Here is a 57,671-nt window from a genome sequence, read left to right as displayed (position 1 = left end):
CAGCAGCTGCGGAATCTCCTGCACCCCGAACCACATCAGGTCGTGGTCCTCGGCGCCGTCCACCGTGAACTGCGCGTCGTCGTCGCCGAGATCGGCCGCGCCCAGCGCCGCCGCGGCCGCCGCCACGTCCTCCTCCGCGTCCGCGGAGTCCACGTGCACCGCCGCCGCCTTCGACAGCGGCACCGGCCCGGTGATCCGCACCTCGCCCAGCGACGACGGGTCCAGCCCGCGGTCCGGGTCCACGGCCGCGCCGCGGTCCGGCACGTCCACCGCCACCACGACCCGCCGCCGGGGCACCTCCGGGTGCCCGGCCAGCAGCCGCAGCGACGCCTGCGCCGCGCGGTTGAGCGCCGCGTACTCCAGCTCCTCGATGTCGTCCGAGACGTACCACTCCCGCAGCGCGGGCGTGACGGCGTACGCGAGCAGCGGGCCGGCCCCCAGCTCGCCGCCCTTGTGTGCCTCAGCGAGCCCGGAAAGCGTCAGGGGGACGTAGACACGCATAACAGCCGCTCTCGCTAGATCCAGAACAATGCCCAGCCAGCATACGGCCGTGCGTCCCCCTTCGTGCCGCCGCTGCGCCGCCCGGCCCGCCGGCCCCCGGGGCGTCCGCCGCCCCTGCCCCGCCCCGTGATCCCGGGCCCGTGCCACGGACGGGTGAAAATCGTCCGCCCCGCCCGGGCCGGCCGGACGCCTTGCCGCCGCCGGTGCCCCACCGACAAGATCCCGGACCACAAGCTACCGCCCGGTAAGCACGCCGGGCCCGGCCGAGGGGGCACCGCGATGACCGACACGACCAGCGACAACACCGCCGCGACCGGCGCCACAACGGGCGCCCACCCGGCCCGGGCCACCCCGGCACCGCAGCGCCCGCGCCGCGACCGAACCGCACCGGAAGCGCCGACCGCCGACGCCCCGGCACCCGCACCGACCGTCCCCCGGCCCCGCAGCTCCCCCACCGACCGCACGCCCCACGGCGCCGACACCCCCGCCGAGCCGGCGCCGACGCCCGCCACCCCGCAGCGCACCGCGCCCCCGGCCCACCGCGGCACCCGCCGCCCCAACGGCCCCGCTGGCCGCGGCCCCGGCTCGTCCGGCAACCGCGGCCCCACCCGCACCCCACACCTCACCCGCACCACCACGCAGCGCCGCCCCACCACCCACCCGGACACCGCGCTCCCCAGCCCCAGCGCCCGGCGCCGCGCCCAGGAGAACCGCCCCCACCTCTGGTTCGCCCACCAGCTCCTGCTCACCCTGAGCGGCCAACGCCCCGTCCACGTCCTCCTCGGGCACGCCCTGCCCGCCGCCTACGACCGGCTCGCCGAGCTCGCCCCGCTGTCGCCGCTGCGCCCCTACGTCGCCCCGGGGCTGCGCGCCCCCGTCCCGGCCCTGCACGAATGCGGCCTGTGCCGCCCGCGCGACGGCGTCATCGAGGCGTTCGCGCGCATCACCACCGGCGCCCGCCTGCGCGCCCTGGCATTCCGCCTGGAACGGGGCGCCGACACCCGCTGGCGCTGCGCCGCCCTCGACATCGGGCCGCTCCCCCAGAGTCCGCCCGGCGGACCGGCCCCGGGCCGCCCCTGAAAAGCGCGCAGCGGGCCCGGACGACAGGCCCGGACGACAGCGCAGGGCGCCCCGGCCGGCCATGGCCAGGGCGCCCTGCGCTGTCGTCTCCGCCGCGAGGCGGACCGCTCACGTCATGCGGCTCACTTCTTGCGGCGCCGCCCGGCGCTCTTCTGCGCCTTGCGCCGCTCCGCGCGGGTCAGCCCGTCGGACTCCGAACGGGCCGGGCCGTCGCCGTCCACGTCGCTGACGAAGTCGCCCTCGATGACGCTGCCGTCACCGTCGACCTTCGGCGCGGTGAAGTGCAGCCGGTCGGGCCGCTGCGGCGCCTCCAGGCCCTTGGCGTGGATCTCCGGACGCCCCGCGCCGGCCGCCGCCGGAACAGCCTCCCCGCCACCCTGCTCCACCTGGGCGGCGTCCGCGGCCTGCTCCACCGGGACCTCCTCGACCTGCTGCTCCACCTGGACCTCCAGGTTGAACAGGTAGCCGACGGACTCCTCCTTGATGCCGTCCATCATCGCGGTGAACATGTCGAAGCCCTCGCGCTGGTACTCCACCAGCGGGTCCTTCTGGGCCATCGCCCGCAGGCCGATGCCCTCCTGGAGGTAGTCCATCTCGTAGAGGTGCTCGCGCCACTTGCGGTCCAGGACGGACAGCACCACGCGGCGCTCCAGCTCCCGCATGATCTCCGAGCCCAGCTGCTCCTCGCGGGCGGCGTACTGCTCGTGGATGTCGTCCTTGATGGCGTCGGCGATGAACTCGGCGGTCAGGCCCGCGCGGTCGCCGACCTCCTCCTCCAGCTCTTCGATGGTCGCCTTGACCGGGTAGAGCTGCTTGAACGCGCCCCACAGGCGGTCCAGGTCCCACTCCTCGGCGAAGCCCTCGACGGTCTCCGCCTGGATGTAGGCGTCGATCGTGCCGTCCATGAAGTGCTTGATCTGCTCCTGGAGGTCCTCGCCCTCCAGGACGCGGCGCCGCTCGCCGTAGATGACCTCGCGCTGGCGGTTGAGGACCTCGTCGTACTTCAGGACGTTCTTGCGGGTCTCGAAGTTCTGCTGCTCGACCTGCGACTGGGCGGAGGCGATCGCCCGCGTCACCATCTTGTTCTCGATCGGCACGTCGTCGGGCACATTGGCCATCGCCATGACCCGCTCGACCATCTGCGCCTTGAACAGCCGCATCAGGTCGTCGCCCAGGGAGAGGTAGAACCGCGACTCGCCCGGGTCGCCCTGACGGCCGGAACGACCGCGCAGCTGGTTGTCGATGCGCCGCGACTCGTGCCGCTCGGTGCCCAGGACGTAGAGCCCACCGAGCTCCTTGACCTCCTCGAACTCCGCCTTGACGGCCGCCTCGGCGCGCTCCAGGGCGGCGGGCAGCGCGGCCGCCCACTCCTCGACGTGGTCGACCGGGTCCAGCCCCATCTGGCGCAGCTCGGTCTCGGCGAGGTCGTCAGGGTTGCCGCCGAGCTTGATGTCCGTACCACGGCCGGCCATGTTGGTGGCGACCGTCACCGCGCCCTTGCGGCCGGCCTGGGCGACGATCGACGCCTCCCGCTCGTGCTGCTTGGCGTTGAGCACCTCGTGGGCGATACCGCGCTTGCGGAGCTGCTGCGAGAGGTACTCGGACTTCTCGACCGAGGTGGTGCCGACCAGGATCGGCTGGCCCTTTTCGTGCTTGTCGGCGATGTCCTCGACGACCGCGTCGAACTTCGCGGGCTCGGTGCGGTAGATCAGGTCCGCCTGGTCCTTGCGGACCATCGGCCGGTTGGTCGGGATCGGGACCACGCCGAGCTTGTAGATCTGGTGGAACTCGGCGGCCTCGGTCATGGCCGTACCGGTCATGCCGGAGAGCTTGTCGTAGAGGCGGAAGAAGTTCTGCAGGGTGATCGTGGCGAGCGTCTGGTTCTCGTCCTTGATCTCCACACCCTCCTTCGCCTCGATGGCCTGGTGCATGCCCTCGTTGTAGCGGCGGCCGGCGAGGATACGGCCGGTGTGCTCGTCGACGATCATGACCTCGCCGTCGATGACGACGTAGTCCTTGTCGAGCTTGAAGAGCTCCTTGGCCTTGATCGCGTTGTTGAGGTAACCGACCAGCGGCGTGTTGACCGACTCGTAGAGGTTGTCGATGCCCAGCCAGTCCTCGACCTTGCCGACACCGGACTCGTGGATGCCGACGGTGCGCTTCTTCTCGTCGACGTCGTAGTCGCCGGTCTCCTCGACACCGCGCTGCGGGTTGGCCGGCTCGCCCCGCTTGAGGCGCTGCACCAACTTGGCGAAGTCGCCGTACCACTTGGTGGCCGAGTCCGCCGGCCCGGAGATGATCAGCGGCGTACGGGCCTCGTCCACCAGGATCGAGTCGACCTCGTCGACGATCGCGAAGTTGTGGCCGCGCTGGACCAGTTCGTCCTTCGACCACGCCATGTTGTCGCGCAGGTAGTCGAAGCCGAACTCGTTGTTGGTGCCGTAGGTGATGTCACAGCCGTACTGCTCACGGCGCTGAGCCGGCGTCATGTCGGCCAGGATGCAGCCGACGGTCAGGCCCAGGAACTTGTGGACCCGGCCCATCATCTCGGAGTCGCGCTCGGCGAGGTAGTCGTTGACCGTGATCAGGTGGACGCCCTTGCCGGACAGCGCGTTCAGATACGCCGGGAGGGTACCGACCAGGGTCTTGCCCTCACCGGTCTTCATCTCCGCGACATAGCCGAGGTGCAGGGCCGCACCGCCCATCAGCTGGACGTCGTAGTGGCGCTGGCCGAGCACCCGCTTGGCGGCCTCGCGCACAGTGGCGAACGCCTCGGGCAGCAGGTCGTCGAGGCTCTCGCCGTCGGTGTAGCGCTGCTTGTACTCGTCGGTGAGCGCCCGCAGCTCGGCGTCGGAGAGGGCCGCGAAGTCCTCCTCGATGGAGTTCACCTGGCCCGCGATGCGGTGCAGCTTGCGCAGGATCTTTCCTTCGCCTGCACGCATGATCTTCGTCAAGACGGACACTTGGGCTGGTCTCCTTGCCGGTCGGGCCTGCACGGTCGAGTGCGCGGGCGCGGCATGTTTCCAAGGGGGCAGGCCCCGCCGCAACGGCCATCGTAAAGGAGGACGCTGTCCGGCCGGGAGGTCCGCCGCAGTCGAGCCCGCAGACCCCTCGCCCCGTCAACGCACGAGCCCGCGAGAAGGTGCCGAAAAACTTTCCGCCGTACTGCCCCGAACGGTTCCGGAAAGATCCGTCACACATTCCCCTGAACGTTCGGGCAAAGTTCCGGGAAACCGCCCCGGCAACGGCCCCGCGGCCCGTACGCCGCCGCTCCCGGCGCCCGGCGAAAACGGCTCGCGGCCCGCCGGGCGGCGCCGCAGACTCACCGCATGAAACCCGTCACCCTCACCACCGACCGCCTGCTGCTGCGCCCCTTCGAGCACTCCGACGTGCCCGCCGTCCACACCGCTTGTCAGGACCCCGCCATTCCCCGCTGGACCGCCGTCCCCACGCCGTACGGCCTCGACGACGCGGAACGGTTCGTCGGCACGGCCGTCCCCGAGGGCTGGCGGAACGACACCGCCTACACCTTCGCCGTGGCCACCCGGCACGGGGGAACCCTCGTCGGCTCCATGGGCCTGGTCCGACTCGACCGGCTGCGCACCGTGGAGCGGCAGGCGGAACTCGGCTACTGGACCGCGAAGGAGCACCGCGGCAAGGGATACACCGCGGAAGCGGCCGGCGCGGTGGTGCGCTGGGCCTTCCGCGAACTGGGCGTGGAGCGCATGGAGTGGCTCGCCGAGGCCGGCAACGAGGGCTCCTGGGCCGTCGCCCGCAAGGTCGGCTTCCGACGGGAGGGCACCCTGCGCGCCAAGCTGGTGCACGGCGGCATCCGCCGCGACCTGTGGATCGGCTCCCTGCTCCCGTCCGACCTGCCCCGCGAGCCCGCCCCCGCCGGCTGCGCCACCGCCCCGGCCCAGGACCCCACGCCCTACCTTCCGCACCCACGCTGACCTGCACGAACACCCGAAGTCCGGAGCGTTGTCAGTGGCCGCCCCTACGCTGTGCGACATGACCACAGCCACGCAGCGACAGCCCGCCCCGCGCCCCGTGACCGCCCTGTCCGCGGACGACGCCCGGCGGATGGCACTGCGGGCCCAGGGCCTGCTCGGCGCCCCCGCGCGCAGCGCTGCCCCTCGGGGCGACGACGGGCGACGGGACGGCGTCCGCGGGATGCTGCGCCGCCTCGGCGCGGTCCAGCTCGACACGATCTCCGTGCTCGCCCGCTCCCACGAACTGGTCCCCTACGCCCGGCTCGGCGCGGTCGGCCGCTCCGCCGTCGAGGCCGCGTACTGGTCGTCGAGCCCCGCGGGCGAGACCCCGGCCCGGCCGCACAGCTTCGAGTACTGGTCGCACGCGGCCTGCATCCTGCCCATCGAGGAGTGGCCGCACTTCGCCTTCCGCCGCCGCGCCCGGCGGGCCAGGGGCCACCGCTGGCACGTCATGAAGGACTCCGCGCGCTCCTGCGCCGCCGTCCTGGACCGCCTCAAGGCCGACGGCCCGCTCACCACCTCCCAGTTGGGCGGCGGCCGGAACGGCGGCGAGTGGTGGGACTGGTCCGAGACCAAGATCGCCGTGGAGTGGCTGCTGGACACCGGCGACGTGGTCTGCACGGAGCGCCGCGGCTGGAAGCGGATCTACGACCTCGCCGAGCGCGCCGTCCCCGAGCCGCTGCTGCACGACGACCTCGACGACGCGGAGTGCATCCGGCGCCTGGTCGCCCAGGCCGGCGCCGCGATGGGCGTGGCCACCCGCGCGGACCTCGCCGACTACCACCGCCTGAAGGGCGAGCAGGTGGACGCCGTCATCGAGGGCACCGGGCTGGTGCCGGTGACCGTCGAGGGCTGGGCCAAGCCCGCCTGGGCGGACCCCGAAGCGCTCGCCGCCCCGCCCCGCGGCCGGCACCGCACGACCCTGCTCTCCCCGTTCGACTCCCTCATCTGGGACCGCCCCCGCACGGAACGGATCTTCGACTTCACCCACCGCCTGGAGGCGTACGTCCCCAGGCCCAAGCGGATACACGGCTATTTCGCGATGCCGCTGCTGGCCGGCGGCAAGCTGGTGGGCCGCGTCGACCCGGGCCGCGAGGGCCGCACCCTGGTCGCCCGCCAGCTCTCGCTCCAGGGCCCCAAGGCCGTCCGCCCCATGGCCCAGGCCCTCCACGAGGCCGCGACATGGGTGGACTGCGACACCGTCCGCATCGAGCGCTGCGACGACGCACGGCTGGCCGCCGCCCTGCGCACCGAACTCACCCGAACCGACGAGGACGACACCCGCGCCGGCGAGGGCACCACGGACTGACCCACCCGGCCCGGCACCGGCGGCGCTCCGGGGGCTGCCCGCCCCCGACGTCACCGGATTTCGAGGATCTTCTCCCGCATCGCATAGACCACGGCTTCCATCCGGGAATGCAGCTGGAGCTTCTCCAGGATGTTGCGCACGTGGTTCTTGACGGTGTTCTCGGAGATGAACAACTCCTTGGCGATATCCCGGTTGTTCATGCCGGTGGCGACGAGTTTGAGGACCTCCAGCTCGCGGTCGGTGAGCCGGGGCGCCGGCACCAGACGACGCTCGTCGGTGCGCTGGATCATCGATTTGAACTCCGTCAGGAGCTTGGACGCCATCGACGGACTGATCTGCGACTGGCCGTCGGCGACCGCCCGGATCGCGGTGGCCACCTCGTCGGTGGAGATCTCCTTGAGGAGGTACCCGGTGGCGCCCGCCTTGATCGCGTCGTAGAGATCGGCCTCTTCGTCGCTGATCGTCAGCATGATGATCTTCGCGCTGGGCGCCACCTCCTTGATGGAGGTACACGCCTCGATCCCGCCACGCCGGGGCATCCGCACGTCCATCAGCACGATGTCGGGCAGCAGGTCGGCGGCCTTGTCGACCGCCTCCGCGCCGTCGCCCGCCTCGCCGACGACCTGGATGTCCTCCTCCTGCGCCAGCACGATCTCCAGGCCGCGACGGAACAACGCATGATCATCCACGACGAGGACGCGGATCGGTTCCTTGCGCGGCACGCGCGCGGCCCCGTCCCCGTCGCCGGCCCCCACACCGCACACATCGCCGTCCGCATCATTCCGCGCGGGCCCGAAACTCTCCCCCATGGTTCCTCCCCGTCAACTACTCGGCCGACGGCCAGAGCTTGGATATAAGGCTGGTTGACAACAGCCCTTTGCGGCCGGCCCGATCAATGCCATACGACCGTCTCCCCGGCATGTCGCCGTTTCGTGCCCACATACTCCCCGGCTGGCACAAACACTATACGGCTTCAACTCCAGCCCTCCGCAGGCACGATGGTGCCCCCGGGCGTGCGCCGGGGGCACCGAACAGATGGGGGTCAGCCGCCCAGCGCGCCGCCTGCGCCGCCGGGCGATTCCTCTCCGAACGCGTCGGAATTCAAGTGGATGACGCCGTAGTCGTATGCGTGCCGCCGATAAACGACACTCGGCTGCTTGGTCTCGGCGTCGACGAAGAGATAGAAGTCGTGTCCGACCAACTCCATCTCGTAGAGCGCCTGGTCGAGCGCCATCGGCGCGGCCGAATGGGTCTTCTCGCGGACGACCACGGGCCCTTCGCCCTGGATCTCCAGCGACCCCATCCGGGTGGTCGGCACCTTCTCCCGCTCCGCGGCTTCCTCGGCGGCCGTCAGGCCGTGGCCGTTCAGCCGAGCCGCGTCGGGGACGGTGATCGCGACTTCGCTCGCCGGGATGCGTCCGTTGCCGCGACGCGAGTGGCGCTTGTCGTTCTGTTTCCGCAGGCGCGCCTCCAGCTTGGCTGTTGCCAGATCCAGCGCGGCGTACGGGTCGGCTGCGGCCGCCTCGGCCCGGACCACCGGGCCACGGGAGCGGAGCGTGATCTCCACTCGGTCGGAACGGTCGGCCTGCCGCGGGTTGGGCTCCTTGGACACCTCGACGTCCAGGCTGATTGCCTTGCCATCGAGCTTCTGGACTTTGTCCAGCTTCAGCTTCTCGGCCACGTGCTTGCGGAACCGCTCGGGCACCTCTGTCTTGCGGCCCTTGACGACGATGTCCACGCAGAACTCCGTTCCCGGATCGCCCCGCTCAGCAAGCGGAGCAGCTCCTTCTTGCACCAGGCCCCGGTGGGTACCGGAGCCTCGGACTGGCGACTTTCACCTCCTCCTCCCCCAGGGACGAGATCTCCATTCCCACGTTTTCAGGATCGCCGAAAAACCCCGAAAAGCATGCAACACGACATCCGAGGCAAAGCGTCCGCCAAGTCCTCACAACCGAACATAGCTCTACTGGACGGGTGTCGGCACCCCCTCACCACGACCAGCTCCGTTTGAGTGAAAATCGGCGCTCACTACCAGCAACGACGCCCCGTCCCGGCCAGTTCCCTTTACCTCTGACGCTCACCGAGCGTTGCGACACCCGGCCGCGGCACCCCTCCGGAACCACAGCGGCCGGGCGCGCCCCCGACACACCCGCCCCTACTCCCGTCGGGTGACACGGACGGTGCCGCGACCGGCCCTGCCGGGGTCGGGGTCGGGCACGCCCCACCCCGCCCCTGCCTGCCCTCGGCCCCGCGGTCCTGTGGCCCTGTGGCCCTGTGGCCCTGTGGCCCTGTGGCCCTCACTTTCCGTTGAAGAGGAAAGAACTGCGGGGCGCGGCCACCACCGCGGCCCCCGTCACCCACCCGCCGACGGCCCTGACCGCCCGTGCCGCCTCGGCGAGCGTGGCCCCCGTCGTCACCAGATCGTCCACCAGCACCACTGGCACCCCCGTCAGCAGCCTCCCGGCCACGCCCGGCACCTCCAGTGCACCCGCGACGTTCGCCAACCGCTGTCGGGCGTCCAGCCCCGCCTGATCGATCATCGCGCGATGCTGCCGCAACACCGCCAGCACCCGCGCGCCGACGCCCACCCGCCGCAGCTCGGCGGAGGCCGCCAGCGCGATCCGGCGCACCGGATCATGGCCACGACCGGCCACCGCTTTCCGCGCGGACGGCACGGGCACCAGGAGGAGGGGGCCGCCCCCTCCCCCCACCCCCCGCACCGCCCCCGCCAGTACCGCCCCCAGTGGCGCGGCCAGCCGCAGTGCGCCGCGCTCCTTGTGGGCCAGCAACACCGCACGCACCTCGTCGGCGTACGGCGCCCCGGCCCAGACCCGCGGCAACCCCGCCGGCACCGGCCGGGGCCGCACCCGCCCGGCACCGCGTCCGCCCCGCCACAGCGCCCGCCGGCACGCCCCGCACAGCTCCGTGCGCGGCCGGCCACACCCCGCACAGTCGACCGGCAGCACCAGGCCCGCCAGCTCTTGCCACACCCCCCGCATGACTCCACTGTCGCGGCCGGGGCGACACCGCCACCACCCCTGTGGATAACTCCGCCGAGGGGGCCGCGCACCTCACAGATCCAGACAGCGAAGCGAACCCAGACGCCGCGGACAGCCCGGCTGACGGGCCCGGACGGCAGAATCAGACAGCCGTGTCAGAAAGCGACGGACAACCAACGAACACGGACGGCGCCCAGCGGGCAGCGGACAGGGGACAGCGGACAGCGGACAGCGGACAGCGGACCAACACCCCGCGCCCCGAAACGCCGCCCACGACCGCCGACCACCACCCGGCAAGGGCACCCGGCGGAAGCGCTCGGCAACAGCAACGGCAACAGCAACGGCAACGGCACTTCACCGACGCCCGGCACCGTCACCCCGGATAGACCGGCGCCGTGCCGTCCTTCGCCACCGTCTTCCAGTTCGCGTCCGGGGGCAGCCGCACTATGCCCTCGCTGGCGTCGGCGATCAGCGGGCGGGTTTCGTCCTCCGAGGCCGCCACTGCCTTGACGCCGTTGACGCCGGGCAGCGTCTGCGCGTCCGACGCCGAGCCGTCGGTCTCCATGAACTGCATCTGCTGCACCCCGCCGGCCTCCCGGCCGACGACCACCAGCCGGCTGCCGCCCGCCCAGGACGCCGCCACCACGTCCTCCAGCTGGGGCGCGATCGGCCGGAGTTCCTGCACCGACAGCGTCGGGTGCGCGGAGGTGCCGTCCCGTTCGACCCGGCCGAGCTGGAGCGTCGTACGTCCCTTGTCCTCCACCAGGATCGCGATCCGGATGCCGTCCGCGGCCACCTTGATCGCCTTGATCCGCCGCTGGCCGAGGCCGGGCACCGTGACCTCCTCCGGGTCGCCCTTCCCCTCGCGCATCCGCAGCAGCCGCGACCGGTGCGCGTCACGGTCGGCGATCCACAGGTCGCCCAGCCCGTCCCAACTCGGCGCGGTGAGCCCCTCGTCTGCGCTCTTCGCCGCACTGGCACTCGTCAACAGCGGCCCACCGCGTTCGCCGCCGCCCTCCAGGCCGGCCACGTACAGATACCGGCCGTCGCCCGACACCCCGGCCGCGGTGGTCTCCCCGCGGGAGATGGCGACCGAGCGCAGCGGGGTCTTGCCGGTGCCGAACGGCCCGCGTACCGGCATCGGTTCGGTGGCCGAATCCGACATCGTGACGACGCGGTGCTCGGCGTCGATGAAGTACTCCTGGCCGGGGTGTCCGGAATGGCCCGGTGCGGCGAAGTCCCGCTGGGCCTGATCCTGGGTCAGCGCGCACAGCGAGTTGCCGTTCGGGTCCTGGAGCTCCACCTCGCTGATCTTCGAAGCGCGCGTCATGTCCTGGACGGTGAAGAACAGCTGAGCCGCCATCCGCTTGCACTGGGCGGTGTCGGTGTTGACCGCCTGCTTGCTGAGCTTGACCTGGAGGGCGTTGGAGTCGTCGAGCGACAGGTCACGGGCGGCGAGCCGGGTGCCGGGCGGGAACGCCGACGTCGTCACCCGGTCCAACCAGTCGGTGGGCCCGCCGAGCAGCGCCTCCACACTGGACGTGATCGGCTTTATCCGCTGTCGCAGATAGACCGGGTCGGCGACGAGCACGTTCTTGCCCGCCTTGGGGTCGTCCGACTCGGACTTGTAGGACGCGAAGTAGTACTTGTTGACGGAGCGGTAGATGCGCTGGAAGTCGGACTGTCCCAGCACCAGTCCGTCGGGCAGCCGGTCGATGCGCCACTGGTCCCCCTCCTTGACGAGGTGGATCGTCTCGCGGTACGGCCGCTCCTCGGGGGTGTAGGCGTGGTTGGCGTCGACCGTGGCCACCTGACTGCCGGCGAGCGTGACGGTGTAGCCGTCGGCGTCCTGGCGGCCGGGCTGGGCCTCCGGCTCGGACTTGGGCCGCTCCTGGAGCACGTTGGTGACCAGGAATGGCCGCCAGGTCTGCTTCGCCGACTTGGCCAGATACATCCGAGCCGTGCGGAAGTCCGCCTCGTCACTGGTGGTCGCGTCGAGGAAGCTGCGCACGATGTTGGTGGGCTGGGCGCCGTCCTGCGGGGGCACGCCGTAGACCCGCACCTGGGAGTCCCCGTCGGCGCGCGGGGGCTGGTCGACCGCGGTGACGTCGCCGCTGTCCGGCATCGATGCGCAGCCGGCCAGCAGCGTCCCCGCGCAGCCCAGCAGGACGGCCTTCCGGCCCCTCCGCACGGCCCCGGTGCTCCGGAGCGCGCGCCAACGGAACCGGGGGGTGCGCGTCGTGCGCGCGTTCTCGTGCTCAGTGCCCACGCCGTCCGCCTTCCCGCTCCACGTCGCGTCCGGTTTCCTGCTGCGTGCTGTCGGTGGCGGCCGGACCGCCGCGTGCCCTCGGACCGTCGGTCGTGGTCGGGTCGCCGGTGGTCACCGTGTCCGGCCGGATATCCCCGCCGGTGCCGTCGTCGCGGGCGCCGTCGCCCTTCCGGGCGGGGGTGTGCTGCGGCACCACGCGGGTGCTGCCGCCGGGAGGCAGCGCCGCCGGGGCCGCGGCGGGCCGGGGCGCGGCGTGCTGTGCGCCGGGGCGGGGCTGCGCGGGGATGGTGGACGCCCCGCGGTCGGCGCCGCGGCGGGGGCGCCCCTGCTCGTCCAAGCCGCGGTTGCGCCGGGAGTCCTCCGGCTCCAGGGGGATGGGGGAGCCGCGCAGCTTCTCGCCGGCCGTACGGGGCAGCGTCAGCCGGAACTGGGAGCCGCCGCCCGGCTCGCCCCACGCCTGCAGCCAGCCGCCGTGCAGCCGGGCGTCCTCGATGGCGATGGACAGGCCGAGTCCGGTGCCGCCGGTCGTACGGGCCCGCGCCGGGTCCGCGCGCCAGAAGCGGTTGAAGACCCGGGTCGCCTCGCCGGGTTTGAGGCCGACGCCGTAGTCCCGGACCGCGACGGCCACCGCGCCGTCGCTGCGTCCGCCGGCGGAGGCGAGCCGCACCACGACGTTGCGGCCCTCGCCGTGCTCGACGGCGTTGACGACGAGGTTGCGCAGAATGCGCTCGACCCGTCGGGGGTCCGCCTCGGCCATGACGGGGTGCTCGGCGCCGCGCACCACGATGCGGCTGCCCTTGCGTTCGGCGAGCGGTTCGGCGCCCTCGATGACGCGGTTGACCACGTCGCGCAGGTCGACCGGTTCGGCTTCCAGGGCCGCCGCGCCCGCGTCGAACCGGCTGATCTCCAGCAGTTCGGCGAGCAGCGACTCGAAGCGGTCGAGCTGGCCGCGCAGCAGCTCCGCGGAGCGCGCGGTGGCCGGGTCGAACTCGTCCCGGACCTCGTGGATCACGTCGGCGGCCATCCGTACGGTCGTCAGCGGCGTGCGCAGTTCGTGCGAGACGTCGGAGACGAACCGCCGCTGCATCCGGGACAGCTCCTCCAGCTGTTGGATCTTGAGCTGGAGGTTCTGCGCCATCTTGTTGAAGGACTCGCCGAGCCGGGCGATGTCGTCCTCGCCGGTGACCTTCATCCGCTCCTGGAGGAGGCCGGCGGCCAGCCGCTCGGAGATCCCGGCGGCCATCCGCACGGGCGTGACGACCTGCCGCACGACCAGCCAGGCAATCGCGCCGAGCAGGACGACGACGAAGACGCCGGCGGTCGCCAGCGTCCCGGTGACGAGCTTGAGGGACTCCGCTTCCTGGCTGAACGGGAAGAGGTAGTAGAGCTGGTACTGGTTGCCGTTGACGTCGTTGAGGCGCTTGCCGATGATCAGCGCCGGCACGCCGTCGTTGGACCCGATGCGTTTGATCTGGGTGTACTGGCGGAACGTCCCGGACTTGCTGTCCAGCTTCCGCCGCAGTTCGACGGGCACGCTGCGCTCGGGGTCGACGTCGCCGGAGGCGCGGGGTCCCCGGGTGCCGGGGGTGGAGTCGCCGAACGGTTCGTCGGAGTCGGAGCTCAGCGCGACGACCGAGAAGACGCCCTGGCCGCCGCTGGCGAGCTGCTCGACCAGGCTGGTCAGCCAGGTCGCGGAGTCCTGGGTGCCGCGGCTGGCGGTGCGGCTGTTGTCGTCGGAGTGGTTGTCGTCGCCGCCGTCGGCCAGTTTCCGGGCGACCTCGAAGCCGCCGACGGCCTGGCTCTGGGCGGCCTGTGCCTTGGCGGTGAGCAGGCCGTTGCGGACCTGTCCGACGACCACCACGCCGAGCAGCAGCACCACGGCCAGCGACATCAGCAGGGTGGTGGCGACGACCCGCAGCTGGATGTTGCGCCGCCACAGGCGCAGCGCGGGCAGCAGGGGCCGCCGCACCCACCGGCTGAAGAGCCGCAGCAGCGGGTGGACCGGGCCGCTCACCGCGCCGTCGGGCAGCAACTGCCCGCCGCGCAGCAACCGCGCCGCCAACCGATCAGAAAAGGACATATCGCCTGCCGGGTCGACGGTGCGCCCCCGCTGTCCCTCCGGGGTCGAACCGTCCCGGGTCATCTCAGCTGGGCCCGGCCTTGTAGCCGACGCCGCGCACGGTCACCACGATCTCCGGCCGCTCCGGGTCCCGCTCGACCTTGGAGCGCAGTCGCTGCACATGGACGTTGACGAGCCGGGTGTCCGCGGCGTGCCGGTAGCCCCAGACCTGCTCCAGCAGCACCTCGCGCGTGAACACCTGCCACGGCTTGCGCGCCAGCGCCACCAGCAGATCGAACTCCAGCGGCGTCAGCGCGATCGACTGACCGTCCCGCTTCACGGAGTGCCCCGCCACGTCGATGACCAGGTCCCCGATGGCCAGCTGCTCGGGCGCGGGCTCCTCCGAGCGCCGCAGCCGCGCCCGGATCCGGGCCACCAGCTCCTTGGGCTTGAACGGCTTGACGACGTAGTCGTCCGCACCCGATTCGAGTCCGACCACCACATCCACCGTGTCGCTCTTGGCGGTCAGCATGACGATCGGCACGCCCGACTCGGCCCGGATCAGCCGGCACACCTCGATGCCGTCCCGTCCGGGCAGCATCAGGTCGAGCAGCACAAGATCGGGCTTGGTCTCGCGGAACGCAGCGAGCGCCTTGTCGCCGTCCGACACGAACGACGGTTCAAAGCCCTCGCCGCGCAGCACGATGCCGAGCATCTCTGCCAGTGCGGTGTCGTCGTCGACGACCAGGACGCGTCCCTTCATTCGGCCATCATCCCATTACCTGATCGTGACTTTCTCCATCGTGAGACGGAACACACGTCCGCCAGCCGCTCGCGGGTCACCGGCGACACCACTCCGGCCTCCGTCACGATCGCCGTGACCAGCTCGGCGGGCGTGACGTCGAAGGCCGGGTTGTAGGCCGTCGCCCCCAGCGGCGCCACCGGAATCCCGGTGCCGCCCACCACCCCACCGCCTTGGATGTGCGGCAGGGAGAACTCCGTCACTTCCTTGCCGGGCCGCTGCTCCACCTCGATGGCGGCTCCCTCCTTCGTCTCCAGATCCACCGTGCTGGTCGGCGCCACCACCACGAACGGAACGTGGTGGTGGCGGGCGAGCACCGCCAGCGGATAACTGCCGATCTTGTTGGCCACCGCGCCGTCGGCGGCGATCCGGTCGGCACCTATGAGCACCGCGTCCACCTCGCCGGCCGCGAACAACGAGCCGGCGGCACCATCGGCCAGCACCGTGTACGCCATACCGGCTCGCGCCGCCTCATAGGCGGTCAGACGCGCCCCCTGCAGCAGCGGCCGCGTCTCGTCGACCCACAGCCGCCGCAGCTCGCCGGCCCGGTGCGCCGCCAGCGCCACGGCCAGGGCGGTCCCCTCGCCACCGGAGACCAGGGCACCCGTGTTGCAGTGCGTGAGAATCCGGTGCCCGCCGCCCGGCAGCAGCTCGCCCAGCAGGCCCAGCCCGTGCTGCGCCATGCGCGCGCTCGCCTCGACGTCCTCCGCGTGGACGGCTCGCGCCTCGGCCAGCGCGGCCGCCGCGGCCTCCGCACCATCGCCGCCGGCCGCCGCCCGGCGGTACGCCGCGACCGCACGCCGGACGCCGTACCCGAGATTGACCGCGGTCGGCCGGGCGGACGCCAGTGCCTGCGCCGCCTCCTCGACGTCGAATCCGCGCGCCGCGGCCAGCGCAACACCGTACGCACCCGCGATGCCCAGCAGCGGCGCCCCGCGCACAGCCAGCGTCTGGATCGCCTGCACCAGCGCCGGAACGTCCGTGCAGACCAGCTCGACCTCTTCCGCCGGCAGCCGCGTCTGGTCGAGCAGGACCACTGCCGGGCTCTCGGGGAACTCCTCCCAGCGCAACGACGGGATCGCGAGCGTCCCAGCGCCCGACTCCGACACCTCGTATTGATCAGCCATTCCCTCAGTCTGCCGCCGATCCCGGGCCGAATAGAAGGTCCCCTTCCTCGAAGGCCACGGGTACAGAGCGCCACAGGCCATGACACGATGACTGACACCGCGGACCCCGGACCCCGCCCGCCCCGGCGGACGGGCAGCAAGAAGGAGCGACGATGAACAACTCTCCGGGCTGGGCCTCGCCCGGATCTTCCCCCTCCGACGAGCCGGGCCGCGGCACCCCGGAGCAGCCCATCCAGCCGCCGGCCCCGGAAGACCGTTCCGACGCCGCCCAGCAGCCGACCCCACCGAACTGGTCCAGCAACCAGCCGCCTCCCGGCCAGTGGACGACCCCGGCCGGCATCCCCGGCCAGAGCGGACCCGGCGGCCGGAGCACCCACGGCGCCGAGGAACGCGCCCGTGCCTCGTCCGGATCGGCCCAGGCCGGCTGGACCGCCCCGCCGGGCCCCGGCGGCCAGGGCACCTGGGGCGGCGGTCCCGGCTGGGGCGGCGGCTGGAGCGCGATGCCGCCTGTCGCCAAGCCGGGCGTGATCCCGCTGCGTCCGCTCGGCGTCGGCGAGATCCTCGACGGCGCGGTGGCCACCATGCGCGCCCACTGGCGCACCGTGCTCGGCATCTCGCTGATCGTCGCGGTCATCTCGCAGACCGCCGTCACGGTCGTCACCGGGCTGTGGTTCCCCAGTTCCGGTCTCGGTACCGTCCGCGACGACGGCACCCGGCCGCCGCTGCGGCAGGTCCTGAGCGAGATGGGCAACTCCCTCACCGGCTCCGCCATCAGCGCCCTCATCGGGCTGCTCGGCACGATCATCGCCACCGGGATGCTGACCATGGTCATCAGCCGGGCGGTCCTGGGCCGCCCGGTGACCGCCGGGGGTGCCTGGAGCGACGCCCGCGGCCAGCTCCCGCGCCTGCTCGGTCTGCTCGTCCTGCTGCCCCTGATCATCAGCGCCGTCTTCATGGCCGGGATGACCCCGGGCATCATCGTCACCAGCTCCGGATCGCTCGGCCTCGGACTCGGACTCATGCTGCTCGGCCTGTTCGCCGCCGGCGTCGTGAGCATCTGGCTGTGGGTCCGCTTCAGCCTCGCCTCCCCGGCGCTGATGCTGGAGAAGCAGGGCGTCATCGCTTCCATGCGCCGCTCCGCCAAGCTCGTCCGCGGCTCCTGGTGGCGGGTGCTGGGCGTCCAGCTTCTCGCCTACCTGTTGATCTCCATCGTCCAGTTCATCATCCAGATCCCGGCCACCTTCGTCGCCTTCCTGATAGGCGGCGAGAGCCTCATGGACTGGGCGGACGGCACCAGCAACTCCACCGGCTGGCCGTTCCTGATCGCGCTGGGCATCGGCGCGATCATCAGCTCGGCGATCACCTTCCCGATCAGCGCCGGGGTCACCTCGCTCCTCTACGTCGACCAGCGCATCCGCCGCGAGGCACTCGACCTGGAACTCGCCCGCGCCGCGGGCCTGCCCGGCTACAGTCCCGAAACTCCCGCCGCGCCCCCGGCCACCGGCGGCACCCGGCCCCCCGGGACGACCGCGCCCGACGCAACGCCGGCCGCCCGGCCCGCCGCTGAGGCCCTCTCCGCCCGGCCGGCCGCCGAGTCGACCGACCCGACAGGCACTCAGCCAACGGACCGTCAACCGGCGAAGGTCCAGCTGACGAAGACTCAGGCCGACGAGGCGGAGAACGCGGCGTCGGAGAAGGCCGAGCCGGCCACCGCCGAGACGCCCGACGCCCCCGGCGCGCCCACGGATGCCTCCCCCGACATCCCCGGGCCGCGCACGACCGACTCCGCTCCGGGAAGCTGATGCGGTGACCACAGGGGGGAAGATCGCCGCGCTCGCACACCTGACCGCGCGACTCGACGACGACATACCGGTCCGGATCTCTCGCGTCCCCGCCCGTGAGGCGGCGGAACGCGAGCTGTCCGACCCCCGGTACCACCAGCACGACCCCAACCTGCTCCAACGCGCCCTGAATTGGCTCTCGGAGCGCCTCGGCGAGCTCTTCAGTACGGCCGCCGGCGCCACTCCGGGCGGCTGGGTCGGACTCATCGCCATCGCCGTGTTCGTCCTGCTGCTGGTCATCGCCCTCCGGCTGCGACTCGGTGCGGTACGCCGCACCCCGGCCACAACCGGCGCCCTCTTCTCCGATACGCCCCGGACGGCTGCCGAACACCGCGCGACCGCCGACCGGCACGCGGCCGACGGGCGCTGGAACGAAGCGATCCAGGACCGCATGCGCGCCATCGTCCTCGCCCTCGAAGAGCGCGCCCTGCTCACTCCCGGTCCCGGCCGCACCGCCGACGAGGCCGCCACCGAAGCCGGCCTGGTCCTCCCCGCGCATGCCGGCCAACTCCACACCGCGGCCCGCACCTTCGACGACGTCGCATACGGCGGCCGCCCCGGCACGGAACGGGCATACACCCTCCTTGCCGAACTCGACAGCGAGCTGCAGCGCGCCAAGCCCCATCTGGCCGCCGCACCGACCAGGAGCCGCGGATGACCACGGCCACCACCACCTCCGCTCCCGGCCGCACCGCGCACCGCCTGTGGACGCGCTCCCGGGGAGTGCTGCTCGGACTGCTGCTGCTCGTCATCGGCGGGCTGGCCCTCGCCGCCCTGCAGTCCGGCGAACAGCACGGCCGGCTCGACCCCCGCTCCGCGGACCGGACCGGCAGCCGCGCGCTCGCCCAACTCCTCGCCTCCCACGGCGTCACCACCGATGTCGTGACCACCACCGAGGAGGCCACCGCCGCGGCAGGCCCGGACTCCACCCTCCTCGTCACCGCGCCCGACGTCCTGACCTCCGGTCAGCTCGCCGACCTCCACACCGCGACACACCACACCCCCGGCCGCACCGTCCTGCTCGCCCCCGGCACCGCGCCCCTCCAGATCTTCGCGCCCGGCGTCCAGGCCGACCCCCAGATCGGCAACACCCGGCGCCCGCCCGGCTGTTCGCTCCCCGCCGCCCGCGACGCGGGCGACGTCCTCCTGGGCGGCATCCGCTACGCCACGTCCGCCACCACGGCCGACCGCTGCTACAACGCCGGCGGCTCCCCCACCCTGCTGCGTCTCCGGGCCACCGACGCCGCCCGCGACACCGTCCTCCTCGGCTCCGCCGACTTCCTCTACAACCACCACCTCGCCGAGCAGGGCAACGCCTCGCTGGCCCTCCAACTCCTCGGTGCGCACAAGCATCTGGTCTGGTACCTCCCCTCCATCAGCGATCCGACGTCCACCGCACCGGCCACCCAGCCCGGCCTCCTCGACCTCATCCCCTCCGGCTGGCGCTGGGCCCTGCTCCAACTCGCCCTCGCCGCCGCCTGCGCGGCCCTCTGGCGCGCCCGCCGGCTCGGCCCCCTGGTGCCCGAGCGGCTCCCGGTCACCGTGCCTGCCGCCGAAACCACCGAAGGCCACGCCCGCCTCTACGAACAGGCCCACGCCCGCGACCGCGCCTCAGCCGTCCTGCGCTCCGCGACCCGCACCCGGCTCGCCCCCCTCATCGGCGTGCCTCCCGCGCACGCCCACATCCCCGACCTCCTGCTTCCGGCCATCCGCACCCACCTGGGCACCTCCGACCTGGCCTCACCCAACCTGCAAGCCCTGCTCTTCGGCCCCGCCCCGGCGGACGACAAGGCCCTGGTGCACTTGGCCGACCAACTCGACACACTTGAAAACTCGATCGTTTCCCAAGAGAGGCACGCCCCCCGTGAGCACCCCGACCGCTGACAGCGCCCGAGCCTCACTTGAGGAACTGCGCACCGAGATAGCCAAGGCCGTGGTAGGCCAGGACCCCGCCGTCACCGGTCTCGTCGTCGCGCTGCTCTGCCGCGGTCACGTGCTCCTCGAAGGCGTTCCCGGCGTCGCCAAGACCCTGCTCGTACGCGCCCTGTCGACAGCCCTCGAACTCGACACCAAGCGCGTCCAGTTCACCCCCGATCTGATGCCCAGCGATGTCACCGGCTCGTTGGTGTACGACACCCGGAGCGCCGAGTTCTCCTTCCAGCCCGGTCCTGTCTTCACCAACCTCCTGCTCGCCGACGAAATCAACCGCACGCCGCCCAAGACCCAGGCGTCCCTGCTCGAAGCAATGGAAGAACGCCAGGTGACCGTCGACGGCACGCCCCGTCCGCTCCCCGAACCGTTCCTCGTCGCCGCGACACAGAACCCCATGGAGTACGAGGGCACCTACCCTCTCCCCGAGGCTCAGCTCGACCGCTTCCTGCTCAAGCTCACGGTGTCGCTGCCCGCCCGCCAGGACGAGATCGACATCCTCACCCGGCACGCGTCCGGCTTCAGCCCACGCGACCTCAACGCCGCAGGGCTCCGCCCCGTCGCCTCAGCCGCCGACCTCGAAGCCGCCCGCGACGCGGTCGCCAAGACCACCGTCTCGCCCGAAGTCACCGGCTACATCGTCGATATCTGCCGTGCCACTCGTGAATCCCCCTCGCTGTCTCTCGGCGTCTCCCCCCGGGGAGCCACCGCCCTGCTCTCCACCTCACGCGCCTGGGCCTGGCTGACCGGCCGCGACTACGTCACGCCCGACGACGTCAAGGCCCTGGCGCTCCCCACACTCCGGCACCGCGTGCACCTCCGGCCCGAGGCCGAGATGGAAGGAGTCACCGCCGACTCCGTGATCAACGCTGTGCTCGCTCATCTCCCCGTCCCCCGCTGAGGCGCGACCGTGGCCCTCACCGGACGCACTGCTCTCCTCTCGGCGCTCGGAGCCCTGGTCGTGGGCTTCGTGCTCCCCAGCTGGCTCGGGATCCTGACCGTCCAACTCGCCCTGCTGATAGCAATTTTGTGCGACCTCGCGCTCGCCGCGCCAGTGCGAAAGCTCCATTTCACCCGAACCGGTGATACAAACGTTCGCCTAACAGGCGAAGCCCACATCCACCTCACCATCACCAACCCGGACCGCCGCCCCCTGCGCGCCCAACTCCGCGACGCCTGGCCCCCGAGCTCATTCCGCCCCGGCGACGACATCCCCGCGTCCCGACACGCTCTCCGCATCCCCGGCGGCGAACGCCGCCGCCTGACCACCACGCTCCGCCCCACCCGCCGCGGAGACCACCACGCCGTCCGCGTCACGGTCCGCTCCTACGGCCCCCTCGGCCTGGCTGCCCGCCAGGGAAGCCACCACATCCCCTGGACCCTCCGCGTCCTGCCCCCCTTCACCAGCCGCAAGCACCTCCCCGCCAAACTCGCCCGGCTCCGCGAACTCGACGGCCGCACCAGCATCCTGACCCGCGGCGAGGGCACCGAGTTCGACAGCCTCCGCGACTACACCCCCGGCGACGACACCCGCTCCATCGACTGGCGCGCCACCGCCCGCCGGCAAACCGTCGCCGTCCGCACCTGGCGCCCCGAACGCGACCGCCGCATCCTGCTCGTCCTGGAAACCGGCCGCACCTCAGCCGGCCGCGTCGGCGACACCCCTCGCCTCGACGCCTCCATGGACGCCGCCCTGCTGCTCGCCGCTCTCGCCTCCCGCGCCGGCGACCACGTCGACCTGCTCGCCTACGACCGCCGGGTACGCGCCTCCGTACAGGGCCGCACCGCCCGCGAGCTCCTCCCGGCACTCACCGACGCCCTCGCCCCCCTCGAACCCGAACTCATCGAGGCGGATGCCCGTGGCCTGGCGGCGACCATCCACCGCCACACCCCACGTCGTTCGTTGATCGTGCTCTTCACCGGCCTCGACACGGCCCCCATGGAGGAGGCCCTGCTGCCCGTCCTCCCCACCCTCACCCAGCGCAACGAAGTGATCGTCGCGGCCGTCGCGGACCCCCGCATCGAAGAGATGGCCGCCAGCCGTCACACCCCACAGGCCGTCTACGCAGCCGCCGCCGCGGAACAGACCCGCGCCGCGCGCCGCCGCACCGCCGACCGCCTCCGCCGCCACGGCATCACCGTCATCGACTCCACCCCGACCCACCTGGCCCCTGACCTCGCCGACGCCTACCTCTCCCTGAAGTCCGCCGGCCGCCTCTAACCCCCCTCTGCCCCGCCCACAAGCAGACCGCCCTATCCCCCAACAGGCAGGCCCTCTCCTGCAAACAAACCCCACACCCACCCCCATCGAAGCCGACGCTCCAAAGGCGTCGGCTTTGCTACACCCTCTCCCCACACTCAACAGCCAACGGCACAAGCACCCACCGCCACCGAACCAGCCAAGGCCCCACAGCAACAGAGCACCCCAGCAACGTCCACCCTCGCCCATCGCCACCGCCCCCTCCGCCTTGCCTAGGGAGACAACCGGCCCCGATACCAAACAAAAAGGGCCCGTTCCCAAGTCAAAGCAGCTCTTGCTTTGACTTGGGAACGGGCCCAAAACAGATAGACCCCATACCATCCCGGTACGGGGTCTATCTCAAATTTAGTTCGGCGGCGTCCTACTCTCCCACAGGGTCCCCCCTGCAGTACCATCGGCGCTGAAAGGCTTAGCTTCCGGGTTCGGAATGTAACCGGGCGTTTCCCTAACGCTATAACCACCGAAACACTATGAAACAAAGAACAACCGTTGGTCTGTTCGTGGCTTCAGAACCAACACAGTGGACGCGAGCAACTGAGGACAAGCCCTCGGCCTATTAGTACCAGTCAACTCCACACCTTACGGCGCTTCCATATCTGGCCTATCAACCCAGTCATCTACTGGGAGCCTTACCCCATCAAGTGGGTGGGAGCCCTCATCTCGAAGCAGGCTTCCCGCTTAGATGCTTTCAGCGGTTATCCTTTCCGAACGTAGCCAACCAGCCATGCCCTTGGCAGAACAACTGGCACACCAGAGGTCCGTCCGTCCCGGTCCTCTCGTACTAGGGACAGCCCTTCTCAAGACTCCTACGCGCGCAGCGGATAGGGACCGAACTGTCTCACGACGTTCTAAACCCAGCTCGCGTACCGCTTTAATGGGCGAACAGCCCAACCCTTGGGACCGACTCCAGCCCCAGGATGCGACGAGCCGACATCGAGGTGCCAAACCATCCCGTCGATATGGACTCTTGGGGAAGATCAGCCTGTTATCCCCGGGGTACCTTTTATCCGTTGAGCGACGGCGCTTCCACAAGCCACCGCCGGATCACTAGTCCCTACTTTCGTACCTGCTCGACCCGTCAGTCTCACAGTCAAGCTCCCTTGTGCACTTACACTCAACACCTGATTACCAACCAGGCTGAGGGAACCTTTGGGCGCCTCCGTTACCCTTTAGGAGGCAACCGCCCCAGTTAAACTACCCACCAGACACTGTCCCTGATCCGGATCACGGACCCAGGTTAGACATCCAGCACGACCAGAGTGGTATTTCAACAACGACTCCACACCAACTGGCGTTGGCGCTTCAAAGTCTCCCACCTATCCTACACAAGCCGAACCGAACACCAATATCAAGCTATAGTAAAGGTCCCGGGGTCTTTCCGTCCTGCTGCGCGAAACGAGCATCTTTACTCGTAATGCAATTTCACCGGGCCTATGGTTGAGACAGTCGAGAAGTCGTTACGCCATTCGTGCAGGTCGGAACTTACCCGACAAGGAATTTCGCTACCTTAGGATGGTTATAGTTACCACCGCCGTTTACTGGCGCTTAAGTTCTCAGCTTCGCCCCACCGAAATGGAGCTAACCGGTCCCCTTAACGTTCCAGCACCGGGCAGGCGTCAGTCCGTATACATCGCCTTACGGCTTCGCACGGACCTGTGTTTTTAGTAAACAGTCGCTTCTCGCTGGTCTCTGCGGCCACCCCCAGCTCAGACAGTAAATGTCATCACCAGAAATGGCCCCCCTTCTCCCGAAGTTACGGGGGCATTTTGCCGAGTTCCTTAACCATAGTTCACCCGAACGCCTCGGTATTCTCTACCTGACCACCTGAGTCGGTTTAGGGTACGGGCCGCCTTGAAACTCACTAGAGGCTTTTCTCGACAGCATAGGATCATCCACTTCACCACAATCGGCTCGGCATCAGGTCTCAGCCTTAACGTGTGACGGATTTGCCTACCACACGGCCTACACCCTTACCCCGGGACAACCACCGCCCGGGCTGGACTACCTTCCTGCGTCACCCCATCGCTTACCTACTACAAGTCTGGTCCGTCGGCTCCACCACTCCCCTCAACTCCGAAGAGATCAGGGCGGCTTCACGGACTTAGCATCGCCTGATTCAGTATTGGGCGCTTCAAAGCGGGTACCGGAATATCAACCGGTTGTCCATCGACTACGCCTGTCGGCCTCGCCTTAGGTCCCGACTTACCCTGGGCAGATCAGCTTGACCCAGGAACCCTTAGTCAATCGGCGCAAGAGTTTCCCACTCTTGTATCGCTACTCATGCCTGCATTCTCACTCGTGAACCGTCCACAACTCGTTTCCACGGCTGCTTCACCCGGCACACGACGCTCCCCTACCCATCACGATCCCCGTTAGGAGTAATATCGCAATGACACGACTTCGGCGGTGTACTTGAGCCCCGCTACATTGTCGGCGCGGAATCACTTGACCAGTGAGCTATTACGCACTCTTTCAAGGGTGGCTGCTTCTAAGCCAACCTCCTGGTTGTCTCTGCGACTCCACATCCTTTCCCACTTAGCACACGCTTAGGGGCCTTAGTCGATGCTCTGGGCTGTTTCCCTCTCGACCATGGAGCTTATCCCCCACAGTCTCACTGCCGCGCTCTCACTTACCGGCATTCGGAGTTTGGCTAAGGTCAGTAACCCGGTAGGGCCCATCGCCTATCCAGTGCTCTACCTCCGGCAAGAAACACACGACGCTGCACCTAAATGCATTTCGGGGAGAACCAGCTATCACGGAGTTTGATTGGCCTTTCACCCCTAACCACAGGTCATCCCCCAGGTTTTCAACCCTGGTGGGTTCGGTCCTCCACGAAGTCTTACCTCCGCTTCAACCTGCCCATGGCTAGATCACTCCGCTTCGGGTCTTGAGCATGCTACTCCAACGCCCTATTCGGACTCGCTTTCGCTACGGCTTCCCCACACGGGTTAACCTCGCAACATACCGCAAACTCGCAGGCTCATTCTTCAAAAGGCACGCAGTCACGACGCAAAGAACAAGTCTCTGCGCGACGCTCCCACGGCTTGTAGGCACACGGTTTCAGGTACTATTTCACTCCGCTCCCGCGGTACTTTTCACCATTCCCTCACGGTACTATCCGCTATCGGTCACCAGGGAATATTTAGGCTTAACGGGTGGTCCCGCCAGATTCACACGGGATTTCTCGGGCCCCGTGCTACTTGGGTGGCTCTCAAGCAAGCCGCTGACATTTCAGCTACGGGGGTCTTACCCTCTACGCCGGACCTTTCGCATGTCCTTCGCCTATATCAACGGTTTCTGACTCACCGACCGGCCGGCAGACCGATCAAGAAAGCTCCCACAACCCCAACCACGCAACCCCTGCCGGGTATCACACGTGACTGGTTTAGCCTCATCCAGTTTCGCTCGCCACTACTCCCGGAATCACGGTTGTTTTCTCTTCCTGCGGGTACTGAGATGTTTCACTTCCCCGCGTTCCCTCCACACTGCCTATGTGTTCAGCAGCGGGTGACAGCCCATGACGACTGCCGGGTTTCCCCATTCGGACACCCCCGGATCAAAGCTCGGTTGACAGCTCCCCGGGGCCTATCGCGGCCTCCCACGTCCTTCATCGGTTCCTGGTGCCAAGGCATCCACCGTGCGCCCTTAAAAACTTGGCCACAGATGCTCGCGTCCACTGTGCAGTTCTCAAACAACGACCAGCCACCCACCACCCCAACCCGAAGGCTGAGTTCACTGGGACCGGCATCCCGAAGGCTCAGACCGTAGTCCGTACCCTCAGATACCCAACAGCGTGCCCGACACCCAGACCCGACCCGATCCGCGTTCCACGCCCGAAGGCAGTACTAGCGTCCCGATCGATCTCTGTGTGCCGAGTAGTCAACGTTCCACCCATGAGCTAACCACCGTCGAACATTCGCCGACGTAGTGGCTCTGGACAATCTTGCGACCGTCTAGATGCTCCTTAGAAAGGAGGTGATCCAGCCGCACCTTCCGGTACGGCTACCTTGTTACGACTTCGTCCCAATCGCCAGTCCCACCTTCGACGATTCCCTCCCACAAGGGGTTGGGCCACCGGCTTCGGGTGTTACCGACTTTCGTGACGTGACGGGCGGTGTGTACAAGGCCCGGGAACGTATTCACCGCAGCAATGCTGATCTGCGATTACTAGCAACTCCGACTTCATGGGGTCGAGTTGCAGACCCCAATCCGAACTGAGACCGGCTTTTTGAGATTCGCTCCACCTCGCGGTATCGCAGCTCATTGTACCGGCCATTGTAGCACGTGTGCAGCCCAAGACATAAGGGGCATGATGACTTGACGTCGTCCCCACCTTCCTCCGAGTTGACCCCGGCAGTCTCCTGTGAGTCCCCATCACCCCGAAAGGCATGCTGGCAACACAGAACAAGGGTTGCGCTCGTTGCGGGACTTAACCCAACATCTCACGACACGAGCTGACGACAGCCATGCACCACCTGTACACCGACCACAAGGGGGGCACTATCTCTAATGCTTTCCGGTGTATGTCAAGCCTTGGTAAGGTTCTTCGCGTTGCGTCGAATTAAGCCACATGCTCCGCTGCTTGTGCGGGCCCCCGTCAATTCCTTTGAGTTTTAGCCTTGCGGCCGTACTCCCCAGGCGGGGAACTTAATGCGTTAGCTGCGGCACGGACGACGTGGAATGTCGCCCACACCTAGTTCCCAACGTTTACGGCGTGGACTACCAGGGTATCTAATCCTGTTCGCTCCCCACGCTTTCGCTCCTCAGCGTCAGTATCGGCCCAGAGATCCGCCTTCGCCACCGGTGTTCCTCCTGATATCTGCGCATTTCACCGCTACACCAGGAATTCCGATCTCCCCTACCGAACTCTAGCCTGCCCGTATCGAATGCAGACCCGGGGTTAAGCCCCGGGCTTTCACATCCGACGCGACAAGCCGCCTACGAGCTCTTTACGCCCAATAATTCCGGACAACGCTCGCGCCCTACGTATTACCGCGGCTGCTGGCACGTAGTTAGCCGGCGCTTCTTCTGCAGGTACCGTCACTCTCGCTTCTTCCCTGCTGAAAGAGGTTTACAACCCGAAGGCCGTCATCCCTCACGCGGCGTCGCTGCATCAGGCTTTCGCCCATTGTGCAATATTCCCCACTGCTGCCTCCCGTAGGAGTCTGGGCCGTGTCTCAGTCCCAGTGTGGCCGGTCGCCCTCTCAGGCCGGCTACCCGTCGTCGCCTTGGTGAGCCATTACCTCACCAACAAGCTGATAGGCCGCGGGCTCATCCTTCACCGCCGGAGCTTTCCACACGGAGATCATGCGACCCCGTGTCATATCCGGTATTAGACCCCGTTTCCAGGGCTTGTCCCAGAGTGAAGGGCAGATTGCCCACGTGTTACTCACCCGTTCGCCACTAATCCCCGACCGAAGCCGGTTCATCGTTCGACTTGCATGTGTTAAGCACGCCGCCAGCGTTCGTCCTGAGCCAGGATCAAACTCTCCGTGAATGCTTTCCGGACTGCGTTTAATGAAAAACTGCCGGTATCAACACTCGCGTTGAGCGGAACCACAAGGAGGAATAATCCTCGCGGTTCACAGCGTCCTCGCTGTGTGCCTCCCAAAGCTATTGGAAGGACTTTTCAAAGGAACCTCATCTCCATGATGGAGACGGGGTATCAACATATCTGGCGTTGACTTTTGGCACGCTGTTGAGTTCTCAAGGAACGGACGCTTCCTTCGGCCACCCTCTCGGGCTTCCTCCGGGCGCTTCCCTTCGGTCTTGCGTCTCCGACTCTATCAGATCCTTTCGGCTCCGATTTTCGCCGGTGCGATTCGACCTTTCGGCTTCCTCGCGGTTCCAACCTTACCAGATCCGTTTCCGTCTCTGGCCCCCTGCTGGAGTGGGGTCCGGCCGCTTCGCTTTCGCTTTTCGGCCTTTCCGACTTTATCAGATCTTCTTTCCGTTCCAGGCCGCTCAGCGGCTGGTTCGAATTCCGTTCTGAATTACCCGTCAGAGGGGGATGTCTTTCGACTTTTCCGACTTTATCAGAAGGCATTCGATCCAAATGACGGAGCGAAGCTTCTGATAAGTGATCGGTGCGCCCCGCCATTGCGAATGTGCGGCTGGGGCGGAGAGAGACTATCCGTCGCGATCGAACTTGTCCAGTTCGTTGCAACCGTTTGAATCTACCTCCCCCTGCCACCCATGTCAACGGGTTTCTGGGGCGAAGAGGAGATTAGCAGGTCAGGAGGGGTGTACGCACATCAGGCGGCGGTGGGGAGGAGGGCGGCGCGGTCGGTGGCGGTGACGTCGCCGGTCTCGCCGGCGCGTGCGGCGCGTCCGCCCAGTACATAGACGTAGGTGAGGAAAGCCAGCTCGGCGAGGATGCCGATGGTGATGCGGGCCCAGGTGGGGAGGCCGGAGGGGGTGACGAAGCCTTCGAGGATGCCGGAGACGAAGAGGACGGCGGCCAGGCCGACGGCGACGCCCAGTGCGGTGCGGCCTTCCTCGGCCAGTGCGGTGCGGCGGGTGCGGGGACCGGGGTCGATGACGGTCCACCCCAGGCGGAGGCCGATGCCGGCGGCGACGAAGACGGCGGTCAGTTCGAGGAGGCCGTGCGGGAGGAGCAGGCCCAGGAAGGTGTCGAGGCGGCCCGCCGAGGACATCAGGCCCAGGCCGGCGCCCAGGTTGAGCATGTTCTCGAAGAGGACCCACAGGACGGGGACGCCGAGGAAGGCTCCGAGGACCAGGCAGAGGGCCACGGCCTGGGCGTTGTTCGTCCACACCTGGGCGGCGAAGGCCGCGGCGGGGTGGTTGGAGTAATAGGTCTCGTACTCGCCGCCGGGGCGGGTCATCTCGCGGAGGTCCTGGGGGGCGCCGAGGGTGGACTGGACCTCCGGGTGGGCGGCTATCCACCAGCCCAGGAGGGCGGCGACGGTGAGGGAGAGGACCGCCGTGGGGATCCACCAGTGGCGCAGGCGGTAGACGGCGGCGGGGAACGAGGTGGTGAAGAAGCCGGCGGCGTCGCGCCAGGAGGACCTGCGGGCGCCGGTGACCTTGCTGCGGGCACGGGCCACCAGGGAGGTGAGGCGGCCGGTCAGGGCCGGATCGGGGGCGCTGGAGAGGAGGAGGGAGAGGTGTGTGGTGGTGCGTTGGTAGAGGGCGACGAGTTCGTCGGCCTCGGCGCCGGTGAGGCGGCGCTTGCGACGCAGCAAGGTCTCCAGGCGGTCCCATTCGGCGCCGTGGGCCGTGACGAAGACATCGAGGTCCATACGGGGTCGCTCCTCGCAGCGCGGTGGGTGGGTGCCGGGCCAGCTTGGCAGACTGGCCGGGCGCGGGGCCCCGGACCTCCGGGGTGGAGCCGCGGTGGGACGGGCGGCCGTGGTGGCGGGCCGGGAAAAAGGGGTCGAGAGGGAGTGGGCGTGTGAGTCAGCTGGTGACGGGCGAGGCCGTGGTGCTGGGGCTGCGGCCGGCCAGGCTGGCGAGCCGGGGGCTGGCGGTCGTGGTCGATCTAGCGGTGGCCTGGGGGACGTACATCGCGGTGACGTTGGTGATGGTGAGCACCGCGTCCTCGTTGGACGGTGCGGTGCTGGCGGCCCTGCAGGTGGCGACGCTGGTGCTGGTGCAGGTGGGGATACCGATCGCGGTGGAGACGCTGAGCCACGGGCGGTCGTTGGGGAAGCTGATCTGCGGGTTGCGGGTGGTGCGGGAGGACGGCGGGCCGATCCGGTTCCGGCATGCGCTGGTACGGGGTGCCATGGGGGCCGTCGAGATCGTGATGACGATGGGGGTGCTGGCGTCGATCGCGTCGCTGGTGTCGGCCCGGGGCCGGCGGCTGGGCGATGTGTTCGCCGGGACGCTGGTGATCCGGGAGCGGGTGCCCGAGGCGGAGGGCGGGGGCGTGGTGCTGCCGGCACCGCCTCCGTGGCTGGCCGGGGAGATCGGGGGGCTCGATCTGTCCCGGGTGCCGGACGGGTGGTGGCTGGCGGTGCGGCAGTACCTGGGGCGGCTGGGCGAGTTGGATCCGCAGGCGGGCGCGGCGATGGCCGGGCGGCTCGCCGGTGATCTGTGGGGCTTCACGGGGGCGGCGGTGCCGGCGGGCGTGGACCCGGCGGTGTATTTGGCCGCGGTGATGGGTGAGCGGCAGGAGCGGGAGTCCCGGCGGGCGTTCGGGGAGAGCGGTGCGGTGGGGGTGTATCCGGGGGCGGGGTCGGCCTCGGCTTCCGGGGCGGTGCCGGAGGAGTCCTCGGGTGGGGTTCCCGGGGACGGCACGACCGCTGCCGGTGGGGCGTGGGTGGTGCCCGGGGGTGCCGTGACGGCCGGGTCTGCGGCGGCGGGCGGTGCCCCTGGGGGCGACGGGGCGGCCTGGAATTCGGGGACGGTGCCGGGGGCTCGGGACGGGGGCGGGCAGCCGGCCCGGCCGAGCACCGGGTTCGCGCCGCCCGTGTGAGGCGGGACGGGGAGCGCACGGATCACGCCTCGCGGTCCCGGCCGCCCCTGTTGTCGGTGCCCCTGCCAACGAGGATGCGTCGGCGGTCAGTTGAAGGTCGAGGGCGGTGTGTCGAGGGATTCGAGTTCGATGCCGGGGGCGGCGAGGACGACGTCGCCGGCGAGGTGCACGGCGTGCTGTTCGCCGGTTTCGAGGTCGGTGACCTGGTACTCGTCGGCGACGAGCGGGGCGGTGTCAGTGGCGTGTGGTGTGCTGGAGAGCAGCGCCCAGGACTGGTCGAGGGTGCGGGGGGCGAGGACGGGGGGTGTGAAGGCGACGAGGCGGACGCGGGTCGCGCCGGCGCCGAGGACGGGGCGGAGCAGGCGGGCGGCGGCGACGAGGAAGGCCGGGGAGGCGCCGGTGAAGGCATGGGCGGGGACGTTGCCCTCGGTGGCGTGGGTGCCGGTGGGGTCGGTGCGTACCCAGGTGACGCCGTCCAGGGCGGCGCCGCGCACCTGCCATGCGGCGGCGTGCAGCTCCAGGCGGATCGGGCGGCCGAGCTCGTCGAGGGTGAGGTCGACGGAGCCGGTGTGCTCGCCGGCGGTGTTGAGGGTCTGCGAGACGTAGCGCCAGCCGGAGGGGCCGGTGGCGCAGTGGAAGTGTTCCTCACCGAGGGGGGTGCGGTCGTGCGGGTCGTACAGGGAGTAGTGGCCGCGGGGCATGGTGGTGCAGTCCTTGGGGGGTGGGGCGGTGCGTCGGGGGCGCGGGGTTTTCCGGGGATTCTGCGGGCCAGGCCCCCGCCGGGTGGGCGAGGGCCTGGTGCCAGCGGCTGCTGGGTGAGCGGGGTCCGGTCCGCGGGCGGGCCGGGGGTGGCTCAGTAGCGGTAGTGGTCGGGCTTGAAGGGGCCCTCGACCTTGACGCCGATGTAGTCGGCCTGCTCCTGGCGCAGGGTGGTGAGCTTGACGCCCAGCGCGTCCAGGTGGAGGCGGGCGACCTTCTCGTCCAGGTGCTTGGGCAGGACGTACACGTCGGTCGGGTACTGCTCGGGCTTGGTGAACAGCTCGATCTGGGCCAGCGTCTGGTCCGCGAAGGAGTTGGACATCACGAACGAGGGGTGACCGGTGGCGTTGCCGAGGTTGAGCAGGCGGCCCTCGGAGAGCACGATCAGGACCTTGCCGTCCGGGTGGGTCCAGGTGTGGACCTGCGGCTTGACCTCGTCCTTGACGATGCCCGGCAGCTTCGCCAGACCGGCCATGTCGATCTCGTTGTCGAAGTGGCCGATGTTGCCGACGATCGCCTGGTGCTTCATCCGCGCCATGTCGGAGGCAAGGATGATGTCCTTGTTGCCGGTGGTGGTGATGAAGATGTCGGCGGTCTCCACGACCTCGTCGAGGGTGGTGACCTGGTAGCCGTCCATCGCCGCCTGGAGCGCGCAGATCGGGTCGATCTCGGTGATGATGACGCGGGCGCCCTGGCCGCGCAGGGACTCCGCACAGCCCTTGCCGACGTCGCCGTAGCCGCAGACGACGGCGGTCTTGCCGCCGATCAGGACGTCGGTGGCGCGGTTGATGCCGTCGATGAGCGAGTGGCGGCAGCCGTACTTGTTGTCGAACTTGGACTTGGTCACCGCGTCGTTCACGTTGATCGCGGGGAAGAGCAGGTCGCCGTCGCGCTGCATCTCGTAGAGGCGGTGGACACCGGTGGTGGTCTCCTCCGTCACGCCGCGGATCTCGGACGCCAGCCGGGTCCACTTCTGCGGGTTCTCGGCGAGGGTGCGGTTGAGGAGCTCCAGGATGGCGTGGTGTTCCTCGTTCTCCGCGGTCTCCACCGCCGGGGCCTTGCCGGCCTTCTCGTACTCGACGCCCTTGTGGACGAGGAGGGTGGCGTCGCCACCGTCGTCGAGGATCATGTTCGGGCCGCCGGTGGGGGTGCCCGGCCAGGTCAGCGCCTGCTCCGTGCACCACCAGTACTCCTCCAGGGTCTCGCCCTTCCAGGCGAAGACCGGGACGCCCTGGGGGTCCTCGGGAGTGCCGGTGGGGCCGACGGCGATGGCCGCGGCGGCGTGGTCCTGGGTGGAGAAGATGTTGCAGGAGGCCCAGCGGACCTGCGCGCCCAGGGCCACCAGGGTCTCGATCAGCACGGCGGTCTGCACGGTCATGTGCAGCGAGCCGGTGACCCGCGCGCCCTTGAGGGGCTGCTGGGCGGCGTACTCCTTGCGGATCGCCATCAGGCCGGGCATCTCGTGCTCGGCGAGGGTGATCTCCTTGCGGCCGAAGGCGGCGAGGGACAGGTCGGCGACCTTGAAGTCCTGGCCGGTGGCTGCTGTCGTCATTACGGGCTGCTCCTCGGGTGTCGAGGTCGGTCGGGCAATTCGGGCAGTCTGCGGCGCGGGTCGGGGTCCCGGTGGTGACCGGGCGTACGCGAGCCTACGCGGAGGCCGCTACACCTCTCCCCTTGCCGCAGCGCAGTCCGTCGGAGGCCCTCTCTCCCTCGGCCGGTCCGCGGTGCGGGCCGCCCGACCGCCATCAGCAGCGACGTCTGGCACTTCCCCCGAATCTACACCGATCGGCTCTGCGGCCCCAGCCCGCACGGGCCTGTTCATTGGCTTGTTCTGTGCGCCGCGGGGGTGCGGCGGGCCGGTGGGCGGGGTGGCGGCACGCGGGGGCCCCGCCTCCCACGGAGGTGGCGGGGCCCGCGGTGGGTGGTCGGTCAGCTGCCGCTGGGGGCCTGGGTCGCGGCGGCCTTCTCGTCGTAGATGTCGGGTTCGAGGTAGATGACGCGGGCGATCGGGACGGCTTCCCGGATGCGGGCCTCGGCGGCGTCGATGGCGCGGGCGACCTCGGCGGCGGTGCCGTCGTGCTGGACGGCGATCTTGGCGGCGACGAGGAGTTCCTCGGGGCCGAGGTGGAGGGTGCGCATGTGGATGACGCGGGTGACGACGTCGCCGTCGACGAGGGCGGCGCGGATCTTGGCGACCTGGTCGGGGCCGGCGGCCTCGCCGAGCAGCAGGGACTTGGTCTCGGCGGCGAGGACGAGGGCGATCAGCACCAGCAGGGCGCCGATGGCCATGGTGCCGATGCCGTCCCAGACGCCGCTGCCGGTGGCGAGGGTGAGGCCGACGCCGGCCAGGGCGAGGACCAAGCCGATCAGTGCGCCGAAGTCCTCCAGCAGGACGACGGGGAGTTCGGGGGCCTTGGCGCGGCGGATGAACTGTATCCAGGACTGCTTGCCGCGCAGTTCGTTGGACTCCTTGACGGCGGTGCGGAAGGAGAAGCCCTCGGCGATGACGGCGAAGACCAGAACGCCGACCGGCCAGTACCAGTTGTCCAGGGGGTGCGGGTTCTGGATCTTCTCCCAGCCCTCGTAGAGGGCGAAGACGCCGCCGATGGTGAACAGGACGATGGAGACCAGGAAGCCGTAGATGTAGCGCTCGCGGCCGTAGCCGAAGGGGTGTTCGGCGGTGGCGGCGCGCTTGGCCTTCTTGCCGCCGAGCAGCAGCAGGCCCTGGTTGCCGGAGTCCGCGACGGAGTGCACGCCTTCGGCCAGCATCGAGGACGAGCCGCTGAAGGCGAAGGCGACGAACTTGGCCGCGGCGATCGCCAGGTTGGCGCCCAGCGCCGCAACGATCGCCTTGGTACCGCCAGATGCGCTCATGAGTGCGCCGTGTCCCTTCCGTAGACCGGGCTTTACCGCCCCTTTAATGCCGTGCGGCGGTCATTGTTGCAGCCCGGCCCGGGGAAGGCGTGGGGTGGCCGGGTCGCGGACGGCGTCAGACGACGACGGTGGCGCGGAAGAGGGTGCCGGCGCCGGCGAGGGTGAGGTGTTCGCCGGCGGGGACGAAGGCGGCGCCGCCGGGGGTGAGGGTGAGTTCCCGGGTGGTGCCGGCGTCGCTGGTCAGGTGCACGGTGCCGGCGGTGCAGAGCAGGATCTGCGGGGTGCGGGCGGGCAGCGGGCGGGGGGCGGAGCCGGGGGCCAGGACGAAGCGGGAGAGCCGGAACTCGTCGATGGGGGTGTCGTAGACCTCCTCGCCGTCGACGTCCTCGGGGCGCAGGACGCCGGCGTCGCGGGGCGTGAAGCGGACCACGCGCAGGAGTTCGGGGACGTCGACGTGCTTGGGGGTGAGGCCGCAGCGGAGCACGTTGTCGGAGTTGGCCATCAGCTCGACGCCGAGGCCGCCGAGGTAGGCGTGCGGTATGCCGGCGCCGAGGTAGAGCGCTTCGCCGGGTTGGAGGCGGACGTGGTTGAGGAGCATCGCGGCGAGGATGCCGGGGTCGCCCGGGTAGTGGTGGGCGAGGCCGGCGTAGGCGGCGTAGGCGTCGGCGTGCGGGCCGCCCTTGGGGGCGAGGTGGCCGGCGGCGGTGGCGGCGCGTTCGGCGGTCTCGGCGATGGCGTGGGGTTCGGCGACGAGGACGGCGGTGAGCACCTCGCGCAGCGCGGACTCCTCGGGGCTGGCGCGCAGGATGTCGACGTACGGCTTGAGGTCGGCGACGTCCAGGCCCTCCAGGAGTTCGGCGGCGTCGGCGGGGTGCCGGAAGCCGCAGAGGCCCTCGAAGGGGGTGAGGGCGCAGATCAGTTCGGGCTTGTGGTTGGCGTCCTTGTAGTTGCGGTGCGCGGCGTCGCGGGGGATGCCGCGGGCCTCCTCGTCGGCGAAGCCCGTTTCGGCCTGGGCGCGGTCGGGGTGGACCTGGAGGGAGAGCGGGGCGCCGGCGGCGAGGACCTTGAACAGGAACGGCAGCCGGGGGCCGAAGGCGCGGACGGCGTCGGCGCCCAGTGCGGCCTCGGGGTCGGCGGCGATCACGTCGGCGAGGGAGACCGGGCCGTGGCCGCGGTCGAGGCGGGAGGGGGCGCCGGGGTGCGCGCCGAGCCATATCTCGGCCTGCGGTTCGCCGGTGGGCGGGACGCCGAGGAGGTCGGGGATGGCGGTGGTGGAGCCCCAGGCGTAGGGGCGCACGGCGTTGACGAGGCGATCCATCGGGCGGCTGCTTCCTGACGTGGCGTGGGTGGTCCGGCGGGGCGCGGTGGCGACTGCCCCGACGGCATGATCACTCGGTGCCGGCGAGCGCCAGGTAAACGGCGCCGAAATCGGCGATGGCAAGGAGTTCGGCGGCGCGTTCCAGGTCGCTGCCGGCGCCGGGGTGCAGCTCGCTGAGCGGGGTGTCGCGCTCGTCGGCGAGCTGCTGGGCGGCGCGGGTGGCGGAGAGCGGGCCGGCCTCGGCCTCGCGCAGCAGGATGATCCTGGCGTGCAGGGCGGCGGGCTGCTCGACGCGGTCGCGGAAGAAGTCGTCCGGGTCGGCGCCGGCGGCCAGTGCGCCGGCGAGCAGCGGGCGATGGGTGGTGAGCGCCTCGGGGAGCTCGGCGGCGAGGCCGGGGCGGCCGGCCAGTCCGGCGAGCTCGGTGGCGAAGTGGCGGCCGACGGCGCCGGCGATCGGGCCCTCGGTCCAGATCAGCGGGAGCGCGTCGGCGAGGTCGGCGGCGAGGGTCTTGCCGGGGTTGGTGTAGGTGGGGATGGCCGGTCCGCAGCGTTCGGCGATCTGGTCCAGGCGGTCGGCGAGCTTGCCGACGGCGTCCGCGGGGGCGTTGATCAGGCCGATCCGGTCGGCGAGCACCAGCAGCGGGATGAGGACGGACCAGAGGGTGCCGGGGGCGGCGGGCGGGGCGCCCTCGACGTCGAATTCGGTGTCGTAGGCGGTGGTGGCGAGGGGGACGGGCAGGCCGCGGGCCTGGACGACGGCGTCGGCGAGCGGGCCGCCGGCGGGGGTGACGGCGACGACCGCGCAGCCGCGGCGGTAGGACTGTTCGACGAGTTCGGCGAGGCCGGGGTCGGCGGCGTCGGGGCCGGCGACGAGGAGGAGGTCGAGGGGGCCGGCCCAGCCGGGCAGGGTCCAGCGGAGCGCGCCGGGTACGGGGGCGACGCCGGTGGGCTGGATGAGGCTGACCGGGCAGCTGCCGCCGCTGAGGGCGCGCAGCAGGTCGGCGACGCCGGCCGCGGCCGGGCCGGGACCGGCGACGAGGACGGCGCGCGGGCGCCCGTCGGGGGTCAGCTCGGGGATGCCGGATTCGGCGGCGCCGCGGGCGGCGGTGCGGACCCGGGCGCCGGATTCGGCGACGCCGCGCAGCAGGCCGAAGCGGTCGGCGCCGGCCAGCGCCTCGGGAGCGTCGAGCAGTGACTCGTCGAGCATGGTGGCGCGGCCTCCGATCGCCGGTACGGGCGGGGTGGTGCCAGACGGTACCGGGACGGGCCCGGTGGGCCGGTCAGACGGGGCGGCGGGCTTCGTCGACGAGGAGGACCGGGATGCCGTCCTGGACCGGGTAGGCCAGGCCGCAGTCGGCGGAGGTGCAGATCAGCTCGGCCGGGTCCGCCGTGGTGCGGTCCTCCAGCGAGGCGTGGCAGGCCGGGCAGGCGAGGATCTGGATCAGGCTGGCTTCGACCGGCATCGGGGTGCTCCTTCGGCGTGGTTACGGCGTGGCCAGCGTACCGCCGGTGTGGGGGACGGGGCCTGCCCGGAGGGGATTTCGGCAGGTGGGAGGGTCGCTGTGGGCGGCCCTCCCCCGGCCTGCGGGCGATCAGCCGCGGATGATCGCGAGGACCTCGTCGCGGATCCGCTCGACGGTGGCCCGGTCGCGGGCCTCGGCGTTGAGGCGGAGCAGCGGCTCGGTGTTGGAGGGGCGGACGTTGAACCACCAGTCGGTGGCGGTGACGGTCAGGCCGTCGAGGTCGTCGAGGGTGATGCCGTCGCGGCCCTCGTAGGTGGCCTTGATGGCGGCGAGCCGGCCGGCCTGGTCGTCGACGGTGCTGTTGATCTCGCCGGAGGCGGCGTAGCGGTCGTACTGGTCGACGAGCCGGGAGAGCGGGCGGTCCTGTTCGCCGAGGGCGGCGAGGACGTGCAGGGCGGCGAGCATGCCGGTGTCGGCGTTCCAGAAGTCGCGGAAGTAGTAGTGGGCGGAGTGCTCGCCGCCGAAGATGGCGCCGGTGTGGGCCATTTCGGCCTTGATGAAGGAGTGGCCGACGCGGGTGCGGACGGGGGCGCCGCCGTGCTCCTTGACGACCTCCGGGACGGACCAGGAGGTGATGCAGTTGTGGATGACCGTGCCGCCGGGGTGCTTGGCCAGTTCGCGGGCGGCGACCAGGGCGGTGATGGCGGACGGGGAGACCGGGTCGCCGTTCTCGTCGACGACGAAGCAGCGGTCGGCGTCGCCGTCGAAGGCCAGGCCGAGGTCGGCGCCGACCTCGCGGACCCTTTCCTGGAGGTCGACGATGTTCTTCGGGTCGAGCGGGTTGGCCTCGTGGTGGGGGAAGGAGCCGTCGAGCTCGAAGTAGAGCGCGTCGAGGTCGATCGGCAGGCCGTCGAAGACGGTGGGGACGGTGTGGCCGCCCATGCCGTTGCCGGCGTCCACCACGACCTTCAGGGGGCGGATGGTGCGGAGGTCCACGAGGGAGCGCAGGTGGGCGGCGTAGTCGTGGAGCACGTCGCGTCGGGTGACGGTGCCGGGGGTGGCGGCCGGTTCGGGGGTGCCGTCGGCGGTCCAGCGCTCGACCAGGGCGCGGATGTCGGCGAGCCCGGTGTCCTGGCCCACGGGGGCGGCGCCGGCCCGGCACATCTTGATGCCGTTGTACTGGGCCGGGTTGTGCGAGGCGGTGAACATCGCGCCGGGCAGGTCCAGGGCGCCGCTGGCGTAGTAGAGCTCGTCGGTGGAGCAGAGGCCGATCTCGGTGACGTCGGCGCCGCGGGCGGCGGCGCCGCGGCCGAAGGCGCCGGCCAGGCCGGGCGAGGAGGGCCGCATGTCGTGCCCGATGACGATCGCGTCGGCGCCGGTGACCTCGACGAAGGCCGCGCCGAAGAGTTCGGCCAGGGTCTCGTCCCATTGGTCGGGGACCACGCCGCGCACGTCGTACGCCTTCACGATCTGCGCCAGATCAGTCACAGCCAGCCCTCCTGGAGTCGCTACGGGGCCACAAACCTACCCGTACGGTCCGTAGGGGGGCCGTGAACCAGCCGTGAACGGCAGCGGGCCGGGTGGCGACGGGTCAGGAGTCGGGCGAGCGCAGGACCCGGAGGTGGCCGCGGCGGGCGACCTCCATGGGGTGGCCGTCGCGGCCGCTGGGCGCGGGGGTGCCGGCGCCGCCGGCGGCGCGCTCCTGGGGGCGGGCCGCCTCGCGGACGGCGTTGGCCAGCGCTTCGAGGTCGTCGCCGCTGGGGCGGGCGGGACCGGGGTCGATGGCGAGGCGGACGACTTCCCAGCCGCGGGGTGCGGTCAGGCGCTCGGAGTGCTGGGCGCACAGGTCGTAGCAGTGCGGCTCGGCGTAGGTGGCGAGCGGTCCGAGCACGGCGGTCGAATCCGCATAGACGTACGTCAGCGTTGCGACGGCGGGGCGGCCGCACGCAGTGCGCGAACAGCGACGTACAGGGCTCACGACGTTGGACGGTACCGCACTCTTGAGCGGGCCGCGACGACTCTCCCCCGGCTCACCCAACCGTGTCGTCCCGCTTCGTCCGATGCGTCTGACCTGCACCCGTCGGCCGGGACCGCTCGGGGGCGGGGTCGGCGGCGCCGCGCCGGGAGCGGAATGCCATCCTCAGGTGGGGCAATTCATGTCATTCTGCGGCGCTGGGCGGGAGCGGGGCGATCGGATGCCGGGCCGCAAACGAACCGAACCCGGGCCGGTCCGGTCACCCGATGACAAGTGGCGAGTTGTCGCACAACGCCGACCGGGGCGCGCCCGGAGGGCTACGCTCGATCCGATGGACAGCCCCGTACCTCCCCGTCCCGCGGAGCCGCGGCCCCGCCGCCGCGACCGCCACGGCCGTGGCATGCGCGGCCCGATCGCGCCTCCCCAGGTACCGCTGTCGGTGAGCCGCGCCGACGCGTTCACGGATCTCGTCTACGACTCCCGGGACCGCCTGGAGCGGCGCTGGCCGCAGCTGACGCAGGTCGATTTCCTGGTGCTGGAGGTGCCGGGGTTCGGGCCGGACGGCGATCCGGATCCGCTCGCGGAGGACGAGAGCGTGCCGCTCGGCCGGGTGCTGCCGTCCGGCGGCGGATATCGCGACCGGATCGTGATCTACCGCAGGCCGGTGGAGATCCGGACGAAGAACCGCGACGAGCGCGCGCTGCTGGTCCACGAGGTCGTCGTCGAGCAGGTCGCCGAGCTGCTGGGGCTCGCCCCGGAGTCGGTGGACCCGCGCTACGGCCAGGAGTGAGCCGGTAGCGCGGGTCATGCGCGGCTGTCGCCGGGCGGCGGCACCCGCGGCGGGCGTCAGCGGGTCAGCAGGGACAGGTCCTGGCCGGCGGTGGGCACGAGCACGGAGCCGCGGTCGTCGGGCAGCGGCTGGACGGTGAAGGCGGGCACCCCGCCCTGCGGCAGCGCCAGGATCCGGGCGGCGTGGACCGGGCCGCTGCCGGGCTCGGGCTCGACGGTCAGCGCGTAGGAACCCTTGAGGCCGGACGGCTGCGGCGGCTGGACGGCGAGGCTGGTGCCGCCCTTGACCGTGTACGTCTTCGAGACCGGGGTGCCGCCGCCGCTGCCGGCCGACGCGGTGATCCTGACCTTGGCGTCCTTGCCCTTCTGGGGGGCGACCAGGGTGAGGGTGCTGCCCTTGGCGCGGTTGTCGGCGACGGTGCCGCGGGCCTCGATCGGCCGGGTCGCCGGGATGAAGGCCATCTCCTGGTTGTCGCCCTTGCCGCGGACGACCCGCAGGGCCGCGGCGATCGGGGCGGTGGAGCCGCCGTCGCCGGGCGTGAGGACCAGCGAGCCGGGCTCGCCCTTGGTGATGTCCTTGAGGTCGACGGTGGCGGTCATCCCGCTCTTGACGTGCAGGGTGTCGAGTCCGGCCGGGGTGATCAGGCCGGTCGGGGTGGCCAGTTGCACCTTGAGGTCGGCGTCGGCGTCGCCGGGGGCGACGGCGACCAGCTGGACGTCGGTGGCGTCGGCCGGGATGCCCGGGAGGACGGCGCCGGGGGACGGGTCGGCGGCCGGCGGCAGCCAGTCGCCGCCGGTCTTGGCGTCGGCGGCCTGGACGGCCGCGCCGATCCGGCCGGAGCGGACGCTGACGTGCAGCGCGGCGCCGTCGGCGGGGCTGGTGGTGAGGGTGGAGAGCAGCACCGGGACGGTGGTGTGCGGCGGCACGGTGATGTCCTCGCCGCCGCCGCTGTCCGTCAACGCGCCGTCCTTGCCGCGCATTTCGAGGTCCACGACGGCCGGCACCGGGTCGGGGTTGGTGAGGTGGACGTAGTCGGTGCGGCCGGTGGCGGTGCTGACGCCGGGGAACCAGAACTGGGTGTCGGGGGCGGTGCAGCTCAGCCCCTGCAGACCGCGGCCGAGGCCGGCGGCGATGGCGGTGGTCTGCTGGACGGTCCAGCCGGGGGCCAGCGCGCCGTCGGCGGAGCCGGTCAGGGCGGGCGCGTCGGCGCTGTCGGTGGTCCCGAGGACCGGCTTCCCGGCCTGCTGGAGGGGCACCACGGGCTTGGTATCGGGCGGCGGGACGGTCTGCGTTCCGCCGCTGTCCGCGCCGCCCTTGTCCTTGGCGCCCTTGCCGTCCTTGCCCCCCTTGGCGTCCTTGCCGCCCTTGCCGGCGGGGTTGCCGTGGCTGTCGGCGACGGTGCCGGTGGGCAGGAGCTGGGCGGTGCCCTTCTTGGTGTCCGCGCCGGCCGAGGCGCCCGGGGGCGCGAAGGCGGTGTAGGTGGTCTCGGCGACCTCCGACGAACTGGGCGCCGGGCACACCAGGGTGGACCGCTGGACCGGCAGCCGGGTGGCGCTCGCGGGGGCCGTCGGGCCGGTGTCGCCGGGGGCGGCGACCGCGGCGACACCGGTGACCGCGGCCAACGCGGCGGTCACGGCGCTCAGGGACAAGATGGTGCGCTTCACTGCTGCTCGCTCCCGTCACGGCGCGGCTCGGGGAAGGCGCCGGGGTACGTCGTGCCGTCGTAGGGCTGCGGGTGCTGCGGGTGCTGGTCCGCCCCGGCGTCGGGGTAGGGCTGCTGCTGTCCGCCGTAGCCGTACGGGTCGTAGGCGCCCGCCTGGTAGGGGTCGGTCGGGTAGCCCTCGGGCGCATAGGTGTCGGGCGCGTAGGTGCCCGGCGCGTAGGTGCCCGGCGGGTAGCCGCCGTCCTGGTAGGGGTCGACCGGCTGGTAGGGCTGCTGGTCGCCGTACTGGCCGGCCTGGTACGGGTCGGCGGCCTGCGGGTAGGGCTGCTGGTCGGCTGGCGCCGGGTCGTGCGCGGCGGCCGGTTCCGGAGCGGCCTGCCAGTCCTCGTAGGAGGGCTGTGCGGGGACCGCGGCATACGGGTCGGCGACCGGGACGGGGTCCGGGGCCGGGGCGTCGGACGGCGGCTCCTCGACGGTGCGGGCGTCCGGGACGGCGGCGCCGTCGCCGGCCGGGGCGGCGGCCTCGGCCTGGGCGCGCAGCCGGCGGGCCCGGCGGCCCTCGCCCGCGGACTGCGCGGCTGAGGCCGCGACGGCGGCGGCCTCGTCGGGCAGGTCGTCGTCGATCTCCCGGCGGCGGCCGGGCAGCGCCATCACGACCAGCACGAGGGCGAGCAGGCCCTGCGCCCACAGCCAGACGGTGTGGCCCATGGGGTTGTCGTGGGTGAGGTCGAGCCGGCCGCCGTCGGACGGGAGCTGGAAGCCCTGGGCCCAGCCGTCGACGGTGACGGGCTTGAGCGGGGTGCCGTCGAGGGTGGCGTGCCAGCCGTCGTCGGCGGCGTCGGCGAGCCGCAGGATCCGGCCGGCGGTGCCGGCGGGCACCTTGGCGCCGTGTGCCTCGACCGGGCCGGCCGCCACCGGGACGGGCGCCGCGGCGTCGCCGGTGCCGGTGCCCTCCTTGGTCTGGGCGGGCACGATCGTGATCCGGGAGACCCGCTGGTCGACGCGCCACAGGGCGCTGCCGTCCTCCTGGCTGAGCCGGGTCAGGCCCGGGGTGGCGTCCAGGACGCGGCCCATCTCGCGCGGGGCGCCCTTGCGGACCAGGACGTAGCGGACCGCGTAGCCGCCGAGCCGGTCGGTCTGGTCGGCGCCGGAGCCGGCGACGAGGTGGGCGACGACGTCGTCCAGGCGGCTGTCCGGACCGGCCTCGGCGGCCAGGTCGGCGTCCCCGAGCTGGGCCCCGGAACCGCGGACGAGGGAGTAGGTGACGTGGCCGGGGGTGCCGTCCAGGACGAGCGTGCGGGCCCGGTCGGTGGTGGTGGCCTCCTCGGCGACGAACGCCGGGACCTGGGTGGCGTCGCGCCGCTGGACCGGGCCGGCCGCGCCGGTGATCATCCAGCTGACCGCGGCGTACAGGGGGGCGATCAGGGCGGCCAGCGCGATCAGCACGGCGGCCGGCTGCTTCCAGCCGAAGCCGAGCGCGGTCATCCGGGTGCGGATGCCCTCGGCGCCGAGCGCGGCCGCGCACAGCAGCGCCAGGCCGTAGACGAGCATCGCCGGGCCGGTCCAGCCGGAGCCGTTGCCGAGCGCCGCGCACAGCAGCCCGACCAGGGCCACCACCCAGGCGGCGCGGATGGCGGTCTGCCGGGTGTCGCGCAGGGTCGCGCCGAGGGCGGCCAGGACGATGCCGAGGAGCAGCAGCCCGCCGACGGCCTTGGGGCCGCCCGGGCTGAGCCCGACGAGGTCGAGGACGGAGGCCGAGCCGGTGCCGTAGTCCAGGCCGGCCTCGCGGAAGAACCGCGACGGGTGGCCGAGCAGCGACAGCGACCAGGGCGCCAGCACCACCAGCGGGGCGAGCGCCACGGCCAGGAAGCGCAGCAGGTACGCCACGACCAGCCCACCGCTGCCGCCCCGCTTCGCTCCGCCGCCCGTCGCCGGGTCTCCGGATGCGGAGCCGAGGAGGCGCAGCACGAGCAGTGCCACGCCGAGCAGCACCGCGATCGGCCAGACGATCGGGGTGAAGGCGGTGGTGACGGTGACCAGCAGCGCGTACGCCCAGGCGGCGCGCCAGCTGGGCCGGGTGCCGGGCGCCAACCGCAGTCCGCCGGCGGCGACCGCGGCGCGGGCCATCAGCGGCAGCAGGACGGCCAGTACGGCGGTGCCCAGGCGACCGCCGGCGAGCGCGCCGGTGGCGGCGGGCAGGAAGGCGTAGGCGATGCTGCCCCAGGCCCGCAGCAGCCGGGAGGCGACCAGCGGGCGGGAGGCGAAGTAGGCGGTGAGGCCGGCCAGCGGGACGGAGCAGACCAGCAGCAGGGTGAGGGTGAAGCCGGTGCTGCCGAGGAAGACCGTGGAGAGCGCGGCGAGCACCGCGAGGTAGGGCGGTGCGGCGGCGGTGTCGCCGACGCCGACCGGGTGCCAGCTGGTGGTGTACGACGACCACAGGGCGCCGAGGCCGTCGGGAGCGGGCAGCAGGGCGCCGCCGACGAGCGAGCCGCTGCCGAGCAGCCCGCGGCAGGCGATCAGCGAGACCAGCAGCAGGACGAGGAAGAGCACCGGTGCGGGGCGGCGGGCGATCCGCTTGAGCCGCGCGAACTGCTCGATCTCCAGGTAGTCGGCGTCGTCGCCGCCGGGTCCGGACTCCACGGCGCCGTGCCGGCCGGAGGAGGCGACGTCGGGGGCGGCGCGGCCGGCGAGGTTGCCGGCGACCTGTTCGACGGTGGCCCGGACGGTGGCGCCGGGCGGCGGGAACAGTGCCCGCAGTTCGCTCGCGTCGGTCGTCGGCCTCCCCCGGCGTTTGCGGGCGGCGAGGATCTTGCCGGGGCGGAGCAGGGTGGCGAAGAGGCCGGCGAGTTCGTCCAGGGCCTGGCCGGGTACCTTGCCGACGAGGTAGGCGACGACCCGCAGCAGGGTGCCGATCAGCAGCCGCAGCAGGGTGTACGGGACCAGCGCGCCGCGGGTGTTGGCGAGCAGGGTGTAGACGGCGCCGGCCTTGTCGACGCGGTGCGGAGTCGAACCACGCAGCGCGAAGCGCTTCGATGAGGGGTGGCGGTCGGGCGACGGGCGGGCGACCGAGCGGCCGACGCAGTCGATGGGGCGGCGCTCGCGGGCGGCGGCCTCGGCGTGCCGCAGGACGGCGTCGGGGGCGACCAGGACCTGGTGGCCGGCGGCCTGGGCGCGCCAGCACAGGTCGACGTCGTCGCGCATCAGCGGCAGCCGGCGGTCGAAGCCGCCCAGCTGCTCGTAGACGTCGCGGCGGATGAGCATGCCGGCGGTGGAGACGGACAGCACCGGGCGGACCTGGTCGTGCTGGCCCTGGTCCTGTTCGCGGCGGTCCAGGCCGGTCCAGCGGCGTCCGCTGCGGGCGATGCTGACGCCGACCTCGAGGAGTTGACGGCGGTCGTACCAGCTGCGGAGCTTGGGGCCGACGACGGCGGTGGACGGGCTGGCGTCGGCGACCCGCAGCAGCTCGGCGAGGGCGTCGGGGGCCGGCGCGCAGTCGTCGTGCAGCAGCCACAGCCACTGGACCGGTTCCCCGTGCGGGAGTTCCGGCATGTCGTACGCCTCGTCGTGCCAGGTGCGGCTGACCGGATCCCAGCCGCTGGGGCGGCGCAGATAGGCCAGGTCGTCGGGGCCGAGGACGGGGGCGGTGCGGACCGCCTCCTCGACGGCGGTGCCGAATCCGGAGCGGCGGGCGAGGTGGAGCACCCGGTCGTCGCCGATCGCCTCGGCGAGCAGCTGGGCGGAGTCGTCCGCGCTGCCGGTGTCGGCGCCGATGACGTTCTGCACCGGGCGCTCCTGGCCGAGCAGTCCGGCGAGGGCGTCGGGCAGCCAGCGGCCGCCGTCGTGCGAGACGATCACGGCCGTGACGACATGCCGCGGGAACTCCGGGGTGGCGGCTTCATACGAGGCGGCCTGGGCCGCCGACTGGCTGTGCACGGACATCGAGGTACGGGCCCTCCGGACCCGGGAGTTGGAGGGCTCGCGGCGAAGTCGCTCACGGCCCCCGCCCCCGGAAACACTGCGACGGACTACGAGGGACACGCGCACGCCGTACCGGCGGTGCGGGCGTGTCTCGGACGGGGCCCCACACTAATGGTTCGCGCCGGGGCACCGATCGGCTCCGTACACAGCAGACCGCCTCCGGCGGGCAGTGCGCTGGAGGCGGTGCGTTCGCTATAGGGGGATATGGGGAGTTGGGGTGGTGCGGCGGCGCGCTCGGTGCCACCGCGGGGGGCTGGTGCGGGAGGCTGGCCGGTCACGGTCAGACAGCGGCCTTCTTGAGTCGGCGCCGCTCGCGTTCGGACAGACCGCCCCAAATACCGAAGCGCTCGTCGTTGGCGAGGGCGTATTCGAGGCACTCGGAGCGGACTTCGCAGGCGAGGCAGACCTTCTTGGCCTCGCGGGTGGAGCCACCCTTCTCCGGGAAGAAGGACTCGGGGTCGGTCTGGGCGCACAGTGCGCGCTCCTGCCAGCCGAGCTCCTCGTCCGCCTCCTCGACCAGCAATTCCTGGAACAGCTCGGTCATGTGCGCCCCTCGTCTGTCTTTACGTCCCCGTGATCAAGCCGTGATCGAATCCGGCTGAACGACACGAGTGAAATTACAAGTGTGCTGATCCGGGCCAGTCAAGCCGAGATCTGCTATTGGGCCTCTTATTCACTCTGCGGAACCAAGCGTATGCGGAAAGTGTTCAAATCATCCAAAACCAGGACACTTCCTCGGGCCGTTGACCCGCGGCTCTGTTCTCAGTGGGTGAGACGTCAACTCATGGGTTCCGCGTTGCACCGCACGCACCGGAGCGGGGAAGATCACAGCCGGATCACAGGACCGCAACGGCGGCCCCGGGTGCGACTGATGACCGCTTCTCCCCGCCGTGGGCTGCACAAACCTTTCTCCGGACGGGGTAACCGGATGAGGTGAACGACGCCCGCCACATCGCTCCCCGTTTGACAGCGCACCGCCGCCCCGTGTCTCCTTGACCGCATGCCAGCGACCTCCGCGCACCGACTGACCCGTTCCTACGGGTCGCTCTGCGCTGTGCAGGCCCGCTGTCGCTGTTCCAGCTGTCGCAGCCACTGAGCTCCAGCCCCCCGCGCTCGTCGCACCCCACCAGCGCTCCGCTCCACCGCGACCACCGCGCCGCGCCCCCACGAGGAACGGCCCGCGCCGTGCCGCACCCCTTTTCCCGGCCACCGCCGGGAGGGACCCCCGCGCGCCACCCGCACTTCCGCCGAGGAACCCGCATGAACAGCGACGTCCAGATCGCCGGCGACCCGCTCGCCATCCCCCACCTGCTGCCGCCCGTCCCCGCCCACCCCACCACCGTCGCCGGCTTCGTCGGCCTGGCCCGCTCGATCGCCGCCGACCGCGCCGCCTGGGCCCCGCTGGTCCGCTACGACGCCACCACCCGCTGGTACCACCGCCTGTGCACCGGGCCCGGCTACGAGGTGTGGCTGTTGAGCTGGGTCCCCGGACAGGGCAGCGGCCGGCACGACCACGGCCCCTCCTCGGGCGTACTGACCGTCCTGGAAGGCGAGTTGACCGAACACGCCGCGGGCGGGCCGCGCACCCTGGCCGCCGGCGCCCAGCGGGTGTTCGCCCCCGGCTACGCCCACGAGGTCGTCAACGACGCACTGGCGCCGGCCATCAGCCTGCACGTGTACTTCCCCGGCCTGACCGAGATGCCGATGCTCCCGCAGGCCCAGCTGGTCGCCGACTCCCCACTCCGTTCGAGCGGGGGGACTCCCACGGCCGGGGCCACCGCCCCCCAGGGATCGGCCTGCGGCTGATAGCCCGCCCGTCCGCCCGGCCACCGCCCCTCAAGGATTCAGCCTGCGGCTGACAGACTGAGGGGCATGCGCATTGTGGTTCTGGCCGGCGGTATCGGCGGCGCCCGCTTTCTGCGGGGACTGAAGGCAGCGGCTCCGGACGCGGACATCACCGTCATCGGCAACACCGGTGACGACATCCATCTGTTCGGGCTGAAGGTGTGTCCCGACCTCGACACCGTGATGTACACGCTCGGCGGCGGCATCAACGAGGACCAGGGCTGGGGCCGGACGGACGAGACGTTCCGGGTGAAGGAGGAACTGGCCGCGTACGGCGTCGGGCCGGAGTGGTTCGGGCTGGGCGACCGGGACTTCGCCACCCACATCGTCCGGACCCAGATGCTGGGTGCCGGCTATCCCCTGAGCGCCGTCACCGAGGCGCTGTGCGACCGCTGGCAGCCCGGCGTGCGGCTGCTGCCGATGTCCGACGACCGGGTCGAGACGCACGTCGCCGTCGAGGACGAGAGCGGCGAGCGCAAGGCGGTGCACTTCCAGGAGTACTGGGTGCGGCTGCGGGCCTCGGTGCCGGCGCTGGCCGTGGTACCGGTCGGCGCCGAGCAGGCCAAGCCGGCGCCCGGCGTGCTGGAGGCCCTCGCCGCGGCCGACGTGATCCTCTTCCCGCCGTCCAACCCGGTCGTCAGCGTCGGCACGATCCTGGCCGTGCCGGGCATCCGGGAGGCCGTCGCGGAGGCCGCGGCGCCGGTGGTCGGGCTCTCGCCGATCGTCGGGGACGCCCCGGTACGCGGGATGGCCGACAAGGTGCTGGAGGCGGTCGGCGTGGAGTCCACCGCGGCGGCGGTGGCCCGGCACTACGGGGCGGGCCTGCTGGACGGCTGGCTGGTGGACGACGTGGACGCGGGCGCGGTGGCCGACGTCGAGGCGGCGGGGATCCGCTGCCGGGCGGTGCCGCTGATGATGACGGACGTGGACGCGACCGCGGCGATGGCCCGCGAGGCGCTGGCGCTGGCCGAGGAGGTGCGGGCATGACCGGGTCGGAGGCACCCGGGTACCGGGTGTGGGCGCTGCCGGGCATCCCCGAGGTGCGGACCGGCGACGACCTCGTCAAGCTGATCGCGGCCGCGGCGACCGCCGACGGGGCACCCCAACTGGCCGACGGCGATGTGGTGTTGGTCACCTCGAAGATCGTCAGCAAGGCGGAGGGCCGGATCGTCGAGGCGGCCGACCGCGAGGCGGCCATCGACACCGAGACGGTGCGGGTGGTGGCCCGCCGCGGCACCCTGCGGATCGTGCAGGACCACCGGGGCCTGGTGATGGCCGCGGCCGGCGTGGACGCCTCCAACACCCCCTCGGGCACGATCCTGTTGCTGCCCGAGGACCCGGACGCCTCGGCCCGCGCGCTGCGCGCCGGGCTGCGCGAGACGCTCGGCGTCGACGTCGGCGTGGTCATCACCGACACCTTCGGGCGCCCGTGGCGCAGTGGCCTGACCGACGTCGCCATCGGGGCGGCCGGGGTACGGGTGCTGGACGACCTGCGCGGCGGCACCGACGCGTACGGCAATCCGCTGGTCGCCACCGTCGTGGCCACCGCGGACGAACTCGCCGCCGCGGGCGACCTGGTGAAGGGCAAGGCGACCGGGCTGCCGGTGGCGGTGGTGCGCGGGCTGCGGCACGTCGTGACGTCTGCGTCCGCACGGGCGGGAGCCGACGGGCCCGGGAACGGGGACGGCGACGCGGACCCCGGGGCGCGGGCGCTGGTGCGCAACGCCGCGGACGACATGTTCCGGCTGGGCACCTCCGAGGCCGTGCGGGAGGCGGTGACGCTGCGGCGCACCGTCCGGGAGTTCACCGACGACCCGGTGGACCCGGGCGCGGTGCGCCGCGCGGTGGCCGCGGCGCTGACCGCGCCGGCGCCGCACCACACCACGCCGTGGCGGTTCGTCCTGCTGGAGTCGGCGCGGTCCCGGACCCGGCTGCTGGACGCGATGCGGGACGCCTGGGTGGCCGACCTGCGGGCGGACGGCAGGTCGGAGGAGGCCATCGCCAAGCGGGTGCGGCGCGGCGACGTGCTGCGCAACGCGCCGTACCTGGCGGTGCCGTGCATGGTGCTGGACGGCGCGCACGCCTACCCGGACGCCCGGCGGGCCGCCGCCGAGCGCGAGATGTTCGTCGTCGCGCACGGCGCGGGCATCGAGAACTTCCTGGTGGCGCTGGCCGGCGAGCGGCTGGGGTCGGCGTGGATCTCCTCGACGATGTTCTGCCGGGACGTGGTCCGCGAGGTGCTGGAACTGCCCGCGGAGTGGGAGCCGATGGGGGCGGTGGCCATCGGACGGCCGGCGTCGGCGCCGCGGGAGCGGCCGGCGCGCCTCGTGGACGACTTCGTCCGCGTCCGCTGACGGATCCCCGGTCGCATCGTCGGCCGGCGCCCACGGTGGGCGGCGCCGCCCGGTTCACAGCCGGGCGATGTCGCCCACCGGGAAGCGCGGGGCGCGGCGCGGCGGGACCAGGCCGGAGAGCAGGATCAGCCGGGCCGCGCGGTGCCGCTGTCCCGCGTAGGGCGCCAGGAGCTGGAGCATCTCCTCGTCGGTCGTGCCGCGCCGGCCGGTGAGCGCATAGCCGATGATCTTCGGCAGGTGCAGATCGCCGACGGTGATCGCGTCGGGGGCGCCCAGGGCACGCTGGAGGGTCTCGGCGGCCGTCCAGGGGCCGATGCCCGGGATCGCGGTCAGCCGGCGGGTGGCGTCGCCGAGGTCCATCCCGGCGGCCTCCTCCATCCGGGCCGCCGCCCGCACCGCGCGCAGGATCGTCGACGACCGCTTGGCGTCGACGCCGGCGCGGTGCCACTCCCAGGACGGGATCAGCGCCCAGCCGCGCGGCTCGGGCATCACCCGCAGCCGGTCCCAGGGGCCGGGCGCGGGCGTGCCGTGCCGTTGGAGCAGCAGCCGCCAGGCGCGGTACGCCTCGTCGCTGGTGACCTTCTGCTCCAGGATCGAGGGGATCAGCGACTCCAGGACGAGTCCGGTGCGGGCGAGCCGGACACCGGGGTGGCGGCGGCGCGCCTCGTGGACGACGCGGTGCCGGGCGGTCAGCGCCGCCGGGTCGTCGGACTCCCCCAGCAGCTCCGGCAGCCGCTCCAGCAGCCACGGGGCGCCCGGGCCCCAGGCCGTCGCCGCGACGTGGCCCTCGGCGGCGCGGGCCGCCAGGCACAGGGTGCCGGGGCCCTCCGGCGTGCGGCAGGCCCGCCAGATCTCGTCGCCGCGCACCGCGAACGCCGGGTCGCCCGGACCGCGGCGCAGCACCCCGAGGGTGCGGTGCAGGTCGTAGGGGCCGGGCGGAACCCAGGTGCGGGCGGGCATGCGGCCAGGTTAGGCGATGCGGTCGGGCCGGAGGGGGCGCGGCCGCGGACCTGCGGGAGCGTCCCGCGGGCCCGGCCGCCGGCCGTTACTGGTCGGAGGAGAAGCGGACCGCGCCCGCGGGGATGTCGGCGCCGCACCAGATGCGGATGCCGCCGCGCAGTTCGTTGTCGGCGCCGACCACCGCGCCGTCGCCGATCACCGCGCCGTCCAGCACCGTGCGGGCCCCGATCCGGGCGCCGGCGCCGATCAGCGAGTCGCGGACCACGGCTCCGGGTTCGATCACCGCGCCGTCGAGGACCGTGCTGCCGTCGACCTGGGCGCCGGCGCCGACCCGGGCCGCGGGGCCGACGACGGTGCCGCCGCCGAGCTTGGCGTCCGGGGCGACCTCGGCGCCGTCCAGGACGAGGCGGTCGCCGCGGCGGCCGGGGACGGCCGGGGACGGGGCGCGGCCCTGGACCAGGTCGGCGGAGCCGCGGACGAACGCCTGCGGGGTGCCGAGGTCGAGCCAGTAGGTGGAGTCGACCATGCCCTGGAGGTGCGCGCCGTCGGCGAGCAGGCCGGGGAAGGTCTCGCGTTCGACGGAGACCGGGCGGCCGGCGGGGATGGTGTCGATGACCGACCGGTTGAAGACGTAGGCGCCGGCGTTGATCTGGTCGGTGACGATCTCCTCGGGGGTCTGTGGCTTCTCCAGGAAGGCGGTGACCCGGCCGGTGTCGTCGGTGGGGACGAGCCCGAAGGCGCGCGGGTCCTCGACCCGGGTGAGGTGCAGCGAGACGTCGGCGCCGCTGGTGCGGTGGGTGTCGACCAGGGCGCGGATGTCCAGGCCGGTGAGGATGTCGCCGTTGAAGATCAGCACCGGGTCGTCGGGGCCCGAGTGCAGCCGGGAGGCGACGTTGCGGATGGCGCCGCCGGTGCCCAGCGGCTCGACCTCGGTGACGTATTCCAGGTGCAGGCCGAGCGCGGAACCGTCGCCGAAGTACGGCTCGAAGACCTCGGCGAGGTAGGACGTGGCCAGGACGATGTGCTCGACGCCGGCGGCGCGGGCGCGGGCCAGCTGATGGGTCAGGAAGGGCACGCCGGCGGCCGGGACCATGGGCTTGGGCGTGTGCACCGTCAGCGGGCGCAGTCGGGTGCCCTTGCCGCCGACCAGGAGGATCGCTTCAGTCACTGTGTCCTCTGTGTTCGCTTCTCCGCCCCGCAGCACAGCGGTGCGGCATCGTCGTCGACTGCGGCCCGGCGGCTGCACGTGCGACGCTCACGGGTCTTGTCTGCTTCCTGCTGGGGTCGGCCGGTCGGCGGACCAGTGTAGGCAGATGGTGCGTCGGTCTCCTTCGGTGGGACGCCGGGACGAAACGGGACGGGGTGGGTCTTGGTGGCGGGGTGGCGGGTGGTATCGCGGACTGTAGGACGTACGGAACTAGGGATCGGCTTAGTGTCCGGAGCGTCTGCCGCGCAACGGTGGGGTGAGATGTTTCACGGCGGCCCGCGGGGATCGGCTCAACGGCCCTGGAGGCGGGCCGCCGCCTGCCGCACCGCGGGCAGGTCGGCGTACAGGAGGGCGCCCGGGCATTCCGTCTTGAAGCCGTCGCGGTGGCCGGAGATGACGTGTTGTCGGACGGTCAGGCCCTTCCGGTAGAGGTTGCCGCCGGTGGAGATCATCGGGGTCCGGGCGCGCGGATCGGTGCCGGAGAGGCCGAGCTTCCAGGCCGCGAGGCGGCCCAGTGCCTGGACGGCGGGGCGCGACGGCGCGGTCTTGCCGAAGGAGCCGAGCAGGGCGATGCCGGTGCTGTCGTTGTTGAAGCCGAGGGTGTGGGCGCCGAGTACGGATTTGGCGACGCCGCCGGCGCGGCCCTCGTAGATGGTGCCGCACTTGTCGATCAGGAAGTTGTAGCCGATGTCCCGCCAGTGGCTGCTTCTGACGTGGTAGCGGTACAAGCCGCGGATCACCGAAGGGGCCTGTGCGCAGGTGTAGTTGTTGCCGGTGGCGCTGTGGTGGACGAAGACGGCGCGGACGGCGTGGGTGTAGACGAAGCGGTTCTCGCGGAGCCTCTCGTCGGCGCCCCAGCCGGCCCGGGTGACGATGCGCGGGCGGGCACCGATGTGCACCGGGCCGCCGGCGGGGCCGCCGGCGACGGTGACGTCGGCCTGGGTCGCGGCCTGGTCGGCGGCGGGGATCTCGGTGGCGCCGGCCGGCGCGAGGGGCGCGTTGGCGGCGGAGCTGGCGGCCTCGGGGGTGCCGGGCGGGCCGCCGCCGCGCACGGCGGGGGTCTCCGGGCCGGGGTCGACGAGTTCCAGGCGGAGGCCGTGCGGGAGCACGCTGGGGGCGCGGTGCGGGTCGGCGGGGGTGAGGCGCAGTTGGACGGCGTCGCTGGCGCCGACCCACAGGGGCGCCGTGCTGCCGCGTGCGGCGCCGCCGCGGCCCTCCCCGGCGCCGAGGTCGGGGGCGTCGTCGCTGTCGGTCTGGATGTCCTGCCAGCCGGACCACCGGCCGCTGCCGCGGGCCCGGGTACGGATCTGGACCCGGCCGCGGAGGGGGACCGCGGCGTCGTCCCAGACGACGCCGACGAGGGAGAACGGCCGGACCGTGCGGGGCGCCAGTTCGCGGACGGCCTGCGTCTGTGGCGGGGCGGTGTCCTGGACGGGGCCGCGCCGGGCGGTCGGGGCGAGGCTCGGCAGGGGCAGGGACTGGGTGGCGCCCGGCAGGTCGGGGGTGCTCGCCGTGCCGGGCCCGGCGGCACCGCGCGCGGCAGCAGAGCGCGCGACGGCAGAGCGCGCGGCAGCAGGGCGCGCGGCAGCAGAGCGCGCGGCAGCAGAGCGCGCGGCAGCAGGGCGCGCGGCGACAGCCGCTCCGGTGGAGCCGGTGCTGGCACCGGACGCTCCGGTGGAGCCGGTGCTGGCCGCGGAGACCGGGGCGAGGGGCAGGGCGAGGGCGGCCGTGCACGCGGCGCCGAGGCAGGTCGCGAGAAAAGGGCGCATAGGGAAATCCTGGACACGGCCCGGAGCGGCCCGCCAACGCTGGTCTGACGGGGCATCGGCCGAACCGGTGGCCGGCGCGGACCGTACCCGACTGACCGTCAGTGGCCCGCGCGCGTACTCTGGCCGCGATGAACGCCACCGACCGCACCCCCGCCGACCTGCTGGGTTCCGCGCTCGCCGCGGACCCGGGCCGCCCCCTGGTGACCTTCTACGACGACGCCACCGGCGAGCGCGTGGAACTCTCCGTCGCGACCTTCGCCAATTGGGTGGCGAAGACCGCCAACTACCTCCAGGGCGACCTGGCCGCCGAGCCCGGCGACCGGCTCGCGCTGCTGCTGCCCGCGCACTGGCAGACCGCCGTCTGGCTGGTGGCCTGTTCCTCGGTGGGCGTGGTCGCGGAGGTGGGCGGTGATCCGGCCGCGGCCGATCTCGTCGTCAGCGGCCCGGATTCCCTCGACGCGGCACGGGCCTGCTCCGGGGAGCGGGTGGCGTTGGCGCTGCGCCCGTTGGGCGGCCGGTTCCCGCAGCCGCCGGCCGGCTTCGCGGACTACGCCGTCGAGGTGCCGGGCCAGGGCGACCGGTTCGCGCCGTTCGTCCCGGTGGATCCGGGCGCGCCGGCGCTGGCGGTCGGCGGCGAGGAGCTGACCGGCGCCGGGATCGGCGAGCGGGCGCTGGCGGATGCCGCGGCCGCGGGGCTGCCGCCGGCGCCGCGGGTGCTGTCGGGGCTCGGCTACGACACCTGGCGGGGCCTGTCGCTGGGGCTGTACGCGCCGTTGGCGGCGGGCGGCTCGGTGGTGCTGTGCCGGCATCAGGACCGGCTGGACGGGGACGCGCTGGCCGCCCGGGAGGCCACCGAGAAGGTCACCTTCACCGTGCCACGCTCCTGAGACGGCCGAGGCCCTGAGGCGTCCGGGACGGGCCCGGAGGGCGCCTGCTCCCCCGTCCGGCGGAGGGGGAGTAGTGATAGACCCTGCTGAACCCGTCCTTCATGTAACCATCCGTGGCTCTGTGTAGCCATGGGTGGGCGGGCATGCGAACGGCCACCCTCCGTGACGTTGGAGGGTGGCCGTGGGGCTGGCGGGGTCAGGCGGTCAGTTCAACTCCGGTGAACGTGGTTGTCACGAGAGTCATGTTCGCAATTAGGGGCGGGACGTTGAATTGGGTGGTGACCCATTCTGCGTACGCCTCTCGGTCTTGTGAGGCGAAGTCTCCGAAGAGAAGGATCAAGCGTAGGTCATCACGGTCTATTGCGTGGTCGCTCATGACGATGTGGCACATGTAGTCAATGAGACCTGGAACGTTGAGGTCCGGCATTCCCTGTCCGGTGCACCAGTCTTTGAACTCGGTGCTGTTCTTGTCGGCCCATCCCGCGATCATCGCAATTGAGAACTCTAGTCCTTGCACTGGTTCCTCCGTTTTGCGTTCCGCCGTGTCAGGGGCGTTCGCTTTCCAACCGGGATATCGCACGATTCCCCAAGAATGTGCGCTACATCTTCAGCGGCTTCCGCAAGTGGTTGCCTGACTGCCTCTCGTGCCCGTTCGATGATTTCCCGGTCAAGCGGACTGCCTACTGTGCATTGCCCTTCTATTGTCTCGTAGAAGTCGCGGCGGGTGAACACCCTCTCTGAAACTACATTTAGAATCATTTGGTCTACATATGGGCGAGCAACTTCGACCAAATCCAGCGTCATACTGTGAGACCTGTTCTCTCCCTTCGGCCGGTGCAGCAACCCCATCTCCGTATCGAGTCCCAGGGCGTGACAGGCAAGCCGAGATTCCGCGTACCCAATGGAGTAGGCGAGATTCAGCATGGCGTTAAACGGGGTCACAGCCTTTCGGGGTGTCTTCCCGGTCGCCTGCAATGACGATGAACGCCGTTGGAACGTCTTCCAATGCTCGGGCACATCATCGCGGAAGTTCACTTTCGTGCCCCGCAGGCTTGCCCAGTAGTACCGGCTGGCTTTGGCTTCGATCGCGGAGATTTCCGAGAGGCTTTCAGCGTCGTGCAGCCGGATCAAACCGTCTTTGATCCGGGGGTGCTCGCTCACCTCGTACTGTCCTGTCAGCTTCCGGTCCATGATGTAGCGCATGGCCTTGGGGCTGCCCATGGCTTGGGCCTGGTGCAACCGGCCGTCGCCCCAGGGGTGTTCGGACGTCATGAGGACGTCCCCGGCCGGATCGAGCATGACGACGCTGATTCCGACATCCCGGCACCAGCGCATTGCATCAAGGGTCACGTAGCCGTCCACGGCCGTGACGATGATGCGTTCCACTCGCCGTTCAATGCGCGACAGCTTTTCTGTACGGCGGTGCGGGCCGAAGCCGTCATGGATGGCCAACTGTCCGCGTTCTACGGTGAGCTTTGCGCCGAAGCCTTCGACTATGAGGGTGGGGCCGATGGTGCGAGGGGCGAAGATTGCGGCCAGTTCGGGAATCTCAGCGTCCGTCATGCTCTCCATTTTAGTGACTCGCCCCCTATTTCTCTGGGTTTCTCCCAACCTGTGGACGCTTTTTGCCGTGCAGTCGTCGCCATATGCGCCGCAGCCGTCCGACTTTCACGGTCACGGTCTGGAAGGTGGCGTTCCCTTCCCCGTCGATGTGCGCCACCAGCTTCCCGCCGGCATCGTAGACGTGCAGTGAATCAAAGGCGCGTTGGGTCCCTTCACCCCAGGGCATCAGATCAGCCCCTCAAGTTGCGTGAAGAGAGTCGCCACAGGAGGGTTCGCACCGATGTCCGTGAGCCACACGAGATACAGCCGCGTCCCGGGAGGGATGGCAACCTTGTGGTACGGCTCGAATTCCCGCGTGGTGGCACTCGGCGCCCCGGAAATCATCACGCTGTCATTCCGCAATTCGAGTGTGGTGTTCGGTGGGATTCCGGTAGGGGGGCTGATAGCTATCCGGTAGAAGGATCGCGGGCGGTTGTCCGCCGGGAATTGGATTGCCCAGACTTGTTGGCCGGGAGCACCGAATGCGGTTCCGTCCACAAGTGAGCCTTGTTCGGTGATAGGCGAAAGATCAGACACGAAAATCCCTCATTATTGGTTCGGAAATGCGGAACGCCCCGACGCGGGGTCGGGGCGTTCATTGCGCACGTGCCTACCTGAGCATGGCGATTACCTGGGGGAGCATCGCTGCATACTGAGCGGGAATCGGTTGGCGTTCGGTTTTCCCTGTGACCGGATCGACGATTTCGACGCTGAATGTGTCGTCGGCTTCGCGGTACAACTCGGCCCGCAAGATAAGGGTTGCCTCAGCCATTGGTTTCTGCCTTGAACAGGACGCGGTGCCCTTCGGCGGTTTCGTCACGGCGCGTGGCGACGTGGTAAGCGAAGCGGGTGGAGCGGTTGACGTAGTGGAGTAGCTTCGCCAGCTCTTCGGCTTCGTCGGACGTCTTGAACTTGGCGGAGAGCCACACATCGTCTTTGGCGCTTGTGGCGATGCTCTCCAGCAGCCAGGAGGGAAGGACGGGGCCGGGGCGTCCACGCCCGGCCGGTACCTCGTTCTCCGGCACTGTCTCTATCGGAGTCTCAGACAGCATGATGTCCCCCATTCCGTTAGAACGGCTTACAGCCGTGTAATTCTAACTGACCAGTAGTCAGACTGTGTGTGAATAAACTGTGACCGGATGATCAAGGTTTCTTTTCAACTCATCGCATGCCGTAGACATATGACGGAAGCTCACTACGTAGCATTGCTGAACCCATCCTCTTAACATCGCTACACAGACAGGCATTCCCGACGCGGCGTCAGAGTTGCCATTCCCGACCAACGGGAACTTCGGCCACGTACATGAGTCCTGCGACGCGTTCGGCTTCACCCGATCCAGCCACGATGAGCGGCTGAGTGCCGAACAGGATGAGTTGGTTGTCCTGCCAGCGCATGACGTGTTCGGCTTCCTCCCCACGTTCGACGCCAACCAGCGATGATGGGTCGGTGGTCTGCGTGTACACGCGAAGTGTGCTGCGTGCGTCGAACGCGGCGGACACCAACTTGACCGACCACACGAATCCGGATTCCGGCGCATCGACGGTAACGGGGAGGGTTCCTGAGTAGGGGATGCGCTTGTATCGAACTCCACCCCGCCATGGGCCTAGTTGGTCGGTGA

43 protein-coding genes and 3 rRNA genes (2 of these 46 running past the window's edge) are annotated in these 57,671 nt (G+C 71.0%); 14 read left to right on the top strand and 32 right to left on the bottom strand.

Going from position 1 to position 57,671, the window contains the following annotated elements:
* On the bottom strand, nucleotides 1–501 hold the 5' portion of the coding sequence (locus SNOUR_RS24435) for a DUF6912 family protein (protein ID WP_067350900.1). The gene continues 6 nt to the left of window position 1, outside the view; the window shows 501 of its 507 coding nt (coding positions 1–501); it begins with the start codon at nucleotides 499–501; its stop codon lies beyond the left edge, outside the window.
* Between the two features lie 279 nt (nucleotides 502–780).
* Here SNOUR_RS24435 and SNOUR_RS47230 point away from each other — a divergent pair, with 279 nt between their 5' ends.
* Nucleotides 781–1,581 carry an Rv3235 family protein gene (locus SNOUR_RS47230; protein ID WP_067350897.1) on the top strand — a complete coding sequence of 267 codons (801 nt, stop codon included), beginning with the start codon at nucleotides 781–783 and terminating at the stop codon, nucleotides 1,579–1,581.
* Between the two features lie 122 nt (nucleotides 1,582–1,703).
* Here the strand turns inward: SNOUR_RS47230 and secA are convergent, their stop codons facing one another.
* Entirely contained in the window at nucleotides 1,704–4,544 is a 2,841-nt protein-coding gene (gene secA, locus SNOUR_RS24425; protein WP_067350895.1) for a preprotein translocase subunit SecA, read from the bottom strand.
* A 366-nt stretch (nucleotides 4,545–4,910) separates the two neighbouring features.
* Here secA and SNOUR_RS24420 point away from each other — a divergent pair, with 366 nt between their 5' ends.
* Complete coding sequence (locus SNOUR_RS24420; RefSeq protein ID WP_067350892.1) at nucleotides 4,911–5,534, top strand: GNAT family N-acetyltransferase; 624 nt, start codon at nucleotides 4,911–4,913, stop codon at nucleotides 5,532–5,534.
* A 58-nt stretch (nucleotides 5,535–5,592) separates the two neighbouring features.
* Nucleotides 5,593–6,882: a winged helix-turn-helix domain-containing protein gene (locus SNOUR_RS24415; protein ID WP_067350891.1), complete on the top strand. Its 1,290-nt coding sequence runs from the start codon at nucleotides 5,593–5,595 to the stop codon at nucleotides 6,880–6,882.
* Between the two features lie 50 nt (nucleotides 6,883–6,932).
* Here the strand turns inward: SNOUR_RS24415 and SNOUR_RS24410 are convergent, their stop codons facing one another.
* The 7 genes from SNOUR_RS24410 to mtnA form a co-directional block, all read right to left on the bottom strand.
* Entirely contained in the window at nucleotides 6,933–7,691 is a 759-nt protein-coding gene (locus SNOUR_RS24410) for a response regulator (RefSeq protein WP_067350888.1), read from the bottom strand.
* A gap of 233 nt (nucleotides 7,692–7,924) precedes the next feature.
* Entirely contained in the window at nucleotides 7,925–8,620 is a 696-nt protein-coding gene (hpf, locus tag SNOUR_RS24405) for a ribosome hibernation-promoting factor, HPF/YfiA family (protein ID WP_039635918.1), read from the bottom strand.
* Between the two features lie 559 nt (nucleotides 8,621–9,179).
* Nucleotides 9,180–9,881: a ComF family protein gene (locus SNOUR_RS24400; RefSeq protein WP_312633512.1), complete on the bottom strand. Its 702-nt coding sequence runs from the start codon at nucleotides 9,879–9,881 to the stop codon at nucleotides 9,180–9,182.
* Between the two features lie 373 nt (nucleotides 9,882–10,254).
* Nucleotides 10,255–12,150 (bottom strand): LpqB family beta-propeller domain-containing protein, encoded by a 1,896-nt coding sequence (locus SNOUR_RS24395; RefSeq protein WP_079142861.1) that lies wholly within the window; start codon nucleotides 12,148–12,150, stop codon nucleotides 10,255–10,257.
* Nucleotides 12,140–14,293, bottom strand: a complete 2,154-nt coding sequence (gene mtrB / locus SNOUR_RS24390) for an MtrAB system histidine kinase MtrB (RefSeq protein WP_446677943.1) — start codon at nucleotides 14,291–14,293, stop codon at nucleotides 12,140–12,142. Before mtrB ends, SNOUR_RS24395 begins: the two co-directional genes overlap by 11 nt.
* A gap of 1 nt (nucleotide 14,294) precedes the next feature.
* Nucleotides 14,295–14,972: a two-component system response regulator MtrA gene (gene mtrA / locus SNOUR_RS24385; protein ID WP_018542117.1), complete on the bottom strand. Its 678-nt coding sequence runs from the start codon at nucleotides 14,970–14,972 to the stop codon at nucleotides 14,295–14,297.
* A complete protein-coding gene (mtnA, locus tag SNOUR_RS24380) occupies nucleotides 14,969–16,138 on the bottom strand; it encodes an S-methyl-5-thioribose-1-phosphate isomerase (protein WP_067350885.1) in 1,170 nt (389 codons plus the stop codon). The genes mtrA and mtnA overlap by 4 nt, the downstream gene beginning before the upstream one ends.
* A gap of 152 nt (nucleotides 16,139–16,290) precedes the next feature.
* Between mtnA and SNOUR_RS24375 the strand changes: the two genes are divergently transcribed.
* Genes SNOUR_RS24375 through SNOUR_RS24355 form a run of 5 tightly spaced genes read left to right on the top strand, consistent with a single transcriptional unit; the run spans nucleotide 16,291 to nucleotide 22,129 of the window.
* Nucleotides 16,291–17,940, top strand: coding sequence for a DUF7847 domain-containing protein (locus SNOUR_RS24375; protein WP_067350882.1), 1,650 nt, complete (start codon nucleotides 16,291–16,293; stop codon nucleotides 17,938–17,940).
* Nucleotides 17,941–17,944: 4 nt separating this feature from the next.
* Entirely contained in the window at nucleotides 17,945–18,637 is a 693-nt protein-coding gene (locus SNOUR_RS24370; RefSeq protein ID WP_067350879.1) for a DUF4129 domain-containing protein, read from the top strand.
* A complete protein-coding gene (locus tag SNOUR_RS24365) occupies nucleotides 18,634–19,863 on the top strand; it encodes a DUF4350 domain-containing protein (protein WP_067350877.1) in 1,230 nt (409 codons plus the stop codon). Before SNOUR_RS24370 ends, SNOUR_RS24365 begins: the two co-directional genes overlap by 4 nt.
* Nucleotides 19,844–20,809, top strand: coding sequence for an AAA family ATPase (locus SNOUR_RS24360; RefSeq protein ID WP_039635909.1), 966 nt, complete (start codon nucleotides 19,844–19,846; stop codon nucleotides 20,807–20,809). The genes SNOUR_RS24365 and SNOUR_RS24360 overlap by 20 nt, the downstream gene beginning before the upstream one ends.
* Nucleotides 20,810–20,818: 9 nt before the next feature.
* Nucleotides 20,819–22,129 carry a DUF58 domain-containing protein gene (locus SNOUR_RS24355; RefSeq protein WP_067350874.1) on the top strand — a complete coding sequence of 437 codons (1,311 nt, stop codon included), beginning with the start codon at nucleotides 20,819–20,821 and terminating at the stop codon, nucleotides 22,127–22,129.
* A gap of 387 nt (nucleotides 22,130–22,516) precedes the next feature.
* Here SNOUR_RS24355 and rrf read toward each other — a convergent pair.
* From rrf to SNOUR_RS24335, 4 genes are all read right to left on the bottom strand, one after another.
* Nucleotides 22,517–22,633: ribosomal RNA gene (rrf, locus tag SNOUR_RS24350) — 5S ribosomal RNA — on the bottom strand.
* Nucleotides 22,634–22,704: 71 nt separating this feature from the next.
* Nucleotides 22,705–25,827: ribosomal RNA gene (locus tag SNOUR_RS24345) — 23S ribosomal RNA — on the bottom strand.
* A 309-nt stretch (nucleotides 25,828–26,136) separates the two neighbouring features.
* Nucleotides 26,137–27,665, bottom strand: a 16S ribosomal RNA gene (locus SNOUR_RS24340).
* The 16S, 23S and 5S rRNA genes sit together here, the layout of an rRNA operon.
* Nucleotides 27,666–28,422: 757 nt before the next feature.
* Entirely contained in the window at nucleotides 28,423–29,430 is a 1,008-nt protein-coding gene (locus tag SNOUR_RS24335) for a stage II sporulation protein M (RefSeq protein ID WP_067350871.1), read from the bottom strand.
* 152 nt (nucleotides 29,431–29,582) lie between these two features.
* Here SNOUR_RS24335 and SNOUR_RS24330 point away from each other — a divergent pair, with 152 nt between their 5' ends.
* Nucleotides 29,583–30,608, top strand: a complete 1,026-nt coding sequence (locus SNOUR_RS24330) for an RDD family protein (RefSeq protein ID WP_067350868.1) — start codon at nucleotides 29,583–29,585, stop codon at nucleotides 30,606–30,608.
* A gap of 86 nt (nucleotides 30,609–30,694) precedes the next feature.
* Here SNOUR_RS24330 and SNOUR_RS24325 read toward each other — a convergent pair whose 3' ends face one another.
* The 8 genes from SNOUR_RS24325 to SNOUR_RS24290 all read right to left on the bottom strand — a co-directional run bounded on the left by SNOUR_RS24325 (nucleotide 30,695) and on the right by SNOUR_RS24290 (nucleotide 39,060).
* Nucleotides 30,695–31,309: a hypothetical protein gene (locus SNOUR_RS24325; RefSeq protein ID WP_067350865.1), complete on the bottom strand. Its 615-nt coding sequence runs from the start codon at nucleotides 31,307–31,309 to the stop codon at nucleotides 30,695–30,697.
* Between the two features lie 152 nt (nucleotides 31,310–31,461).
* On the bottom strand, nucleotides 31,462–32,919 hold the full coding sequence (ahcY, locus tag SNOUR_RS24320; protein WP_067350862.1) for an adenosylhomocysteinase: 1,458 nt from the start codon (nucleotides 32,917–32,919) through the stop codon (nucleotides 31,462–31,464).
* A gap of 377 nt (nucleotides 32,920–33,296) precedes the next feature.
* A complete protein-coding gene (locus SNOUR_RS24315) occupies nucleotides 33,297–34,241 on the bottom strand; it encodes a cation diffusion facilitator family transporter (RefSeq protein ID WP_067350859.1) in 945 nt (314 codons plus the stop codon).
* 115 nt (nucleotides 34,242–34,356) lie between these two features.
* Nucleotides 34,357–35,559 (bottom strand): mannose-6-phosphate isomerase, class I, encoded by a 1,203-nt coding sequence (gene manA, locus SNOUR_RS24310; RefSeq protein ID WP_067350856.1) that lies wholly within the window; start codon nucleotides 35,557–35,559, stop codon nucleotides 34,357–34,359.
* 70 nt (nucleotides 35,560–35,629) lie between these two features.
* The gene (locus SNOUR_RS24305) at nucleotides 35,630–36,766 is read right to left on the bottom strand and encodes an SIS domain-containing protein (RefSeq protein WP_067350853.1); all 1,137 of its coding nucleotides are present in this window, start codon (nucleotides 36,764–36,766) and stop codon (nucleotides 35,630–35,632) included.
* A gap of 73 nt (nucleotides 36,767–36,839) precedes the next feature.
* Nucleotides 36,840–37,022 (bottom strand): Trm112 family protein, encoded by a 183-nt coding sequence (locus tag SNOUR_RS24300; RefSeq protein ID WP_067350847.1) that lies wholly within the window; start codon nucleotides 37,020–37,022, stop codon nucleotides 36,840–36,842.
* A 129-nt stretch (nucleotides 37,023–37,151) separates the two neighbouring features.
* Nucleotides 37,152–38,510, bottom strand: coding sequence for a phosphomannomutase/phosphoglucomutase (locus SNOUR_RS24295; RefSeq protein ID WP_067350844.1), 1,359 nt, complete (start codon nucleotides 38,508–38,510; stop codon nucleotides 37,152–37,154).
* Between the two features lie 103 nt (nucleotides 38,511–38,613).
* Complete coding sequence (locus SNOUR_RS24290) at nucleotides 38,614–39,060, bottom strand: DUF3499 domain-containing protein (RefSeq protein WP_079142859.1); 447 nt, start codon at nucleotides 39,058–39,060, stop codon at nucleotides 38,614–38,616.
* 268 nt (nucleotides 39,061–39,328) lie between these two features.
* Between SNOUR_RS24290 and SNOUR_RS24285 the strand changes: the two genes are divergently transcribed.
* Nucleotides 39,329–39,787, top strand: a complete 459-nt coding sequence (locus tag SNOUR_RS24285) for a metallopeptidase family protein (protein ID WP_174717895.1) — start codon at nucleotides 39,329–39,331, stop codon at nucleotides 39,785–39,787.
* A gap of 56 nt (nucleotides 39,788–39,843) precedes the next feature.
* Here the strand turns inward: SNOUR_RS24285 and SNOUR_RS24280 are convergent, their stop codons facing one another.
* The 3 genes from SNOUR_RS24280 to SNOUR_RS24270 all read right to left on the bottom strand — a co-directional run bounded on the left by SNOUR_RS24280 (nucleotide 39,844) and on the right by SNOUR_RS24270 (nucleotide 45,972).
* The gene (locus tag SNOUR_RS24280; protein ID WP_067350839.1) at nucleotides 39,844–41,451 is read right to left on the bottom strand and encodes a DUF5719 family protein; all 1,608 of its coding nucleotides are present in this window, start codon (nucleotides 41,449–41,451) and stop codon (nucleotides 39,844–39,846) included.
* A complete protein-coding gene (locus SNOUR_RS24275) occupies nucleotides 41,448–45,389 on the bottom strand; it encodes a glycosyltransferase family 2 protein (RefSeq protein ID WP_067350836.1) in 3,942 nt (1,313 codons plus the stop codon). Before SNOUR_RS24275 ends, SNOUR_RS24280 begins: the two co-directional genes overlap by 4 nt.
* 319 nt (nucleotides 45,390–45,708) lie before the next feature.
* Nucleotides 45,709–45,972 (bottom strand): WhiB family transcriptional regulator, encoded by a 264-nt coding sequence (locus SNOUR_RS24270; RefSeq protein WP_003983763.1) that lies wholly within the window; start codon nucleotides 45,970–45,972, stop codon nucleotides 45,709–45,711.
* Between the two features lie 716 nt (nucleotides 45,973–46,688).
* Between SNOUR_RS24270 and SNOUR_RS24265 the strand changes: the two genes are divergently transcribed.
* The 3 genes from SNOUR_RS24265 (at nucleotide 46,689) to SNOUR_RS24255 (ending at nucleotide 49,627) form a co-directional block, all read left to right on the top strand.
* Nucleotides 46,689–47,234 (top strand): cysteine dioxygenase, encoded by a 546-nt coding sequence (locus SNOUR_RS24265; protein ID WP_067350833.1) that lies wholly within the window; start codon nucleotides 46,689–46,691, stop codon nucleotides 47,232–47,234.
* 66 nt (nucleotides 47,235–47,300) lie between these two features.
* Entirely contained in the window at nucleotides 47,301–48,260 is a 960-nt protein-coding gene (gene cofD / locus SNOUR_RS24260; RefSeq protein ID WP_067350829.1) for a 2-phospho-L-lactate transferase, read from the top strand.
* Nucleotides 48,257–49,627: a coenzyme F420-0:L-glutamate ligase gene (locus SNOUR_RS24255; RefSeq protein ID WP_067350827.1), complete on the top strand. Its 1,371-nt coding sequence runs from the start codon at nucleotides 48,257–48,259 to the stop codon at nucleotides 49,625–49,627. Before cofD ends, SNOUR_RS24255 begins: the two co-directional genes overlap by 4 nt.
* 54 nt (nucleotides 49,628–49,681) lie before the next feature.
* On the opposite strand, the gene SNOUR_RS24250 is transcribed toward SNOUR_RS24255, so the two are convergent.
* From SNOUR_RS24250 to SNOUR_RS24240, 3 genes are all read right to left on the bottom strand, one after another.
* Complete coding sequence (locus SNOUR_RS24250; RefSeq protein WP_067350825.1) at nucleotides 49,682–50,587, bottom strand: DNA-3-methyladenine glycosylase family protein; 906 nt, start codon at nucleotides 50,585–50,587, stop codon at nucleotides 49,682–49,684.
* A gap of 85 nt (nucleotides 50,588–50,672) precedes the next feature.
* A complete protein-coding gene (gene manB / locus SNOUR_RS24245) occupies nucleotides 50,673–51,755 on the bottom strand; it encodes a mannose-1-phosphate guanylyltransferase (RefSeq protein ID WP_039635872.1) in 1,083 nt (360 codons plus the stop codon).
* Nucleotides 51,756–52,084: 329 nt separating this feature from the next.
* Complete coding sequence (locus tag SNOUR_RS24240) at nucleotides 52,085–53,563, bottom strand: peptidoglycan recognition protein family protein (protein WP_067350823.1); 1,479 nt, start codon at nucleotides 53,561–53,563, stop codon at nucleotides 52,085–52,087.
* Between the two features lie 128 nt (nucleotides 53,564–53,691).
* On the opposite strand from SNOUR_RS24240, the gene SNOUR_RS24235 reads away from it, so the two are divergent.
* A complete protein-coding gene (locus tag SNOUR_RS24235) occupies nucleotides 53,692–54,450 on the top strand; it encodes a TIGR03089 family protein (RefSeq protein ID WP_067350820.1) in 759 nt (252 codons plus the stop codon).
* Between the two features lie 196 nt (nucleotides 54,451–54,646).
* Here SNOUR_RS24235 and SNOUR_RS24230 read toward each other — a convergent pair whose 3' ends face one another.
* From SNOUR_RS24230 to SNOUR_RS46335, 5 genes are all read right to left on the bottom strand, one after another.
* Complete coding sequence (locus SNOUR_RS24230) at nucleotides 54,647–54,967, bottom strand: hypothetical protein (RefSeq protein ID WP_159425916.1); 321 nt, start codon at nucleotides 54,965–54,967, stop codon at nucleotides 54,647–54,649.
* Nucleotides 54,955–56,013: a CRISPR-associated endonuclease Cas1 gene (cas1, locus tag SNOUR_RS24225; RefSeq protein ID WP_159425915.1), complete on the bottom strand. Its 1,059-nt coding sequence runs from the start codon at nucleotides 56,011–56,013 to the stop codon at nucleotides 54,955–54,957. The genes SNOUR_RS24230 and cas1 overlap by 13 nt, the downstream gene beginning before the upstream one ends.
* Nucleotides 56,014–56,662: 649 nt before the next feature.
* A complete protein-coding gene (locus tag SNOUR_RS46345) occupies nucleotides 56,663–56,824 on the bottom strand; it encodes a hypothetical protein (protein ID WP_159425914.1) in 162 nt (53 codons plus the stop codon).
* On the bottom strand, nucleotides 56,817–57,077 hold the full coding sequence (locus tag SNOUR_RS46340; protein WP_159425913.1) for a hypothetical protein: 261 nt from the start codon (nucleotides 57,075–57,077) through the stop codon (nucleotides 56,817–56,819). Before SNOUR_RS46340 ends, SNOUR_RS46345 begins: the two co-directional genes overlap by 8 nt.
* Nucleotides 57,078–57,312: 235 nt before the next feature.
* A protein-coding gene (locus SNOUR_RS46335; RefSeq protein WP_159425912.1) for a hypothetical protein crosses the window boundary here: on the bottom strand, nucleotides 57,313–57,671 show its 3' portion. It continues 67 nt past the right edge of the window; only the last 359 of its 426 coding nucleotides appear in the window; its start codon lies off the right edge, out of view; its stop codon occupies nucleotides 57,313–57,315.

It is taken from the genome of Streptomyces noursei ATCC 11455, assembly GCF_001704275.1.
Classification (GTDB): Bacteria; Actinomycetota; Actinomycetes; order Streptomycetales; family Streptomycetaceae; genus Streptomyces; species Streptomyces noursei.
Note: the sequence above shows the minus strand (reverse complement) of the source record. Positions and strands in the feature narration are given on the sequence as shown.

Bases quoted from the DNA above. Each gene is read 5' to 3' on its own strand.
- SNOUR_RS24315 (WP_067350859.1), bottom strand. From the start codon at position 34,241: ATGAGCGCATCTGGCGGTACCAAGGCGATCGTTGCGGCGCTGGGCGCC.
- ahcY (WP_067350862.1), bottom strand. From the start codon at position 32,919: ATGACGACAGCAGCCACCGGCCAGGACTTCAAGGTCGCCGACCTGTCC.
- SNOUR_RS24300 (WP_067350847.1), bottom strand. From the start codon at position 37,022: ATGCCGGTCGAAGCCAGCCTGATCCAGATCCTCGCCTGCCCGGCCTGC.
- SNOUR_RS24265 (WP_067350833.1), top strand. From the start codon at position 46,689: ATGAACAGCGACGTCCAGATCGCCGGCGACCCGCTCGCCATCCCCCAC.
- SNOUR_RS24235 (WP_067350820.1), top strand. From the start codon at position 53,692: ATGAACGCCACCGACCGCACCCCCGCCGACCTGCTGGGTTCCGCGCTC.
- SNOUR_RS47230 (WP_067350897.1), top strand. From the start codon at position 781: ATGACCGACACGACCAGCGACAACACCGCCGCGACCGGCGCCACAACG.
- SNOUR_RS24270 (WP_003983763.1), bottom strand. From the start codon at position 45,972: ATGACCGAGCTGTTCCAGGAATTGCTGGTCGAGGAGGCGGACGAGGAG.
- SNOUR_RS24255 (WP_067350827.1), top strand. From the start codon at position 48,257: ATGACCGGGTCGGAGGCACCCGGGTACCGGGTGTGGGCGCTGCCGGGC.
- SNOUR_RS24275 (WP_067350836.1), bottom strand. From the start codon at position 45,389: ATGTCCGTGCACAGCCAGTCGGCGGCCCAGGCCGCCTCGTATGAAGCC.
- cas1 (WP_159425915.1), bottom strand. From the start codon at position 56,013: ATGACGGACGCTGAGATTCCCGAACTGGCCGCAATCTTCGCCCCTCGC.
- SNOUR_RS24365 (WP_067350877.1), top strand. From the start codon at position 18,634: ATGACCACGGCCACCACCACCTCCGCTCCCGGCCGCACCGCGCACCGC.
- SNOUR_RS24305 (WP_067350853.1), bottom strand. From the start codon at position 36,766: ATGCTCGACGAGTCACTGCTCGACGCTCCCGAGGCGCTGGCCGGCGCC.
- SNOUR_RS24325 (WP_067350865.1), bottom strand. From the start codon at position 31,309: ATGCCCCGCGGCCACTACTCCCTGTACGACCCGCACGACCGCACCCCC.
- SNOUR_RS24250 (WP_067350825.1), bottom strand. From the start codon at position 50,587: ATGCCCGCCCGCACCTGGGTTCCGCCCGGCCCCTACGACCTGCACCGC.
- SNOUR_RS24240 (WP_067350823.1), bottom strand. From the start codon at position 53,563: ATGCGCCCTTTTCTCGCGACCTGCCTCGGCGCCGCGTGCACGGCCGCC.
- mtrA (WP_018542117.1), bottom strand. From the start codon at position 14,972: ATGAAGGGACGCGTCCTGGTCGTCGACGACGACACCGCACTGGCAGAG.
- SNOUR_RS24285 (WP_174717895.1), top strand. From the start codon at position 39,329: ATGGACAGCCCCGTACCTCCCCGTCCCGCGGAGCCGCGGCCCCGCCGC.
- mtrB (WP_446677943.1), bottom strand. From the start codon at position 14,293: ATGACCCGGGACGGTTCGACCCCGGAGGGACAGCGGGGGCGCACCGTC.
- manA (WP_067350856.1), bottom strand. From the start codon at position 35,559: ATGGATCGCCTCGTCAACGCCGTGCGCCCCTACGCCTGGGGCTCCACC.
- SNOUR_RS24400 (WP_312633512.1), bottom strand. From the start codon at position 9,881: ATGCGGGGGGTGTGGCAAGAGCTGGCGGGCCTGGTGCTGCCGGTCGAC.
- SNOUR_RS24415 (WP_067350891.1), top strand. From the start codon at position 5,593: ATGACCACAGCCACGCAGCGACAGCCCGCCCCGCGCCCCGTGACCGCC.
- cofD (WP_067350829.1), top strand. From the start codon at position 47,301: ATGCGCATTGTGGTTCTGGCCGGCGGTATCGGCGGCGCCCGCTTTCTG.
- mtnA (WP_067350885.1), bottom strand. From the start codon at position 16,138: ATGGCTGATCAATACGAGGTGTCGGAGTCGGGCGCTGGGACGCTCGCG.
- SNOUR_RS24375 (WP_067350882.1), top strand. From the start codon at position 16,291: ATGAACAACTCTCCGGGCTGGGCCTCGCCCGGATCTTCCCCCTCCGAC.
- SNOUR_RS46345 (WP_159425914.1), bottom strand. From the start codon at position 56,824: ATGGCTGAGGCAACCCTTATCTTGCGGGCCGAGTTGTACCGCGAAGCC.
- SNOUR_RS24420 (WP_067350892.1), top strand. From the start codon at position 4,911: ATGAAACCCGTCACCCTCACCACCGACCGCCTGCTGCTGCGCCCCTTC.
- SNOUR_RS24410 (WP_067350888.1), bottom strand. From the start codon at position 7,691: ATGGGGGAGAGTTTCGGGCCCGCGCGGAATGATGCGGACGGCGATGTG.
- SNOUR_RS24335 (WP_067350871.1), bottom strand. From the start codon at position 29,430: ATGGACCTCGATGTCTTCGTCACGGCCCACGGCGCCGAATGGGACCGC.